The sequence below is a fragment of the Shinella sp. BE166 genome (genome assembly GCF_051201095.1).
Classification (GTDB): Bacteria; Pseudomonadota; Alphaproteobacteria; order Rhizobiales; family Rhizobiaceae; genus Shinella; species Shinella lacus.
On the sequence record NZ_JBPEHL010000005.1, the window covers coordinates 330,133 to 384,763 of the forward strand.

Annotated in this window: 60 protein-coding genes and 2 tRNA genes (2 of these 62 running past the window's edge); 42 read left to right on the forward strand and 20 right to left on the reverse strand. The window is 64.8% G+C overall.

Going from position 1 to position 54,631, the window contains the following annotated elements; translation table 11 throughout:
• Positions 1 to 330, forward strand: the 3' portion of a protein-coding gene (locus J2Y63_RS15675) for a nucleoside triphosphate hydrolase (protein ID WP_435266840.1). The gene continues 294 nt to the left of window position 1, outside the view; the window shows 330 of its 624 coding nt (coding positions 295-624); its start codon lies beyond the left edge, outside the window; the stop codon is at positions 328 to 330.
• A 59-nt stretch (positions 331 to 389) separates the two neighbouring features.
• A complete protein-coding gene (gene pyrC, locus J2Y63_RS15680; protein WP_435266841.1) occupies positions 390 to 1,430 on the forward strand; it encodes a dihydroorotase in 1,041 nt (346 codons plus the stop codon).
• Positions 1,431 to 1,487: 57 nt separating this feature from the next.
• On the opposite strand, the gene J2Y63_RS15685 is transcribed toward pyrC, so the two are convergent.
• Positions 1,488 to 2,249, reverse strand: coding sequence for a Crp/Fnr family transcriptional regulator (locus J2Y63_RS15685; RefSeq protein WP_435266842.1), 762 nt, complete (start codon positions 2,247 to 2,249; stop codon positions 1,488 to 1,490).
• A 189-nt stretch (positions 2,250 to 2,438) separates the two neighbouring features.
• Between J2Y63_RS15685 and J2Y63_RS15690 the strand changes: the two genes are divergently transcribed.
• Entirely contained in the window at positions 2,439 to 2,837 is a 399-nt protein-coding gene (locus tag J2Y63_RS15690; protein WP_256118245.1) for a hypothetical protein, read from the forward strand.
• On the opposite strand, the gene J2Y63_RS15695 is transcribed toward J2Y63_RS15690, so the two are convergent.
• Entirely contained in the window at positions 2,828 to 3,277 is a 450-nt protein-coding gene (locus tag J2Y63_RS15695; protein WP_435266843.1) for a DoxX family protein, read from the reverse strand. The two genes, J2Y63_RS15690 and J2Y63_RS15695, sit on opposite strands and share 10 nt — an antisense overlap.
• Before the next feature lie 169 nt (positions 3,278 to 3,446).
• Here J2Y63_RS15695 and J2Y63_RS15700 point away from each other — a divergent pair, with 169 nt between their 5' ends.
• Entirely contained in the window at positions 3,447 to 3,749 is a 303-nt protein-coding gene (locus J2Y63_RS15700) for a SelT/SelW/SelH family protein (protein ID WP_256118247.1), read from the forward strand.
• Positions 3,750 to 3,808: 59 nt separating this feature from the next.
• On the opposite strand, the gene J2Y63_RS15705 is transcribed toward J2Y63_RS15700, so the two are convergent.
• Positions 3,809 to 4,177 (reverse strand): BA14K family protein, encoded by a 369-nt coding sequence (locus J2Y63_RS15705; RefSeq protein WP_256118248.1) that lies wholly within the window; start codon positions 4,175 to 4,177, stop codon positions 3,809 to 3,811.
• Positions 4,178 to 4,311: 134 nt separating this feature from the next.
• On the opposite strand from J2Y63_RS15705, the gene J2Y63_RS15710 reads away from it, so the two are divergent.
• From J2Y63_RS15710 to J2Y63_RS15725, 4 genes are all read left to right on the forward strand, one after another.
• Positions 4,312 to 5,745: a phosphomannomutase gene (locus tag J2Y63_RS15710; protein WP_435266844.1), complete on the forward strand. Its 1,434-nt coding sequence runs from the start codon at positions 4,312 to 4,314 to the stop codon at positions 5,743 to 5,745.
• Positions 5,746 to 5,824: 79 nt separating this feature from the next.
• A tRNA-Leu gene (locus tag J2Y63_RS15715) sits at positions 5,825 to 5,911 on the forward strand.
• Between the two features lie 305 nt (positions 5,912 to 6,216).
• A complete protein-coding gene (locus J2Y63_RS15720) occupies positions 6,217 to 7,008 on the forward strand; it encodes a calcium-binding protein (RefSeq protein ID WP_435266845.1) in 792 nt (263 codons plus the stop codon).
• Positions 7,009 to 7,204: 196 nt separating this feature from the next.
• A complete protein-coding gene (locus J2Y63_RS15725) occupies positions 7,205 to 8,356 on the forward strand; it encodes an HPP family protein (RefSeq protein WP_435266950.1) in 1,152 nt (383 codons plus the stop codon).
• Positions 8,357 to 8,398: 42 nt separating this feature from the next.
• On the opposite strand, the gene J2Y63_RS15730 is transcribed toward J2Y63_RS15725, so the two are convergent.
• Positions 8,399 to 8,866, reverse strand: coding sequence for a hypothetical protein (locus J2Y63_RS15730; protein WP_435266846.1), 468 nt, complete (start codon positions 8,864 to 8,866; stop codon positions 8,399 to 8,401).
• A gap of 211 nt (positions 8,867 to 9,077) precedes the next feature.
• Positions 9,078 to 9,497, reverse strand: coding sequence for a nucleoside diphosphate kinase regulator (rnk, locus tag J2Y63_RS15735; RefSeq protein WP_435266847.1), 420 nt, complete (start codon positions 9,495 to 9,497; stop codon positions 9,078 to 9,080).
• 341 nt (positions 9,498 to 9,838) lie between these two features.
• Between rnk and J2Y63_RS15740 the strand changes: the two genes are divergently transcribed.
• Both J2Y63_RS15740 and J2Y63_RS15745 read left to right on the forward strand, forming a co-directional pair.
• Entirely contained in the window at positions 9,839 to 10,198 is a 360-nt protein-coding gene (locus tag J2Y63_RS15740) for a DUF488 domain-containing protein (RefSeq protein WP_435266848.1), read from the forward strand.
• 49 nt (positions 10,199 to 10,247) lie between these two features.
• Positions 10,248 to 10,937 (forward strand): 5-formyltetrahydrofolate cyclo-ligase, encoded by a 690-nt coding sequence (locus tag J2Y63_RS15745; RefSeq protein ID WP_435266849.1) that lies wholly within the window; start codon positions 10,248 to 10,250, stop codon positions 10,935 to 10,937.
• Here J2Y63_RS15745 and J2Y63_RS15750 read toward each other — a convergent pair.
• The 3 genes from J2Y63_RS15750 to J2Y63_RS15760 form a co-directional block, all read right to left on the reverse strand.
• Entirely contained in the window at positions 10,901 to 12,172 is a 1,272-nt protein-coding gene (locus tag J2Y63_RS15750; protein WP_435266850.1) for a CynX/NimT family MFS transporter, read from the reverse strand. The genes J2Y63_RS15745 and J2Y63_RS15750 overlap by 37 nt on opposite strands.
• A complete protein-coding gene (locus tag J2Y63_RS15755; protein ID WP_435266851.1) occupies positions 12,169 to 12,846 on the reverse strand; it encodes a FadR/GntR family transcriptional regulator in 678 nt (225 codons plus the stop codon). Before J2Y63_RS15755 ends, J2Y63_RS15750 begins: the two co-directional genes overlap by 4 nt.
• A 109-nt stretch (positions 12,847 to 12,955) precedes the next feature.
• Positions 12,956 to 13,987 carry a trans-3-hydroxy-L-proline dehydratase gene (locus J2Y63_RS15760; protein ID WP_435266852.1) on the reverse strand — a complete coding sequence of 344 codons (1,032 nt, stop codon included), beginning with the start codon at positions 13,985 to 13,987 and terminating at the stop codon, positions 12,956 to 12,958.
• A gap of 184 nt (positions 13,988 to 14,171) precedes the next feature.
• On the opposite strand from J2Y63_RS15760, the gene J2Y63_RS15765 reads away from it, so the two are divergent.
• The 3 genes from J2Y63_RS15765 to J2Y63_RS15775 all read left to right on the forward strand — a co-directional run bounded on the left by J2Y63_RS15765 (position 14,172) and on the right by J2Y63_RS15775 (position 16,704).
• The gene (locus J2Y63_RS15765) at positions 14,172 to 14,870 is read left to right on the forward strand and encodes a GntR family transcriptional regulator (RefSeq protein WP_435266853.1); all 699 of its coding nucleotides are present in this window, start codon (positions 14,172 to 14,174) and stop codon (positions 14,868 to 14,870) included.
• A 118-nt stretch (positions 14,871 to 14,988) separates the two neighbouring features.
• On the forward strand, positions 14,989 to 15,954 hold the full coding sequence (locus J2Y63_RS15770; RefSeq protein WP_435266854.1) for a dihydrodipicolinate synthase family protein: 966 nt from the start codon (positions 14,989 to 14,991) through the stop codon (positions 15,952 to 15,954).
• 123 nt (positions 15,955 to 16,077) lie between these two features.
• Positions 16,078 to 16,704 carry a LysE family translocator gene (locus tag J2Y63_RS15775; protein ID WP_435266855.1) on the forward strand — a complete coding sequence of 209 codons (627 nt, stop codon included), beginning with the start codon at positions 16,078 to 16,080 and terminating at the stop codon, positions 16,702 to 16,704.
• Between the two features lie 34 nt (positions 16,705 to 16,738).
• Here the strand turns inward: J2Y63_RS15775 and J2Y63_RS15780 are convergent, their stop codons facing one another.
• Positions 16,739 to 17,776, reverse strand: coding sequence for an Ldh family oxidoreductase (locus J2Y63_RS15780; RefSeq protein ID WP_435266856.1), 1,038 nt, complete (start codon positions 17,774 to 17,776; stop codon positions 16,739 to 16,741).
• 146 nt (positions 17,777 to 17,922) lie between these two features.
• Between J2Y63_RS15780 and J2Y63_RS15785 the strand changes: the two genes are divergently transcribed.
• From J2Y63_RS15785 to lhpI, 7 genes are all read left to right on the forward strand, one after another.
• Positions 17,923 to 19,440 (forward strand): aldehyde dehydrogenase (NADP(+)), encoded by a 1,518-nt coding sequence (locus tag J2Y63_RS15785; RefSeq protein WP_435266857.1) that lies wholly within the window; start codon positions 17,923 to 17,925, stop codon positions 19,438 to 19,440.
• Positions 19,441 to 19,605: 165 nt separating this feature from the next.
• Positions 19,606 to 20,415, forward strand: a complete 810-nt coding sequence (locus tag J2Y63_RS15790) for an ABC transporter substrate-binding protein (RefSeq protein ID WP_256118262.1) — start codon at positions 19,606 to 19,608, stop codon at positions 20,413 to 20,415.
• Between the two features lie 69 nt (positions 20,416 to 20,484).
• Positions 20,485 to 21,150 carry an amino acid ABC transporter permease gene (locus J2Y63_RS15795; RefSeq protein ID WP_435266858.1) on the forward strand — a complete coding sequence of 222 codons (666 nt, stop codon included), beginning with the start codon at positions 20,485 to 20,487 and terminating at the stop codon, positions 21,148 to 21,150.
• A gap of 11 nt (positions 21,151 to 21,161) precedes the next feature.
• A complete protein-coding gene (locus tag J2Y63_RS15800; protein ID WP_256118264.1) occupies positions 21,162 to 21,815 on the forward strand; it encodes an amino acid ABC transporter permease in 654 nt (217 codons plus the stop codon).
• Complete coding sequence (locus J2Y63_RS15805; RefSeq protein WP_256118265.1) at positions 21,808 to 22,530, forward strand: amino acid ABC transporter ATP-binding protein; 723 nt, start codon at positions 21,808 to 21,810, stop codon at positions 22,528 to 22,530. The genes J2Y63_RS15800 and J2Y63_RS15805 overlap by 8 nt, the downstream gene beginning before the upstream one ends.
• A 7-nt stretch (positions 22,531 to 22,537) precedes the next feature.
• Entirely contained in the window at positions 22,538 to 23,785 is a 1,248-nt protein-coding gene (locus J2Y63_RS15810; protein WP_435266859.1) for an NAD(P)/FAD-dependent oxidoreductase, read from the forward strand.
• Between the two features lie 18 nt (positions 23,786 to 23,803).
• On the forward strand, positions 23,804 to 25,486 hold the full coding sequence (gene lhpI, locus J2Y63_RS15815; RefSeq protein WP_435266860.1) for a cis-3-hydroxy-L-proline dehydratase: 1,683 nt from the start codon (positions 23,804 to 23,806) through the stop codon (positions 25,484 to 25,486).
• A gap of 121 nt (positions 25,487 to 25,607) precedes the next feature.
• Here lhpI and J2Y63_RS15820 read toward each other — a convergent pair.
• Positions 25,608 to 25,697: transfer RNA gene (locus tag J2Y63_RS15820), tRNA-Ser, on the reverse strand.
• Between the two features lie 238 nt (positions 25,698 to 25,935).
• On the opposite strand from J2Y63_RS15820, the gene J2Y63_RS15825 reads away from it, so the two are divergent.
• From J2Y63_RS15825 to J2Y63_RS15835, 3 genes are all read left to right on the forward strand, one after another.
• A complete protein-coding gene (locus tag J2Y63_RS15825; RefSeq protein WP_256118293.1) occupies positions 25,936 to 26,256 on the forward strand; it encodes a hypothetical protein in 321 nt (106 codons plus the stop codon).
• Between the two features lie 42 nt (positions 26,257 to 26,298).
• Positions 26,299 to 26,949, forward strand: coding sequence for a peptide-methionine (S)-S-oxide reductase MsrA (msrA, locus tag J2Y63_RS15830; RefSeq protein WP_435266861.1), 651 nt, complete (start codon positions 26,299 to 26,301; stop codon positions 26,947 to 26,949).
• 230 nt (positions 26,950 to 27,179) lie between these two features.
• On the forward strand, positions 27,180 to 28,172 hold the full coding sequence (locus J2Y63_RS15835) for a BMP family lipoprotein (protein WP_256118295.1): 993 nt from the start codon (positions 27,180 to 27,182) through the stop codon (positions 28,170 to 28,172).
• Positions 28,173 to 28,232: 60 nt separating this feature from the next.
• On the opposite strand, the gene J2Y63_RS15840 is transcribed toward J2Y63_RS15835, so the two are convergent.
• Positions 28,233 to 28,454, reverse strand: coding sequence for a SlyX family protein (locus J2Y63_RS15840; protein ID WP_435266862.1), 222 nt, complete (start codon positions 28,452 to 28,454; stop codon positions 28,233 to 28,235).
• 153 nt (positions 28,455 to 28,607) lie between these two features.
• Here J2Y63_RS15840 and J2Y63_RS15845 point away from each other — a divergent pair, with 153 nt between their 5' ends.
• From J2Y63_RS15845 to deoA, 7 genes are read left to right on the forward strand one after another with little or no spacing between them, the layout of a single operon-like run.
• Positions 28,608 to 30,143: an ABC transporter ATP-binding protein gene (locus J2Y63_RS15845; RefSeq protein WP_435266863.1), complete on the forward strand. Its 1,536-nt coding sequence runs from the start codon at positions 28,608 to 28,610 to the stop codon at positions 30,141 to 30,143.
• On the forward strand, positions 30,140 to 31,273 hold the full coding sequence (locus J2Y63_RS15850; RefSeq protein ID WP_435266864.1) for an ABC transporter permease: 1,134 nt from the start codon (positions 30,140 to 30,142) through the stop codon (positions 31,271 to 31,273). The genes J2Y63_RS15845 and J2Y63_RS15850 overlap by 4 nt, the downstream gene beginning before the upstream one ends.
• A gap of 5 nt (positions 31,274 to 31,278) precedes the next feature.
• Positions 31,279 to 32,250, forward strand: coding sequence for an ABC transporter permease (locus J2Y63_RS15855; RefSeq protein ID WP_435266865.1), 972 nt, complete (start codon positions 31,279 to 31,281; stop codon positions 32,248 to 32,250).
• A 4-nt stretch (positions 32,251 to 32,254) separates the two neighbouring features.
• A complete protein-coding gene (locus J2Y63_RS15860) occupies positions 32,255 to 32,647 on the forward strand; it encodes a cytidine deaminase (protein ID WP_435266866.1) in 393 nt (130 codons plus the stop codon).
• Entirely contained in the window at positions 32,644 to 33,456 is an 813-nt protein-coding gene (locus J2Y63_RS15865; protein WP_435266867.1) for a purine-nucleoside phosphorylase, read from the forward strand. The genes J2Y63_RS15860 and J2Y63_RS15865 overlap by 4 nt, the downstream gene beginning before the upstream one ends.
• The gene (gene deoC / locus J2Y63_RS15870; RefSeq protein WP_435266868.1) at positions 33,449 to 34,222 is read left to right on the forward strand and encodes a deoxyribose-phosphate aldolase; all 774 of its coding nucleotides are present in this window, start codon (positions 33,449 to 33,451) and stop codon (positions 34,220 to 34,222) included. Before J2Y63_RS15865 ends, deoC begins: the two co-directional genes overlap by 8 nt.
• Positions 34,219 to 35,538, forward strand: coding sequence for a thymidine phosphorylase (deoA, locus tag J2Y63_RS15875; RefSeq protein WP_435266951.1), 1,320 nt, complete (start codon positions 34,219 to 34,221; stop codon positions 35,536 to 35,538). Before deoC ends, deoA begins: the two co-directional genes overlap by 4 nt.
• Here the strand turns inward: deoA and J2Y63_RS15880 are convergent.
• The 7 genes from J2Y63_RS15880 to J2Y63_RS15910 form a co-directional block, all read right to left on the reverse strand.
• On the reverse strand, positions 35,528 to 36,064 hold the full coding sequence (locus J2Y63_RS15880; protein WP_435266869.1) for a TIGR02281 family clan AA aspartic protease: 537 nt from the start codon (positions 36,062 to 36,064) through the stop codon (positions 35,528 to 35,530). The two genes, deoA and J2Y63_RS15880, sit on opposite strands and share 11 nt — an antisense overlap.
• 124 nt (positions 36,065 to 36,188) lie before the next feature.
• Positions 36,189 to 36,818: a uracil phosphoribosyltransferase gene (gene upp, locus J2Y63_RS15885; protein WP_256118305.1), complete on the reverse strand. Its 630-nt coding sequence runs from the start codon at positions 36,816 to 36,818 to the stop codon at positions 36,189 to 36,191.
• 105 nt (positions 36,819 to 36,923) lie between these two features.
• A complete protein-coding gene (locus J2Y63_RS15890) occupies positions 36,924 to 37,880 on the reverse strand; it encodes an adenosine deaminase (protein WP_435266952.1) in 957 nt (318 codons plus the stop codon).
• 8 nt (positions 37,881 to 37,888) lie between these two features.
• Positions 37,889 to 39,118 (reverse strand): phosphopentomutase, encoded by a 1,230-nt coding sequence (locus J2Y63_RS15895; RefSeq protein ID WP_435266870.1) that lies wholly within the window; start codon positions 39,116 to 39,118, stop codon positions 37,889 to 37,891.
• A 112-nt stretch (positions 39,119 to 39,230) separates the two neighbouring features.
• Positions 39,231 to 39,797, reverse strand: coding sequence for a TadE/TadG family type IV pilus assembly protein (locus J2Y63_RS15900; protein ID WP_256118308.1), 567 nt, complete (start codon positions 39,795 to 39,797; stop codon positions 39,231 to 39,233).
• On the reverse strand, positions 39,794 to 40,381 hold the full coding sequence (locus tag J2Y63_RS15905) for a TadE/TadG family type IV pilus assembly protein (protein ID WP_435266871.1): 588 nt from the start codon (positions 40,379 to 40,381) through the stop codon (positions 39,794 to 39,796). The genes J2Y63_RS15900 and J2Y63_RS15905 overlap by 4 nt, the downstream gene beginning before the upstream one ends.
• A gap of 123 nt (positions 40,382 to 40,504) precedes the next feature.
• The gene (locus tag J2Y63_RS15910) at positions 40,505 to 40,858 is read right to left on the reverse strand and encodes a pilus assembly protein N-terminal domain-containing protein (RefSeq protein WP_435266953.1); all 354 of its coding nucleotides are present in this window, start codon (positions 40,856 to 40,858) and stop codon (positions 40,505 to 40,507) included.
• 385 nt (positions 40,859 to 41,243) lie between these two features.
• On the opposite strand from J2Y63_RS15910, the gene J2Y63_RS15915 reads away from it, so the two are divergent.
• From J2Y63_RS15915 to J2Y63_RS15955, 9 genes are all read left to right on the forward strand, one after another.
• Positions 41,244 to 41,432: a Flp family type IVb pilin gene (locus J2Y63_RS15915; RefSeq protein WP_256118310.1), complete on the forward strand. Its 189-nt coding sequence runs from the start codon at positions 41,244 to 41,246 to the stop codon at positions 41,430 to 41,432.
• 119 nt (positions 41,433 to 41,551) lie between these two features.
• Positions 41,552 to 42,064, forward strand: a complete 513-nt coding sequence (locus tag J2Y63_RS15920; RefSeq protein WP_435266872.1) for an A24 family peptidase — start codon at positions 41,552 to 41,554, stop codon at positions 42,062 to 42,064.
• Between the two features lie 184 nt (positions 42,065 to 42,248).
• Complete coding sequence (gene cpaB, locus J2Y63_RS15925) at positions 42,249 to 43,055, forward strand: Flp pilus assembly protein CpaB (RefSeq protein WP_256118312.1); 807 nt, start codon at positions 42,249 to 42,251, stop codon at positions 43,053 to 43,055.
• Positions 43,027 to 44,610, forward strand: coding sequence for a type II and III secretion system protein family protein (locus J2Y63_RS15930; protein WP_305111659.1), 1,584 nt, complete (start codon positions 43,027 to 43,029; stop codon positions 44,608 to 44,610). The genes cpaB and J2Y63_RS15930 overlap by 29 nt, the downstream gene beginning before the upstream one ends.
• An 11-nt stretch (positions 44,611 to 44,621) precedes the next feature.
• The gene (locus J2Y63_RS15935; protein ID WP_435266873.1) at positions 44,622 to 45,332 is read left to right on the forward strand and encodes a CpaD family pilus assembly protein; all 711 of its coding nucleotides are present in this window, start codon (positions 44,622 to 44,624) and stop codon (positions 45,330 to 45,332) included.
• A 72-nt stretch (positions 45,333 to 45,404) separates the two neighbouring features.
• Entirely contained in the window at positions 45,405 to 46,688 is a 1,284-nt protein-coding gene (locus J2Y63_RS15940; protein WP_435266954.1) for an AAA family ATPase, read from the forward strand.
• A gap of 47 nt (positions 46,689 to 46,735) precedes the next feature.
• A complete protein-coding gene (locus J2Y63_RS15945) occupies positions 46,736 to 48,211 on the forward strand; it encodes a CpaF family protein (RefSeq protein ID WP_435266874.1) in 1,476 nt (491 codons plus the stop codon).
• 9 nt (positions 48,212 to 48,220) lie between these two features.
• Positions 48,221 to 49,231 carry a type II secretion system F family protein gene (locus J2Y63_RS15950; protein WP_435266875.1) on the forward strand — a complete coding sequence of 337 codons (1,011 nt, stop codon included), beginning with the start codon at positions 48,221 to 48,223 and terminating at the stop codon, positions 49,229 to 49,231.
• An 11-nt stretch (positions 49,232 to 49,242) separates the two neighbouring features.
• Positions 49,243 to 50,223, forward strand: a complete 981-nt coding sequence (locus J2Y63_RS15955) for a type II secretion system F family protein (protein ID WP_256118316.1) — start codon at positions 49,243 to 49,245, stop codon at positions 50,221 to 50,223.
• 81 nt (positions 50,224 to 50,304) lie between these two features.
• On the opposite strand, the gene J2Y63_RS15960 is transcribed toward J2Y63_RS15955, so the two are convergent.
• The gene (locus J2Y63_RS15960) at positions 50,305 to 51,120 is read right to left on the reverse strand and encodes a tetratricopeptide repeat protein (protein WP_435266876.1); all 816 of its coding nucleotides are present in this window, start codon (positions 51,118 to 51,120) and stop codon (positions 50,305 to 50,307) included.
• Between the two features lie 137 nt (positions 51,121 to 51,257).
• On the opposite strand from J2Y63_RS15960, the gene J2Y63_RS15965 reads away from it, so the two are divergent.
• The 3 genes from J2Y63_RS15965 to J2Y63_RS15975 all read left to right on the forward strand — a co-directional run bounded on the left by J2Y63_RS15965 (position 51,258) and on the right by J2Y63_RS15975 (position 53,930).
• Positions 51,258 to 52,649 (forward strand): leucyl aminopeptidase family protein, encoded by a 1,392-nt coding sequence (locus tag J2Y63_RS15965; protein WP_435266877.1) that lies wholly within the window; start codon positions 51,258 to 51,260, stop codon positions 52,647 to 52,649.
• Positions 52,650 to 52,717: 68 nt separating this feature from the next.
• Positions 52,718 to 53,068 carry a MarR family transcriptional regulator gene (locus tag J2Y63_RS15970; RefSeq protein WP_319322882.1) on the forward strand — a complete coding sequence of 117 codons (351 nt, stop codon included), beginning with the start codon at positions 52,718 to 52,720 and terminating at the stop codon, positions 53,066 to 53,068.
• A 7-nt stretch (positions 53,069 to 53,075) separates the two neighbouring features.
• Entirely contained in the window at positions 53,076 to 53,930 is an 855-nt protein-coding gene (locus J2Y63_RS15975) for an NlpC/P60 family protein (protein ID WP_435266878.1), read from the forward strand.
• A 4-nt stretch (positions 53,931 to 53,934) separates the two neighbouring features.
• Here the strand turns inward: J2Y63_RS15975 and J2Y63_RS15980 are convergent, their stop codons facing one another.
• Positions 53,935 to 54,631 carry the 3' portion of a 2-hydroxyacid dehydrogenase gene (locus J2Y63_RS15980; RefSeq protein ID WP_435266879.1) on the reverse strand. 257 nt of this gene lie beyond the right edge of the window, so 697 of the gene's 954 nt are visible here — the last part of the coding sequence; its start codon lies off the right edge, out of view; the stop codon is at positions 53,935 to 53,937.

The window sequence follows — 54,631 nt, forward strand, 5'->3', positions numbered from 1 at the left end:
GAAGTGCTGGTGCCGGTTTTCGACCGGTCGCGCGAGATCGCCATCAATGCCGCCCGCGCCATCCCGCGGGAAACCCGCTTCATCCTCGCCGAGGGCAATTACCTGCTCTTCAAGGATGCGCCCTGGGACGGGCTCGACGGCAAGTTCGACTTCACCATCTTCGTCGGCCCGCCCTACCCCGTGCTGGAGGAGCGGCTGCGCCGGCGCTGGATGGGCTATGCGCTGCCGGAGGAACAGATCGGCTGGAAGCTCTACGGCAACGACCTGCCGAACGGAAAGCGCATCCTGGAGAACTCACGCCCCGCCGATCTCACCATCGACACCTTCTGAGGCGATTGTCGTTGTCGCCCGCGGATGCTATCGCAGCCGCAACACGCGGGAGATGACCGATGACCACTGAACTGACCATCCGCCGGCCGGACGACTGGCACCTGCACCTGCGCGACGGCGCCATGCTGGAAGGCGTGATCGGCGACACGAGCCGCCATTTCGCCCGCGCGATCATCATGCCGAACCTGGTGCCGCCGGTCGTCACCACCGCGGATGCCACTGCCTATCGCGACCGCATCCTCGCCGCCCTTCCCAAGGGCGACCGGTTCGAGCCGCTGATGACGCTCTATCTCACCGAGCACACCAACCCCGACGACGTGGAAGCCGGCTATAAGAGCGGCCTGATCCGCGCCGTGAAACTCTACCCGGCCGGTGCGACGACCAATTCGCATGGCGGCGTGCGCGATATGGACAAAGCCATGCCCGTGCTGGAGCGCATGGCGAAGATCGGCCTGACGCTCTGCGTTCACGGCGAAGTCACGACGCCGGAGGTCGATATCTTCGACCGTGAGGCCGTGTTCATCGAGACGGTTCTGGACCCGTTGCGCACGCGCCTTCCGGAATTGCGCGTGACCATGGAACATGTCACGACGAAAAACGGCGTCGACTATATCAAGACCGCGAAGGCGAACCTCGCCGGCTCGATCACCACGCATCACCTGATCATCAACCGCAACGCCATCCTGGTCGGCGGCATCCGCCCGCATTATTATTGCCTGCCCGTCGCCAAGCGCGAGGAGCACCGGCTGGCGCTGCGCAAGGCCGCGACCTCCGGCGACAGGCGCTTCTTCCTCGGCACCGATTCGGCGCCGCATGTCGATCCGCTGAAGGAATGCGCCTGCGGTTGCGCCGGCATCTACACCTCGATCAACACGATGAGCTGCCTCGCCCATGTGTTCGAACAGGACCGCGCGCTTGACAAACTCGAAGCCTTCGCCTCGCTGAACGGCCCGGCCTGGTATGGCCTGCCGGTGAATGAAGAGACGATCCGGCTGGTGAAGCGGGCCGAACCCGTCGCCTTCCCGGCGAAGATCGAGACCGGGGCCGGGCCGGTGACGGTATTCGACCCGATGTTCCCGCTGCACTGGGACGTGGCCTGAGCAATTCCAGCAAAAGTGTGAAGCGGTTTTGCGTCCGGAATTGCGCCTATAAAAGCGCTAGATAAAGGGGCGTGCACCTTCTTTCAGCCCTTCCCAGCCGGCGAGAGCCTGAAGGCCGTCCCCGTCGAGGATTTCGCAGCCCTTGTCCTGCCAGCGCATCAGCTTGCGGTCGGAAAGCTTGCGCAGCGTCTTGTTGGTGTGCACCAGCGACAAGCCGAGCGTATCGGCGACATGCTGCTGGGTGATCGGAATGACGCGCCGGCCGCCGTTGACGCCGGCCGAATGCGCCCGCTGGTGGATGAAGGACAGGAGATAGGCTGTGCGCTCCAGCGCCGTGCGCCGGCCGACGCTGAGCAGGTGCTCGTCGAGGATGCGCTCCTCATGCGCGGCGATCCAGGTCAGGTCGTAGCCGAGCGACGCATGGCGCTCGAACAGGCGCTCCAGCTTGGAGCGTTCAAAGACACAGAGCGTGACCGGCGTCAGCGCCTCGACGGAATGGTCCATCTCGCCCATCAGGCTGCCTTGCAGACCAAGCAGATCGCCGGGCAGCACATAGTTCATGATCTGCCGGCGGCCATCGGGCAGCAGCTTGTAACGAAAGGCCCAGCCGGATAGCACGGTAAAGAGATGGGCGCTGTGCATGCCCTCGACGAGGATGGTGGCGCCGCGCTCGCTCGACAGTTCGCCGCTTTTGAACTGCGAGACGAAGTCGAGTTCCTTAGCGGAAAAATCGCGAAAGCCTGACAGGTCTCGCAAGGGACACTGATGGCAGGGCGTGCGCCATTTCGAGGGATGGTTGCCCGCCGTGCTGCTCGCCATATTGTTTTGCCCCTTCCGTTCGCAGCCCGGAGCGCCGGGCTGGCTTGCTGAACGTGAAGCGTGCACACTTGTTCCGTGCAGCGAAACACTATGTCTTTTTTAAATGACAGTGCACCGTCCTCAGCCCACATTCCGCCTCCAAAACCGCCGGTGATTCCGGCTGTTCGCATGGATGAGGAGTGCGGCGCCATGGAACCATCTCTTCCGCACATCTTGATCGCCGAACGCGAATTCCTGATTGCGCTCGACGCGGAATATCTGATCAAGGCGGCGCTCGATTGCCGCATTTCACTGCTGCGGCCGGAACAGCTCGACCAGTGGGATGCGGCGGCGCTGGCGGATATCGACCTGTGCCTGCTCGACGTGCCGCTTGACGCGACGCGGATCACGGCGCGTATCGAACGGCTGATCGAGGCGCGCGTGCCGCTTCTGTTCACCACCGTTGGCGAGATCCACCGCGATGGCGTCGCGGGCTTCGAGGTCATTCCCGTCGCCCGCAAGCCCTATGACGGCGAGACGCTGGTCGCGCTCGTCAAGGCGCGGCTGCGGGAAAGGCCACAGCCGCGCGAAGAGACGGATCAGAACTGACGGCCGAGCTTGGCGTCGACTGAGTGGCTGTTTGCGCCGCGGATGACGAAATAGAGCATGATCAGCGCCCAGAGGATGGACTTTTCCGCGCCCATCAGGCCTTCGGCCTGCACGATGCCGTGGAAATAGACGGTGACGGCGAGCACGATCATCGCCGCGAAGGCGGCGGGGCGCGTGAAGAGGCCGATGGCGATCAGGACACCGCCGAAGAATTCGGTGGCGGCCAGCAGTGGTGACCAGAAGGCACCGGGATAGAAGCCGAGGCTTTCCACCATGCCGCTTGCGCCGAAGGGATTCAGGATCTTGCCGTAGCCATGCGTGACAAGAAGCAGGCCGGCCGCCACGCGCAGGATCGTTTCCGCGCTTTCGCCAAGCGCCGAATAGATGCTGCCGAGCGAGGGGATGATGAGGCGCGGGCGGGAGGTGGAAAAGTCCGTCATGGGATGTCCTGTCTGTATGTTGCAGTGCAACACCTCTCCGACAGGACCGTTGCTGCGACAAGATGTCCGGCGGTAAAACCTGATAAATTGAGTTGACATTGTTGTGAACGGATCGCGTGCCAAGCGGGCCGCCCTGCTATATGCTTTGCCCTATCGACAGGAGGTGACCATGACCGGGGAAAAGCCGCGCGTTTCCATTCTCTACTGTACCCAGTGCAACTGGCTGCTTCGCGCCGGCTGGATGGCGCAGGAGCTTTTGTCGACCTTTTCCGGATCGCTCGGCGAGGTGGCGCTCATTCCCGGAACCGGCGGCAATTTCGAGATCCGCGTCGGCGATGCGCTCGTCTGGGAGCGCAAGCGCGACGGCGGTTTTCCCGGGCCGAAGGAGCTGAAGCAGCGCGTGCGCGACGTCATCGAACCCGACCGCGATCTCGGCCATACTGACCGCGTGGCCGACAGCACGCCCGGCTGAAAGACAAACGGCGGGCAAGAAGCCCGCCGTTCGTTGGATGACCCAAGGTCGCTTGTCGCTTACCGATAAGGCGAATAGCACAGGCGGTAGACGCCGCCGCCGGCATGGTAGCGGTTGGTATAAGGGTCGTAGGTGCGGTAGCGGTTGGAGCACCATTCGACATGCGCCCCGCGCCCACCATAATAACGCGGCCGCTCGTAGCGCGGACGATAATAGCGTCGCTCACCGTAATACGGGCGATAGTGGCGACGATTGTAACGACGTTCGCAGCCGTAGCCGTAGCAGAACTGCACCTGCGCCTGCGTGACGTCACTTTTCGTCTCAACCTTCGGTACGGCGAGAGGCACGGCCTGAGCCGCCCCCATGGGCGCGATCGCGGAGGCAATCCCCATCGCGCAACCGAAAACGAGATTTCGAATCTTCAACATGTTGATCCTCACTGTTCCTGGCGGGATACTTCCCTGTCACGTCCCTGCTTTGCATTACGTTCACGCATTTTGTTTTATTCATGGTCGCGCCGCGCCTTGAGAGGACCGGCCCGCAAGAGACACGAGGTGACCGCATGAGCCTGAAATTCGGAACCAGCGGCCTGCGTGGCCTGTCGGTCGATCTCGAAGGGCCTGCCACCGCGCTCTATGCCACCGCCTTTGCCCACCACCTGCTGGCCGCCGGCATCGCCCGGCCGGGTGACGAGATCCTCGTCGGCCGCGATTTTCGCGCCTCCAGCCCGGCGATTTCGGCAATCGCGATCGCAGCACTTCGCAAGGCCAGTTTCCGCCCGCGAGAATGCGGCGCGCTGCCGACGCCGGCACTCGCGCTGACCGGCCTGGCGCGAAAGGCCGCCTGCCTGATGGTGACGGGTTCGCACATTCCCGCCGACCGCAACGGCATCAAATTCTACCGGCCGGACGGCGAGATCGACAAGGCGGACGAAGCTGCGATCACCGCCGCCGCCGTGGCGATCCGCGCGGAAAACACGGTTTTCGACGCCGTTCAGGAGGCCGCGGACGACCTGCATGTGGAGGCCATGGCGCTCTACGAGGCGCGCAACCGCGCACTGCTACCGGAAGGAAGCCTCGCCGGCCTCCGGGTCGGCGTCTACCAGCATTCGACGGTGGCACGCGACCTCTTCGCAACGGTGCTCATCCACTACGGCGCCGATGTCGTGGCGCTGGGCCGGTCGGAGACCTTCATCCCGGTCGATACGGAGGCGGTTTCCGCCGAGACCGTGGCGCTCCTGCAAGGCTGGGCGGTGCAGCACGGCCTGCATGCTATCATCTCTGCCGACGGCGACGGCGACCGGCCGCTCGTGACCGACGAGACCGGCACGCCGATCCGCGGCGATCTCGTCGGCCTCATCGCCAGCCGCTTCCTCGGCGCGACCGCTGTGGCCACGCCGGTCACCTCGAATTCCGGCATCGAGGCGGCCGTCGCCGGCAAGGTGCTGCGCACCAGGGTCGGCTCCCCCTTCGTGATCGCTGCGATGAACGAAGCGGTCGCCGGCGGCGAAACCGCCGTCGTCGGCTTCGAGGCGAATGGCGGCACGCTGACCGCCACCCCCTTCACCGTGAACGATCATGCCCTCGCCCCGTTGCCGACCCGCGACAGCCTGATGCCGGTGCTCGCCGTGCTCTCGCTCGCCGCTGCGGAAAACCGGCCGCTCTCCCAGATCGCCGCCGGCTTCGCGCTGCCCGCGGCCGCCAGCGACCGGCTAGAGCACTTTCCCGTCGAAACCAGCGCCGCCCTGATGGCGGAGCTGCGTTCAGGTGCCGGCGCCCTGTCCGCCTTCCTCGCCCCCATCGGCGTGCCAATGAAGACAAGCGATATCGACGGGCTGCGCGTGACGCTGGACGATGCCAGCGTCATCCACTTCCGCCCCTCTGGCAATGCGCCGGAAATGCGCTGCTATGTGGAGGCCAAGGATGAGGCCGCCGCCGCCCGATTGCTCGCGGCCGGGCTGGCGCGCATTCGCGAATGGGCACTCGGCCGCGAATGACGGTTTTCGCCAAGCTGTTGCAAAAACTTCAAAAAGCCTGTTGACACAAGAGTGCGGGCCTTCTACATGGCTCTCCGTCGCCCAGATGGCGGAATTGGTAGACGCGCCAGCTTCAGGTGCTGGTACTCGAAAGGGTGTGGAGGTTCGAGTCCTCTTCTGGGCACCAAATTCCCAAGCATTCATTGCTTTGTTTTCCGGCGCCAGGTCAAATCGACCTGGCGCCGGTTTACGTTTCAGCAGTTGCCAGGCACGCCTCTGGTTTCCGTTAACGCCTTTGAGGTATGCCGGTGAATCAGCGTGGCGTTTGAGGTGCGGCCGCAATGCCGGCAATCACCTCGTTCCGGTCGAGATCGTTCGCATCCCACTCGCGTCAAATCGTAATCAGCGATGGGACGCTGTCATTTGGATCAAAGCAGCCCTTCGCTAATCGGCACGTTATAAGCGAATTTCTTCTTTTACGATTTTAACGACGTGGGGACTGGCTTCAACAATCTCTCTGATGCGCCAAGTGCAGAGGAGTTTATAAAGCTCGGTTTCAGCTGGGATTACCATAAGCCGTCCCGCCCGGAGACGGATTTTGGCACCGACGGCGACGACTTCATGCCCGGCACGAACGGCGCGGATTGGCTGGACACCAAGGGCGGCAATGACCGCGTCTTTGCTGGCGGCGGCAGCGATTTTGTCAATGGCGGGACTGGCGACGACACGATTGGCGGCGGCGCCGGGGTGGACGATCTGCGCGGCGGCGGTGGCAAGGATCTGATCTTTGGCGGCGAGGGTAACGATTCCATCGACGGTGGCGAAGGGGACGACGTCGCATGGGGCGGCAACGGCAATGACCTGGTCAACGGTGCCAACGGCAACGATCTCCTGGGTGGCGGTGCGGGGAACGACTCGGTTCATGGCGGAGCCGGCAAAGATGCCATCTATGGCGGCGAAGGAAATGACAGGCTCTTCGGCGACGACGGCAATGACGCTCTTTTCGGCGGCGTCGGACGCGATGTCCTCACCGGCGGTCTGGGCAATGACGAACTATCGGGCGGTGCAGGAGCGGACACGTTCATCTTCGGCAAGGCCGAGGGCAACGACGTCATCCATGATTTCGAAGGTGGGCGCGACATCATCGACTTTGGTGGGCAGACTTATACGCTCACAGAAAACGCCGCCGGCTTCGCGGTGCTTGAGCTATCGGGTGGCGGATCGATCCTGCTCGACGGAATCGCACTGGCCGATGTCGACGCCGACTGGTTCTTGATGGCGTAACCACCGCTGAGGGTGCTTGCAACGGTGTGCCCCGGAGTTTCCGGATGTTGCAAAAAGCCCGGCTTTGCCGGGCTTTTTTGTTGCCTGCGATTTGCCGCTCTCGCCCTCCTCCAGGGCGAAGCAAAATCTTCCTTGCGTCCCCGGCGCGATCGGCACATAAGCCTAGAAAATAGTCATCTGCCTTTTCAAGATCAGGATCATCGTGGCCCCTCCCCAGCACGATGCCCAGAAACCGGGCATTCTGTCCAAGTTTCGGCTCTTCTTTCCCATTCTCGCCGGCGCCACGCTCAAGGAACGCCTGATCGGCTGCCTCGGCGCCCTGATCGGCATCTGCCTCACCGGCCTCGTCTGCGGCCTCTTCATGGGGCAGGGTCCACATCTTCCGCTGATCGTCGCGCCCATCGGCGCCTCTGCCGTGCTGCTCTTCGCGGTGCCTGCAAGCCCGCTTGCCCAGCCCTGGTCGATCGTCGGCGGCAACACGATCTCCGCCTTCGTCGGTGTCACCGTCACCATGCTCGTGACCGACCCGACCATCGCCATCGGCCTTGCCGTGGCGCTCGCCATCCTGGTCATGTCGCTGACCCGCTGCCTGCATCCGCCGGGCGGGGCCGCGGCCCTCACGGCCGTCATCGGGGGTGCTGCCGTCACGCGCGCCGGCTTCTGGTTTCCGCTCGTGCCGATCGCCATCAACTCGCTGATCCTCGTGGCGCTCGGCATGATGTTCCACCGGCTGGCCGGGCGGCAGTACCCGCATCGCCAGGCGATCGCGCCCGTCAACACGCACAAGACCGCCGATCCGCCGGCCGCCTTGCGCGTCGGCTTCAATAGCGAGGACATCGACACCGCCATTGCCAGCCTGAACGAGACGCTCGACATCAGCCGGGCCGACCTCGATACGCTGCTCCGGCAGGTCGAGATGCAGGCGCTGCTGCGCCAGCGCGGCGAACTGACCGCCGCCGACATCATGTCGCGCGACGTGGTGACGGTCGCCGCCGACGCGACCACCGAGGAGGCCCGCGCGCTGCTGCTCGACCACGACATCCGCACCCTGCCCGTGCTCGATGGCGAGCGGCGCCTGCTCGGCACCGTGGGCCTGCGCGAACTCGCCGCCATGACGCCCGCCGCGCATCTTCCCGTCTCCGAGGCCGCGACCGCAAGCGCTTCCGACCCGGCGATCGGCCTGTTGCCGCGCCTGACGGACGGCCGCATCCACGCCGTCATCATCGTCGATGATAACAGCCACGTCGTAGGCATCATCTCCCAGACCGATCTTCTGGCCACGCTCGCCAAAAGCCTCTCCCAGACCGGCCCGAATGGCCTGATGGGCGGCCACGGACAGGGCATCTGACAAACGCCGCGCGCGGCGTGATCTGAGGGGTCTTCGCCCGCCTTAGGCAGCAGACGGCCCCGGCCCCCTCCCCGGGCCGTTTTCGTTGGCCGCCGTGAAGGCGCGCTCGACGAGGCCGCCGGCGATCAGCCGGAAAGGGTGCCTGGGCGCCAAGGGCGCAGGGTCCACGCCAAGCGGCTGGAAGAGCACCTTCTCCAGCACGATCCAGTCGCGGCGTCCCTCCGGCCGGTCGAAGGCCATGGATTGGCCTTCACGCAGGCCGAGAAGGGCAAGGCCATAGAAGGTGGTGATCGGCAGGAAGGCGCTGCCCGGCGCGTAGGTGCCGGGGAGGCAGAGGCTGCGCGTATCCGTGAGCCCGCTTGCGCAGCGGAACGACACGCGTGCGTCGATCATCGCGAGATCGGCGGGTGCGTGCACCTCCATGGGCAGCCGGCCGGCCGATACTTTCCGCTTCAGGAGCGCCAGCCATTCCGGCGTGAGCGACGGCCATTCCCGAAGCATCCTGTCCAATACATATCCGTCTCTCGCCGTGAGCATCGCGGGATCCTGTCCCATCGCCATTCTCCATCCTGCCCGCGCTTCAGGCGGGGCATCCAAAATCCATGGTGGAGAAGCCCCCTGGCCGCGGGTGCGGCGCAGGGGGTCACGATCCTGCGACGAGGCAACCTCCGATGCGCCCGACGTCAGAGAAGGAGAGGAATTTCATGGCGGACGAAACCCTTCAGGAGGCGCGCGCTTCGTCCGCCGCGTGAACGGCGATGACGCTGAGGCGCCGCACCCGGCCGTCGCGCGCCACCCACTGGATCGACTGGCCGGCGGAAAGGCCGAGAAGGGCCGCGCCCACCGGCGTCAGCACGGAAATGCGCTGGCGGGAAATATCGGCATCCTTCGGGAACACCAGTTCGGCACTCTGCGGCGCCTCGTCGTCGATCTGGAATTCTGCGACGGAGCCCATGCGCATCACGCCGGGCGCCATACGCGCGTCGTCGACGATCTTCGCGCGGTCGAGTTCGGCGGCGAGCTGCTCGGCGGCATGGGGATCACGCTGCGCCAGCATGTCGGCGAGGTTCGACAGGCGGGCATGTTCGGAGCGGGCGATGGTGATGGCAGGCAGGCGCCTGTCCTTGGTCCTGGTGATCATGGAAACCTCACGACACGGTTTCGCGCGGCCTGACAGGCGCGCGGAAATGGGAAAATAGGGGAATGTGTCGCGCTCTTCTGCCGCGGTTGTCGTCACACGACGAAACCGCTATCGCCCCACGGCCGGGGCGCGACGCGTCCAAGCCGAGGGGCTAGTGTCCTGCGAGCGGAAACAACCGCTTCAGAAACCGGGCTATGGAGTGCATCATCGTCATGGGGCCATGATGGCGTGAGCCTGCCGGCAAAGTCAAGCCGCCGCGGCCGAACGCCGCCCCCGCGGCCCGGCTTGAAGCACGGGCCGCTTTCTGCTCTCAAATAGGGGACAGGACTGGAGGCTGGCCGATGCCCGTGCAGATCAAGCGCATCTACGACGCGCTCGACCCGGCGGACGGCGCGCGCATCCTCGTCGACCGCCTCTGGCCGCGCGGCCTGTCGAAGGAGAAGGCCGCGTTCGACGAATGGCTGAAGGACCTCGCACCGCCATCGCAGCTTCGCAAATGGTTCGATCACAGGCCGGAGCGCTGGGCGGAATTCCAGCAGCGTTATCGCGCGGAGCTGCGGGAAAACCCGGCGGTGGACCTTTTGCGCGCACGCATAGCGGCGGGCATGGTTACGCTGCTCTATAGCTCGCGCAACCGGGAATTCAATCATGTGGCGGTGCTGGCCGAGGTGCTGTGCGAGGCGAATTCGTTTGCCAGATAAGGAGACGGGGGGCATTCTGGCGGCAAGCCACCCGACGGAGGCCGACTTTATGGATAACGACGACGTTCCCGCCACCTTTGCCTCGCCGGCCTGCTTCATGCACGAGGTCGATCCGACCTATCTCGGCCTGCCCGACCGGCAGACCTGGACCGATGTCAATCGCTGGCGCAAAAATGAACGCGAGCGGCTGATCGCGGCGCGGCTGGCGGTGCCGGCGGCGGTGCGGGCATCCCATGGTGAGGCGATCGCTGCCGGCGTGCTGGCGGAAATCGGTGATGTCAGCGGCCGCATCCTCAGCGCCTACTGGCCCTTCCGCGGCGAGCCGGACCTTCGGCCGCTGCTTGACGAAGTGGTGAGGCGCGGCGGCAGGACGGCGCTGCCGGTGGTCATCGAGAAGGGGCGGCCGCTGGAATTCCACCTTTGGCAACCGGGTGAGGCGCTGTCGCGCGGCGTCTGGAACATTCCCATCCCGGCGGAAGCGCGCCCCTGCCTGCCGGATATCGTGCTCGCGCCGGTCGTCGGCTACGATGCCGCCTGCTACCGGCTCGGTTACGGCGGCGGTTTCTTCGACCGCACGCTGGCGGCCATGCCGACAAGGCCGAGGGTCATCGGCGTCGGCTACAGTGCGGCGCGGCTGGCGACGATCTATCCGCAGCCGCATGACATTGCGATGGACATCATCGTGACCGAGGCGGGCATCGTTCAGCCCGCGGTTTCCACCGTGCGCGCATTCACATAGCGCGCGCGCCCGGCAAACCAGCCGTTCACCGCGGCCCCGAGGCCGAGCAATACGAAGAGCACGGCGCTCCAGGCAAAACTGCCGGTCCAGCCGCGGATGAGGCCGACGACGAGCGGCCCGATGGCGGCGAGCAGGTAGCCGATGCATTGCGCCATGCCGGACAGATGCGCCGCGACATGCGGATCGCGGGTGCGCAGCACGATGACGGTCATCGCCACCGCGATCAACCCGCCCTGCCCGATGCCCTGCAGCACCGCCCAGAACCAAACCGTCCACAGCGGCGCGAAGAGCAGCCCGAGAAGGGCGACGACGGCGATGCCGCAGAGCGCGACATTGATCAGCCGCTGGTCTTTTCCACGCACGGCCAGGTGCGGCGCGACCAAGCAGGCGCCGGCCTGCACCATCACCGACACGGAGACGATAGCGCCGGCCGTGACGCCATCGAGCCCGCGCTCGCGCAGGATCGGCACCAGCCAGCCGAAGACGCAATAGGCGAGTGCGGATTGCAGACCCATGAACAGCGTGACCTGCCAGGCCACCCGATCGCGCCACAGGCCTTCGACACGGAAGCCGGCGCGCTTGGCCTGCATGCGCGTCGCCAGCACCTGCGGCAGCCAGAGCAGGCCGACGATCACCGCCGGAACCGCCCAGACCGCCAGCGCGCCATCGAGCGAGCCGCCAAGCGCATGCTCGATCGGCAGCGTCAGGCCGGCGGCACCTGCGGCACCGGCGCAGAGCGCCATGGTGTAGCAGCCCGTCATCAGCGCCGTCTTGTCCGGAAAATCGCGTTTGACGAGGCCGGGCAGCAGGACATTACCGACCGCGATGCAGGCGCCGGCAAGCGCCGTGCCGAGGAACAGCAGCGGAAGGGAAGAAAGGCCACGCAGCGCCGTGCCGAGCGCCAGCAGGAAGACCACGGCGAGCAGCGTGCGCTCCGTGCCGATGCGCTGGGCAAGCCGCGGCGCCAGCGGCGAAAACAGGCCGAGGCAGACGACCGGCAGCGTCGTCAGCAGGCTGGCGCCGGTGGCGGAAAGGCCGAGATGGTCCCGGATTTCCGGCAGCAGCGCCGAGGCGCTGGAGAAGACGGGCCGCAGGTTGAAGGCGATGAGCACGAGGCTGGCGCCGAGCAGGAAGCGGGCTATGGGCGTCGGCGGGCGGTGCGGTGCCGGCGCCGGCACGCTGTCGGCTTCGATCAGGTCGATGGCGCCGGGATCGTTCGGGTCCGGATTTCTCATGACATCAGCAACCGGTCGAGGGAGGAAAGCACGGGCGCCATGAATCGACGCACGGCGGCATCCGCCGCATCCGGATCGCCGCTCTCGATGGCGTCGACGATCGCGGCATGGGCGGCCATGTCCGGCTCCGGCAGGTCCTCGCCGAGCGTCGCCTCGATGGTTTCGGTGATCAGCGCAGAGAAGAAATCGAACATGCCGACCAGCACGCTGTTTCCCGATGCGGCGATCACCGCCTGGTGGAAGGCAAGATCGCGGGCGATGAAGGCCGTCTTGTCGCCACCCTCGTAATTGCCGCGCTCGGTGAGCAGGGCGCGAAGCCCCGCGATCGCTGCCGGCGTCTGGCGCAGCGCTGCGAGCCGAGCGGCCTGCGCATCGAGTGCTAGGCGCGCCTCGAACTGGTCGCGCAGGCCGGCGCGGCGCGCCATGGTGAGCGGGCGGCTCGTGTCGGCGGTGGAGAGCACATAGGTGCCAGAGCCCTGCCGCGTCTCCAGATAGCCCTGCGAGACGAGCACGCGCACCGCCTCGCGCACCGTGCCGCGGCTCACCGAAAGCATGGCGGACAGCGCCGCCTCGTTCGGCAGTTTTTCGCCGATCGTCCAGCGCTGGCGGAGGATTTCCGTGCGGATCGCCTCGACGGCGGTGTCGGCGAGGTTGGTCTTGCTGAGAGAACGCATTGTAAAATCGCCAAGTCATCAGATGACTTGGTGATTATCGCGATTTCGGGGAAAGGTCAAAGCCAAATCCGGCGGCGCACGTTTTCGCCGCGCCGCCGGCGAGTGATTCTTATTGCTTGCGCGGCCAGGTATCGGCCAGGCGATAGCCCGCCGGCCAGGGATCGTCCGGATCGAGCATGACCTGGCTGGTGCCGGTGATCCAGGCGCGGCCCGATATTTCCGGCACGATGGCGGGGCGCCCGCCGACCGTCGTTTCGCCGACGATGCGGCAATCGAAGCGCGAATCGAGGATCGAATAGCCGGAAAAGCGTTGGCCGACCTTGATCTGGCCGCGGGCATGCAGCACCGCCATGCGCGCCGAGCAGCCCGTGCCGGTCGGCGAGCGGTCGAGCTTTGCCGGCTGGATGACGACGGTGTTGCGGCCGTGCAGCGCGCCGTCGCGCTCCTCGACAGGCAGCGTAAGCTGGCAGAAGGAGATGTGGTTCCATTCCGGATTTTCCGGATGGGTGAAGCCGAGCTGTTCGTTGGCGGCCTTGGTGATGCGGATGCCGGTTTCGGCAAGTTCGCGCGCTTCGTCCGGCGTGATGGAAAAGCCGAGAGCGCGGGCGTCGGCGAACACGAAACTGTCGCCGCCATAGGCGGTGTCGACGGTGAGCGTGCCGAGGCCTTCCACCTCAAGCGTGGCATCCAGCCTGTCGGCGAAGGAGGGCACGTTGGTGACGGTGATGCGCTCGGCCTTGCCGTTGCGGCAGGTGGCGACGACGTTGACCAGCCCGCCCGGCGCTTCGAGCACCATGTGGGTTTCCGGCTCGACCATCGGCACGATGCCGCTGTCCAGCAGCACGGTGGAGACGCAGATCGAATTCGAGCCGGACATCGGCGGCGTGTCCTCCGGCTCCATGATGATGAAGCCCATGGTGGCGCGCGGATCCTTCGGCGGCACCAGGAGATTGATGTGGCGGAAGACGCCGCCGCGCGGTTCGTTCAGCACGAAATTGCGCAACGTCTTGTCCTCGGCGATGAAGTTGCGCTGCTCCCACAGCGTCGCGCCGGGCGGCGGCGCGACGCCGCCGACGATGACATCGCCCACCTCGCCCTCGGCGTGGCAGGAGACGATATGAATGACCTTGCTGCTGCGCATGGCACTTTCTCCGATTTTCGAACGTTTTCACCCTGCGAGCCGATTTACGGCCCGCACCCCGGCGACAAAGCACCGAACTATTCCTTCCGACGGCTTGACGGCGCTTTCGCCAAAGGGCTCCCTTAAAACGATTGATAGAGCCGACAGAGAATTGTATTTCTTATGTCGACAAGAGGATTTTTCGATGAGTGATACCGATTCCCTGCCCGAACGCAAGCGAGGCTCCGGCGTAAAGATGGTCTACGACCTTCTGCGCGACGAGATCCTCGACCTGAAGATCGCGCCCGGCAGCCCCGTCGACGAGGTGCAGCTTGCCGAGCGGTTCAAGATGTCGCGCACGCCGATCCGCGAGGCGCTGGTGCGGCTTGCCGGCGAAGGGCTGATCGAGACACTGCCGAATCGTTCCACCATGGTGTCGAACATCGACTTCCTCAACCTCAACACGCTTTTCGACGCGCTGGTGCTGATGTACCGGGTGACGACGCGGCTGGCGGCGCAGAGCCATCGCCCGGAGGACCTGCCGATCATTCGGGGTTTTCACGAGGATTATGCGGCGGCGGTTGCGGCGCGCGACACGCTGGCGATGATCGCCACCAACGTCGCCTTCCATGCCGCGATCGCCGAGGCGGGCCGCAACCCCTATTTCACCGGATTGTTTCGCCGGCTTCTCGACGAGGCGCGGCGGATCTTGCGGCTCTATTACCAGTCCTACGAAGAGCAGTTTCCGCAGCGTTTCGTCGATGAACATGCGGAAATCATCGCGGCGATCGAGGCGCGCGACGTGGAAGCGGCCGACCGGCTGGGCAAGGCGCATGCCGAGCAGATCGTGGCGCAGGTGCAGAAGCTGTTCAGCCGCAACGACAGGCTCGACATCGCCTTGTGATGTAGCTGTATTTTTCTTGTCGACAAATAAAATACAAGATGCTATACCCTCATCATGAAACGGGGGAGGCCTTGCGCCGGCCCACCAGACCAACCGAACAGCCCGAGAGGAGACCGACATGAAGGCTAAGATTTTTTCCGGCGTGATCCCCGCCCTGATGACGCCCTGCAAGGACGATCGCAGCCCGGACTTCGACGCGCTGGTGCGCAAGGGCAAGGAACTCATCGAAAAGGGCATGTCCGCCGTCGTCTATTGCGGCTCGATGGGTGACTGGCCGCTGCTCACCGATGCGCAGCGCATGGAAGGCGTCGAGCGCCTGGTGAAGGCCGGCATTCCGGTCATCGTCGGCACCGGTGCGGTCAACACCGCCTCCGCCGTGGCGCATGCCGCGCATGCCCAGAAGGTCGGCGCGCACGGCCTGATGGTCATTCCGCGCGTGCTGTCGCGCGGCACGGTGGTCGCTGCCCAGAAGAACCACTTCAAGGCAATCCTGTCGGCCGCCCCGGACCTGCCGGCCGTCATCTACAACAGCCCCTATTACGGCTTCGCCACCCGCGCCGACCTGTTCTTCGCGCTGCGCCAGGACCACAAGAACCTCGTCGGCTTCAAGGAATTCGGCGGCGCTGCCGACATGCGTTATGCGGCGGAAAACATCACCAGCCGCGACGATGACGTCTCGCTGATGATCGGCGTCGATACCTGCGTGTTCCACGGCTTCGTCAATTGCGGCGCCGTCGGCGCGATCACCGGCATCGGCTGCGTGCTGCCGAAGGAAGTGCTCCATATGTGCAACCTCGCACAGGCGGCCGCCAAGGGCGACGCGGATGCCCGCAACCGCGCGCTGGAGCTGGAATCGGCACTCGGCGTGCTCTCCTCCTTCGACGAAGGCCCGGACCTCGTGCTCTACTTCAAGCACATGATGGTGCTGAAGGGCGACGCGGAATACACGCTGCACTTCAATGAGGACGACGCGCTCTCCGACAGCCAGCGCGGCTATGTCGAAACCCAGCTCAAGCTGTTCGACACCTGGTATGCCGAATGGAGCAAGCTGCCCGGCGCCGTCCAGACGTACAAGGCTGCCTGATCCGGCTAATCTTTCATGAATTGCTCACCGTCCGCAGCCGCCGCTGCGGGCGGTGTTCGTTTGGGATTGCCGCAGCGGCCCTCTTCTGCGACGGTCGCGAGACCTGAACGAGAGGAACCCGAAATGCCTTCCCTGGATGTGCTGCTTGCCTTTGCCGTCACCACGGCGATCTTTGCCTTCATTCCCGGCCCCGCGATGCTCTATGCCGCCGCCCGGACGATGGCGGGCGGACGCAAGGCCGGGCTGATGGCGGTGTTCGGCATCCATCTCGGTGCCTACGCCCATATCATTGCCGCCGCCGCCGGGCTTTCCGCGCTGTTTCATGCGGTTCCCGTCGCCTATACCGGCGTCAAGCTTGCGGGTGCGGCCTATCTGATCTGGCTCGGCATTTCGCTGTTCCGCGCGACGGATATGCGCGAGGAGAATGGTGCGGTCGTGAAAGGCGGGCGGCGGGCCTTTGTCGAGAGCGTCACCGTCGAGATCCTCAACCCGAAGACGGCGATCTTCTTCCTCGCCTTCCTGCCGCAGTTCGTCGACAGCACCGCCGGCCTGCCGATTTGGGCACAGCTCGCGATTCTCGGGACGGTGGTCAACCTGATCTTCACCTTCGCCGACGTGGTCAGCGTGCTGCTTGCGGATGTGATCCTCGCGCGGCTGAAGCGGTCGAGCGGGGTGCAGGCGCTCGTGCGCAAGGCGGGCGGGACCGTGCTCATCGGGCTCGGCGCCCATCTCGCCCTGCAAAAGGGCTGAGAACCGCGGAAGCGATGTCGCCGCGGTCCATTCGTCAGGCGACCGCGTCGAGGCCCTTTTCCTGAAGGCGATCCAGCTGCTCGATCTCGGCGGCCGTCAGCGTGACGCCGTCCGCCTCGGATTTTTTGCGGGCGACGAAGCGGCGCTGCGACGGCAGGCGCGCGCCCTGGCCGACGATCGCCTCGAACAGCACTTCGGCGCGGGCGAAGGGATCGCCGGGGCGGCCGGCGGAGAAGGCTTCCGGCGACATGGCGATAATCAGCTCGCCATGGGCGGGCGCGAGCGTCGTCGTGCCGAGCTGGGCGAGCGCTTCGGGGCTTGTGAGGTCGCCGATCATGACGCCGGCGAGAAGCTCGATCATCGTGCTGATGGCGGAGCCCTTGTGGCCGCCGAAGGGCAGCATGGCGCCGGCAAGGGCCGCTTCCGGATCCGTCGTCGGGTTGCCTTCGGCGTCGATCGCCCAACCCTCCGGCAGCTTTTTGCCGGCCCGGCGGTGCAGCTCGATTTCGCCGCGGGCGGCGACCGAGGTGGCAAAGTCGAAGACGTAGGGCGACTGGTTCGGGCGCGGCCAGCCGAAGGCGAAGGGATTGGTGCCGAACAGCGGCTTGTTGCCGCCGGTCGGCGCCACGGTCGCATAGCTCGGACACATGACGAGGCCGGCCAGGCCCTCGTTGGTCACAGCTTCAACTTCGGGCCAAAGCGCGGAGAAGTGCGTGCAGTCGTTGATGACGAGCGAGGCAAGGCCGAGCTTGCGGGCCCGCTCGGCAAGCGCCGGCACGCCGAGTTCGAAGGCCGGGTTGGCAAAGCCGCCATTGGCATTGACCTTCACGATGGCCGTGCCCTCGTTCAACTCCAACTCCGGCACCGCCTGCGGATTGACCTTGCCTGCCTTCACCGTGCGTAGCGCCCCCTCGATGCGATAGATGCCGTGCGATTTGCAGGCGTCGCGCTCGCCGGCGACGATCACCCGGGCGAGCGCGCCGGCCTGCACATCGTTCAATCCGGCCTTGCGGAAGATCGCTTCGACGCGCGCGTAAAGGTCGGCAATCGTCAAGGTGGAGGTTTGCGTCATCGTTCGTCTCTCAAGGCTGATGCCGGCTGCGGCAGTTGGTGATTGAGTATTTGCATACATAGAGTATACAAGATTTCGACAAGTGCAATTCGCCCGTCCGAAGTCTCATGAGGGCGAATCCCTATTCTCCGAGAAAGGTACGTCAAATGGCTTTCACTCCCAACGGTAAACACCTCGTCGCCGGCGAATGGCTGGATGGCGACAGCACCTTCACCTCCTCGCCCGCCCATGGGCCGTCGCACAGCTTCGCGACCGGCACCGTGGCGCTGGTCGATCGTGCCGCGCAGGCGGCCGAAGAAGCCTTCCTCAGCTACGGTTATGCGTCGCGCGCGACACGCGCCGGTTTTCTTCGCGCCATTGCCGACGAGATCGAGGCGCGCGCCGACGCGATCACCGAAATCGGCAGCCAGGAAACCGGCCTACCGGAAGCCCGCCTGCAGGGCGAGCGCGGCCGCACGACCGGCCAGCTGCGCCTCTTCGCCGACCATATCGAGAAGGGCGACTACCTTGACCGCCGCTTCGACGCCGCCCTTCCCAATCGCGAGCCGATGCCGCGCACGGAAATCCGCCTGATCCAGCGGCCGATCGGCCCGGTCGCCGTGTTCGGCGCCTCGAACTTCCCGCTCGCCTTCTCGACCGCCGGTGGCGACACCGCCGCAGCGCTTGCCGCCGGCTGCCCCGTCGTGGTGAAGGGTCACTCCGCCCATCCGGGCACGGGCGAGATCGTCGCCGAAGCGGTGGAAGCCGCGATCCGCAAGACCGGCGTGCATCCGGGTGTCTTCTCGCTCATCCAGGGCGGCAACCGTCAGGTCGGCGAGGCCGTGGTGCAGCATCCGCTGATCAAGGCCGTCGGTTTCACCGGCTCGCTCGCCGGCGGTCGCGCGCTGTTCAATCTCTGCGCCGCGCGTCCCGAGCCGATCCCGTTCTTCGGCGAACTCGGCTCGGTCAACCCGATGTTCCTGCTGCCGGAAGCGCTGAAGGCGCGCGCCGAAGGGCTCGGCCAGGGCTGGGCGGGCTCGCTCACCATGGGTGCCGGCCAGTTCTGCACCAATCCGGGCATCGCCATCGTGACGGATGGCCCTGACGCCGACCGCTTCACCGCCGCTGCCGTGGAAGCGCTCGGCAAGGTCGGCCCGCAGACCATGCTGACCGACGGCATCGCCAAGGCCTATCACGACGGCCAGGCGCGTTTCGAAAGCCGCAACACGGTGAAGCCGCTGTTTTCGAGCGAATCCACCGGCCGCACCGCGCTGCCGAACCTCTTCGAGATCTCCGGCGACCAGTTCCTGGCCGACCATGCGCTTTCGGAGGAAGTTTTTGGCCCGCTCGGCCTCGTGGTGCGCGTCGGCTCGCTCGATGAGATGGAAGCGCTTGCCCGCACGTTCGAGGGCCAACTGACGGCGACGATCCATATGGATGCGGGCGACCTGGAGCATGCCAAGCGGCTGCGCCCGGTCCTGGAGCGCAAGGCCGGCCGCGTGCTGGTCAACGGCTTCCCGACCGGCGTGGAAGTGGTGGATTCCATGGTGCATGGCGGCCCCTACCCGGCCTCGACGAATTTCGGCGCGACGAGCGTCGGCACGATGTCGATCCGGCGTTTTCTGCGCCCGGTCTCCTACCAGAACATGCCGAAAGGCCTGCTGCCGGAAGATTTTCTCAACTGATTCAGCCCTTTGGCCGGGCACCTCGATGGACTGCCCGGCCTGCATATTTTCTGCGTCCCTGGTATATACTTTTTGTATATTAGTTGTATTTTAAGGCCGGTTACCGTTTTGGCGAAGGAGGAACCTGCGCCGACGGGATCGACTGACCAATCCAGGGAGAGAGTAATGAAGAAGACCTCGGTCCTCGCCTTCGGCCTCGTGGCCGCCACCGCTCTGACCAGCCCGGCCAAGGCCGACAAGCTGGACGACATCATCGCGTCCGGCACGCTGCGCTGCGCCGTCGTGCTCGACTTCCCGCCGATGGGCGCGCGCGACGAGAGCAACAACCCGATCGGTTTCGACGTCGATTATTGCAACGACCTCGCCAAGGCGCTCGGCGTCACCGCCGAGATCGTCGAAACGCCCTTCCCGGAGCGCATCCCGGCGCTGATGTCCGGCCGCGTCGATGTCGGCGTCGCCTCGACTTCCGACACGCTGGAGCGTGCCAAGACCGTCGGCATGACGATCCCCTACTTCGCCTTCGAAATGGCCGTCACCGCCAATGACAAGTCGGGCGTCAAGTCCTTCGAGGACATGAAGGGCAAGACGGTCGGCGCCACCGCCGGCACGTTCGAGGCCATCGCGCTGGAAAACTCGGTCAAGGCATGGGGTGCCGGCGAGTTCCGTCCGTACCAGACGCAGGCTGATGTGTTCCTGGCGCTGAGCCAGGGCCAGATCGACGCCACGGTCTCCACCTCGACGGTTGCCCAGGCCAACGTCAAGACCGGCAAGTTCCCCGGCATCTCGGTCGTCGGCAAGGCGCCCTATGACATCGACTATGTCGCGCTCTTCACCAACCGCGAAGAATACGGCCTGATCAACTACCTGAACCTCTTCATCAACCAGCAGGTTCGCACCGGCCGCTACAAGGAACTCTACGAGAAGTGGGTCGGCGGCGACGTGCCGGACCTCTCGGTCGGCGGCGTCTACCGCTAAGAGAGCCGTTTCCAAGGCGGCGCGGGTTCTTCTCCCGCGCCGTTCCTCATTTCCAAAAGGTGAGACGGCATGTTCAACTACACCTTCCACTGGAATCAGGCGCTGAAGGCGCTGCCGCAGCTCCTCGACGGGGCGCTGGTCACGCTGCAGATAGCGCTTCTCTCCATGGTCATCGGCCTTACCGTTGCCATGGCGCTGACGCTGTTCCGGCTCTCCGGCAACCGCATTCTCGGAGGCTTCACCACGGCCTGGGTCGAGATCGCGCGCAACACGCCCGCCCTCTTCCAGATCTACATGGCGCATTTCGGCCTCGGCAGCTTTGGCATCCATCTCAGCCCCTACACGGCGCTGCTCGTCGGCATCGCCTTCAACAATGCCGGCTATCTCGCGGAAAATTTCCGCGGCGCGCTGAAGGCGATCCCCGAGACGCAGGCCCGTGCCGGCCGTTCGCTCGGCATGACGCCGCTCATGGCCTTCCGCTACATCGTCATGCCGCAGATGCTGCGCATCGCCTTCCTGCCGGCCACCAACCAGGCGGTCTGGGCGATCCTGATGACCTCGCTCGGCGTCACCGTCGGGATGAACACGGATCTTGCGGGCGTCACGCAGGCGCTGAACGCGGTCTCCTTCCGGACCTTCGAATTCTTCGCGCTCGCGGCGGTCATCTACTACCTGATCGCCAAGGCCGTGACGCTGGCAGCCCGCCTCGCTGCCACGCGCATGTTCCGCTACTGAGAGGGTAAACCATGTTCGATACCGCTCTCACGCTGGCCGATCTCGGCTTCCTCGCCAAGGGCGCGGCCATGACGCTCGCCGTCACCGCCGTCTCCGTGCTGGCAGGCACCGTGCTCGGCGTCATCTTCGGCGTCGTCCGCAACCAGGCCGGCCCCTACTGGTCGATCCCGCTCACCTTCCTGCTCGATGTCTTCCGCTCCGTGCCGCTGCTCATCCAGCTCGTGCTCGGCAATGCGGCTCAATCGATCATGAAGCTCGGTTGGGCGCCCTTCACCACCTCCTGCGTGGTGTTGTCGCTCTACACGGCCGCCTATTGCACCGAGATTGTGCGCGGCGGCATCTCCTCCGTGCCGCTGACCACGCGCCGCGCGGCCCGTTCGCTCGGCATGACCTGGTGGCAGGACATGCGCTACATCGTGGCGCCGCTCGCCACGCGCGTCTCGCTACCCTCCTGGATCGGGCTGACGCTCGGCGTCATGAAGGATTCGGCGCTCGTGCTCTGGCTTGGCCTCATCGAGCTCCTGCGGGCCTCGCAGATCCTCGTCACGCGCCTGCAGGAACCGCTGTTCATCCTGCTCATCTGCGGCGCCATCTACTTCATCATCAGCTTCCCCATAGCCCGGCTTGGCGGCTATCTCGAAAAACGGTGGTCCCCCAATGATTGAGATCGAAAACGTCCGCAAATCCTTCGGCTCTCTGGAAGTGCTGAAGGGGATCAACCTCACCGTCCAGAAGGGCGAGGTGCTGACCATCATCGGCGGTTCGGGCTCCGGCAAGTCGACGCTGCTCACCTGCATCAACGGGCTGGAGACCATCGATGCCGGCCGCATCGTGGTGGACGGCACCGACGTGCACGCCAAGGCGACGGACCTCAACAAGCTGCGCCGCAAGCTCGGCATCGTCTTCCAGCAGTTCAATGCCTTTCCGCACCTCACGGTGCTGGAAAACGTCATGCTCGCGCCGCGAAAGGTGCTCGGCCAGTCGAAGGCCGAGGCCGAGGCCATGGCCGTCAAGCAGCTCACCCATGTCGGCCTCGGCGACAAGCTGAAGGTCTATCCGAACCGCATGTCCGGCGGCCAGCAGCAGCGCATGGCGATTGCCCGCGCACTTGCCATGTCGCCGGCCTATATGCTGTTCGACGAAGTAACCTCGGCGCTCGACCCGCAACTCGTCGGCGAAGTGCTCGATACGCTGCGCATGCTCGCCTCCGAAGGCATGACGATGATCTGCGTCACGCACGAAATGAAGTTCGCCCGCGAGGTCTCCGACCGCGTCGCCTTCTTCCACAAGGGCGTGATGGCCGAGATCGCACCACCGGAAACGCTCTTCGGCGCGCCAAAAGATCCCGAGCTGCAGAACTTCCTCGCCGCCACCCATTGAGGCCATGATGAAGACTGAAACCATGCCCGATGTCGTGGTGATCGGCGCCGGCGTCGTCGGGCTTTCGGCGGCGATTGCCGCGCAGGCGCGCGGCCTCTCCGTTACCGTGCTGGAACGCGAGGCGCCGGCAGCCGGCGCTTCCGCCGGCAATGCGGGCGCATTCGCCTTCACCGACATCCTGCCGCTCGCCTCGCCCGGCATTTTGAAGAAGGCGCCGAAATGGCTGCTCGACCCGCTCGGACCGCTCAGCATTCCGCCGTCCTATGCCGTGCAAATCGCGCCGTGGATGTTTCGCTTCTGGCGCGCCTGCTCCGCCAGCCGCGTCGCCCATTCCACCGCCGCGCAGACCGCGCTGATGGACCTCTCCAGGGCGGAGCTGGAGCCCTTCCTCAGCGAGACCGGCACGGCCGCGATGCTGCGCAAGGAGGGCAACCTCCAGGTCTATGAAAGCCAGGCCGAACTGAACGCCTCGCTGCCCGGCTGGAAGGTGCGCGAAAAACACGGCATCGAATTCCACCACATGGACGCGAGCGCCATGGCGGCGGTCCAGCCCGGCCTCGCCGCGCGCTTCACCCATGGCACGTTCACGCCCGGTTGGTATTCGATCGCCGACCCAAAGCTCTATACGCTGGCGCTCGCCGATCATTTCCAAGCCAAAGGCGGCGTCATCGAACGGACGGAGGTTCTTGGCCTGCGCCCCGTCGACGGCGGCGTCGAGATCACCACCACAAGCGGTGCGCGGCGCGCAAAAAAGGTCGTGCTCGCGGCAGGCGCCTTTTCCCACCAGATCGCGCGCAGCCTGGGCGAAACCATCCCGCTCGAAACCGAGCGCGGCTACAACACGACGCTGCCGCTCGACGCCTTCGACCTGCGCACCCAGGTCACCTTCGGCGGCCATGGCTTCGTCGTGACCCGGCTGTCGACCGGTATCCGCGTCGGCGGCGCGGTGGAGCTCGGCGGGCTGAAGCTGCCACCGAACTTCCGCCGGTCGGAAGCCATGCTGGACAAGGCCCGCGCCTTCCTGCCCGGCCTCAAGCCGGACGGCGGCGTGCAATGGATGGGTTTCCGCCCGTCGCTGCCCGACAGCCTGCCGGCGATCGGTCGCGCCCGCGCCACGCCGAACGTCGTCTACGCCTTCGGCCATGGCCATCTCGGCCTTACCCAGTCCGCCGGCACCGCACGACTCGTCGCAGACCTGTTGACAGATCGCCCGACGACGATCGACATCACATCCTTCTCGCCGCAACGCTTCTAGCCCCACAGGACCCGCCCCATGGCCGAGCTTTCCGCCCGCAGCATTCTCCCCGGCATCGCGGCCGGCCCGGTCATCGCCGCGGGGGAGGCGCTGAGCTTCTGGGGCGGCGTCGATCCCGCCACCGGCAAGGTCATCGACGTGCACCACCCGCTGCACGGCGTCACGATCACCGGCGGCATTCTCATGATGCCGTCGAGCCGCGGCTCCTGCACCGGCTCCGGCGTGCTGCTCGATCTGGCCCTGACGGGCCGTGCGTCGGCAGCCCTGGTCTTCAGCGAAGCCGAGGACGTGCTGACGCTCGGCGCCTTGATCGCGGCCGAAATGTTCGGCAAGTCGCTGCCCGTGCTGCGCGTCTCGCGCGACGCCTTCGCCGCCCTCTGTGGTGAAAAAACGATCCGGATCAGCGAAACGGCGATCGAGACCGACGCCTTGACGATCCCGGTCACGCCGCCCGCGACCGCCACCCTTGACCTCACCGAAGACGACTGCGCCATGCTGGACGGCCGCGACGGCATTGCCGTACAGCTCGCCATGCGCATCACCGCTGCCATGGCCGCGCAGCAGGGCGCGCAAAAGCTCGTCGACGTCGTGCAGGGCCACATCGACGGCTGCATCTATGCCAGCCCCGCCAACCTGACCTTCGCCGAAAAGATGGCCGAGATGGGCGCCAAGGTACGCATCCCCACCACGATGAACGCCATCTCCGTCGATCGCGCCAACTGGCAGGCTCAAGGCGTGCCGGAGGATTTCGGCGATCCTGCCGCCCGCCTCGCCGATGCCTATGTGCGCATGGGCTGTCGTCCGACCTTCACCTGTTCGCCATACCTGCTCGACAGCGCGCCCAAAACCGGCGAGGCCATCGCCTGGGCCGAATCCAACGCCGTGATATTCGCCAACACCGTGCTTGGCGCCCGCACGGCGAAACATCCGGATTTCCTCGACCTCTGCATCGCGCTGACCGGCCGCGCGCCGCTCTCCGGCGTCTATCTCGACGAACACCGGAAGGCGGCCCGCATCATCGACGTCGACCTGCCCGAAAACATCGACGACGCTTTCTGGCCGCTCGTCGGCTATCTCGCCGGCCGCGCCGCGCCCGACCGCATCCCCCTGCTGCGCGGCCTCGCCGAGGCAAAACCGACGCAGGATGACCTGAAGGCGCTGTGCGCCGCCTTCGGCACTACCTCCGCCGCCCCGATGCTGCACATCGAGGGCGTCACGCCCGAAGCCAAGGACGCAGCCGCCGCCGATGCCGACCACACCACCATCACGCGCGCCGACATGATCGACGTCTGGACGATGTTCAACGACGGCTCGGCCGAGGTCGAACTCGTCGCCATCGGCAGCCCGCACGCCTCGCTTTCCGAATGCCGCGCCCTGGCGGATGCGCTGGGAGACCGCAAGCGGCACAAGGACGTCACCGTCATCATCACCGCCGGCCGCGACATCATGGCCGAAGCCGGCGACATCCTTACCCGACTAAGGGAATGCGGCGTCCAGGTCATCCCGGACCTCTGCTGGTGCTCGATCTCCGAACCGGTCTTCCCGCCGAAGACCCGCACCCTCATCACCAATTCCGGCAAATACGCCCATTACGGCCCCGGCCTCTCCGGCCGCACCGTCCGCTTCAGCAACCTCGCCGACTGCATCGAAGCAGCGCTCACCGGCCGCGCGCCGCCACGCCTGCCCGGCTGGCTCGCCTGACAAACACCAAAAACACCCGTAACCGATTCCGGAGGCGGGCGAGACGAATCATCGAACGGCGGGCGGCCGTCTTCGGTGAGGCGTTTGCGTTTGGGGAAGTCAGCGTTTTGCTGGGAAGAGATGGCGGACAGAGCGGGATTCGAACCCGCGATAGAGTCTCCCCTATACACACTTTCCAGGCGTGCGCCTTCAACCACTCGGCCACCTGTCCATCCGCTCGCAGCCGTCGGTCAATCCGGCGCGGACCGCTTTCCTGTTTCCATTCCGGCGAGACGGCGCGATATATACCGAGGTTTCACGCGGGATCAACCGCTTTCTGACAGATTCTTGAAGGTTCTTTCACGCACAGGTGCGAAGGATTGCAGAAGGTTGGCCGTCTTCCTATTTATAGGCAGGAATGAAGCGGAGCGAAATCGAGGCTCCCGCAGGCGGCACCAGGAGGGTGCGCGATGATACGATTCGTCTTGAGGGCCATCAGTCTTGTTGCCCTGGTCATCGCCGTCATGGCGGGGACGATCGATGCGATCCAGTCGGTTTCGGCGTCAGAGCCGGTGCTGACGCCCTTGGCGGTCGCCTGGAGCACGGCGAGTCCCGATACGATCGCGCTCGTTGCGGACGGCATCATGCGCAATCTTCATCCCTATGCGTGGGATCCGGCGGCGATGTGGGTGCTGTCCCAACCGGCCTTTGCCGTGCTGCTCGCCGTCTCGCTGTTCTTCTGGGTGATCGCTTACAAGCGCCCATCCCCCGCAGGCCGCTTCTCCGCCTGATACCAACCCGCCGCGTTCCGCGGCCCGGCCAGGAGGCCAGATATGTTCCTGATCGACATGTTCAACAAGAAGACCACCATGCCCGCGCCCGACGCAGCCCTGCCCGGCCGCGACCAGCCGATCCCGACATCCGCCACCCATTTCGTCAACGGGCGCCCGCTGCAAGGCCCCTATCCCGAGGGTTTCAAGACCGTGCTGCTCGGCATGGGCTGCTTCTGGGGTGCGGAACGCGCGCTTTGGAAGATCCCCGGCGTATGGGTGACGGCGGTCGGCTATTCCGGCGGCTTCACGCCCAACCCGACCTATCACGAGACGACGACGGGGCTCACCGGCCATACCGAAGTCGTGCTCGTCGTCTATGACCCCGCCACGGTCTCGCTGGAAACGCTGCTGAAGACCTTCTTCGAGGCGCACGACCCGACCCAGGGCATGCGCCAGGGCAACGATATCGGCACGACCTACCGCTCGGCGATCTATCTCGACGACGAGGCGGACCTTGCCACGGCGCGCCACGCGCGCGACGTCTACCAGGCGGCGCTGACGGCCGCCGGACGCACGGACCGCATCACCACGGAGATCGCCAAGGCGGGGCCGCTCTACTTCGCCGAGGACGTGCACCAGCAATATCTCGCCAAGAACCCGGGCGGCTATTGCAGCATGCGCGGCACGGGCGTCGCCTGCGCCATCGGCTGATTTCACAGATTTTTCATCAGGCTACCGGCCGCCGGGAATGGGGTTTTCCACCTTCATTCCCGGCGGCTCATATTTTTTACCAACTGAAAAATTTCTGGTGAATTTTTCCCGGAGCCGTGCAAGGATGCCGCCAGCCTGACCCAAGGGAAAGGGTCGGTGGCTCCGTCGCGCGCCTTTTCGGGCGGTGCGCGGAAGGTCCCTATAAAACCAATAGCGAACAGGGCTGCACAATGAAAAAAACCCTTCTCACCCTTCTTGCCACCGCCGCCATGTCGGCCGGCGCCTTTGCCGCGGACATCAAGCCGGCGATCATCTACGACCTCGGCGGCAAGTTCGACAAGTCGTTCAACGAAGCAGCCTATAATGGCGCGGAAAAGTTCAAGGCCGAGACCGGCATCGAATACCGCGACTTCGAAATCGCCAATGACGCGCAGCGCGAGCAGGCGCTCCGCCGCTTCGCCAGCGACGGCAACAACCCGATCGTGATGGCCGGCTTCTCCTGGGCTGCCCAGCTCGAGAAGGTCGCAGCCGAATATCCCGACACCAAGTTCGCCATCATCGACATGGTCGTCGACAAGCCGAACGTGCGCTCGGTCGTCTTCAAGGAAGAAGAGGGCTCGTGGCTCGCCGGCATCATGGCGGGCATGGCCTCCAAATCGAAGACCGTCTCGTTCGTTGGCGGCATGGACATTCCGCTGATCCACAAATTCGCCTGCGGCTATATCGGCGGCGCCAAGTCGCTCGGCGCGGACTACAACGTCCTCGAAGCGTATACGGGTACGACGCCGGATGCCTGGAACGACCCGGTCAAGGGCGGCGAAATCGCCAAGTCGCAGTTCGACCAGGGGTCTGATGTCGTCTACCATGCGGCAGGCGGCACGGGCGTCGGCGTTCTCCAGGCTGCGGCTGACGCCGGCAAGCTGGGCATCGGCGTCGATTCCAACCAGAACGCCCTTCACCCCGGCAAGGTTCTGACCTCGATGCTCAAACGCGTCGATGTCGCCGTCTACGACGCCTTCATCTCGGCCAAGGACGATACGTTCAAGCCCGGCATCAACGTGCTCGGCCTCAAGGAGAACGGCGTGGATGTCGCCATGGACGACAACAACGCCGCACTCGTCACCCCGGAAATGAAGGCCGCCGTGGACAAGGCGCGCGCCGACATCATTGCCGGTACAGTGAAGGTGCACGACTACATGTCGGATGAAACCTGCCCCTACTAAGCGGCATTGACGGCCCGTTTGCGTGAAAGCAGACGGGCCGATTCCGTTTTCCCTTACGCCTTAATAGTGCGGCGGGCGGGTAATGGCCGGGGCTTCCAAGGACCCCTCTTCCAGCGTGAGGAAACGTTCCGTCAACCGGTCGAGCTTCGAGCGGACCTGTTCGATCACGCGCCATTGCTCGGCGAGCTGGTCCGACATTTCCTCGATCGTCTTTGCCTGGTGGGCGATGTGCTCCTCCAAGCGGGCGATGCGGTCGTCTTCGGGAAGATCGGGCGTGGTCATGTCTAGTCCTCGTCGCTCGCTGCCGGCGGCCCGAGCTATAGCGAGCGCAGCACCAACCCGCAATCAGGCTGGACAAGCACGGCGGAAGCAACAAGACTAAGACCGATCGGCCGGGAGGCCTGTCGCCCTAAATCCCCGTAAGAGTGGATCGTCATGAGCGAATTGGCAATCGAACTGAAGGGCATCGACAAGAGCTTCGGCCTCGTCCACGCCAACCGGAACATCAACCTGAAGGTCCGCAAGGGCACCATTCACGGTATCATCGGCGAAAACGGCGCCGGCAAATCCACCCTCATGTCGATCCTCTACGGCTTCTACCAGGCCGACCACGGCGACATCGTGATCGACGGCAAGACGGTCAATATCCGCGATCCGAATGCCGCCATCGCCGCCGGCATCGGCATGGTGCACCAGCATTTCATGCTGGTCGAGAATTTCACCGTGCTGGAAAACATCATGCTCGGCGCGGAAGAGAGCCAGATCCTCAATGCCGGCATCACCAAGGCGCGGGCCGAGCTGAAGCGGCTCGAAAAGGAATATGCGCTGGAGGTCGATCCGGACGCTGTGATCGAGGAACTGCCGGTCGGCATCCAGCAGCGCGTGGAAATCCTCAAGGCGCTCTACCGCCGGGCCGACATCCTCATTCTCGACGAGCCGACGGGTGTTTTGACGCCGCCCGAGGCCGACCACCTGTTCCGCATCCTCGGCCAGTTGAAGGACGAAGGCAAAACGGTCCTGCTCATCACCCACAAGCTGCGCGAGATCATGGCGATCACCGACGAGGTCTCCGTCATGCGCCGCGGCGAGATGGTTGCGACGCGCACGACGAAGGATACCTCCGTCGAGGAGCTGGCCGAGCTGATGGTCGGCCGTCGCGTGTTGCTGCGCGTGGAAAAGGGCGAGGCAAAACCGGCGGACGCGAAATTCTCCGTCAAGAACCTGACGGTGCGCGACAGCCGCGGCGTGACCATGGTCGACGACGTCTCCTTCGATATCCGCGCCGGCGAGATCGTCGGCATTGCGGGCGTTGCCGGCAACGGCCAGTCGGAACTGCTGGAGGCGATCTCCGGCATCCGCCGCGCGAAATCCGGCACGGTGCTGCTCAACGGCAGGCCGATCGACGTCACCGGCAATGCCGACCCGGCGGAGCTGCGCAAGCGCGGCCTGGCGCATGTGCCGGAGGACCGGCATCATGTCGGCCTCGTCCTGAAGTTCGAGGAAAGCGAAAACGCCATCCTCGGCTATCACGATGACCCGAAATACCGCAAAGGCCTGCTGCTCGATATCGACGCCATCCGCGCCGATGCGGAGGAAAAGATCGCCGCCTATGACATCCGCCCGCCGAACCCGCGGCTAAAGACCGCCAACTTTTCCGGCGGCAACCAGCAGAAGATCGTGCTGGCGCGCGAGATGGAGCGCAATCCCGATGTGCTGATCATCGGCCAGCCGACGCGCGGCGTCGATGTCGGCGCCATCGAATTCATTCACAAGCGCATCATCGAGATGCGCGACCAGGGCAAGGCGGTGCTGCTCGTCTCGGTGGAGCTGGACGAGATCCGCGCGCTTTCCGATCGTATTCTGGTGATGTTTGCCGGCCGCGTCGTCGGCGAGCGCCTGCCGGATGCCACCGAGGGAGAGCTCGGCCTGTTGATGGCCGGTGTGGAAGGCCGGAAGGAGGCTGCGGAATGAGTGTTCCTTACGCGAAACTGCCGGCCTGGGCCGAATATGGCCTGATCCCGCTCGTCAACCTCGCCGTCGCCTTCCTGATTTCCGGCCTCGTCGTCTTGATCGTCGGCGAGAGCCCGCTGGAAGCCGCCTATCACATGATCAACGGTGCCTTCGGGCGCGGCGAATATATCGGCTTCACGCTCTACTACACGACGACCTTCATCTTCACCGGTCTTGCCGTGGCGGTCGCCTTCCATTGCGGCCTGTTCAACATCGGCGGCGAAGGCCAGGCCTATATCGGCGGCATCGGCGTCGCGCTCGCCTGCCTCTCCTTCGACCGCGTGCTGCCCTGGTATCTCCTCTTCCCGATCGCCATTCTCGGCGCAGCGCTCTTCGGCGCGCTCTGGGCGATGATCCCCGGCTGGCTGCAGGCCAAGCGCGGCAGCCATATCGTCATCACGACGATCATGTTCAACTTCATCGCCGCCAGCCTGATGAACTACCTGCTCAACCGGGTGTTCAAGCCGCTCGGCTCCATGTCGCTCGAAACCCGCACCTTCGAGGCGGGCGGCCAGCTGCCGAAACTCGACTGGCTGATGTCGATCTTCGGCCTTTCCGTCGGCTCGGCGCCGTTCAACATTTCCTTCCTGCTCGCGCTGGTTGCCGCCTTCGGCGTCTGGGTGCTGATCTGGCGCACAAGGCTCGGCTACGAGATGCGCACGATGGGCCACAGCCCCGCGGCCGCGCGCTATGCCGGCATCAAGGAAGCCAGGATCATCGTCATCGCCATGATGATCTCCGGCGGGCTTGCCGGCATGATGGCGCTGAACCCGATCATGGGCGAGCAGTTCCGCATGCAGCTCGATTTCGTGCAGGGCGCCGGCTTCGTCGGCATCGCGGTGGCGCTGATGGGGCGCTCGCATCCGGCGGGCATCATTCCGGCCGCACTGCTCTTCGGCATGCTCTACCAGGGCGGGGCGGAAATCTCCTTCGAGATGCCCTCCATCTCGCGTGACATGATCGTCATCATCCAGGGTCTCGTCATCCTGTTTGCCGGCGCGCTGGAGCACATGTTCCGCCCGGCCATCACGCGGGTCGTGCTGGCGCTTTCGCCGAAAACCCGCGACGTCGCCGCCACCAAGGGAGCCTGAGCGCCATGGAATTCTTCCAGACCTTCATCGAGCTCGCCCAGTCGACGGTGCGCGTCTCGACGCCGCTGATCCTCGCCGCCCTTGCCGGCCTCTTCACCGAACGCGCCGGCGTCTTCGACATCGGCCTCGAGGGCAAGATGCTCGGCGCCGCCTTCGCCGCCGGCACCGTCGCCTATCTCACGCAATCCGTGACCATGGGCCTGCTCGCCGCCGTGCTCGTCTCCGTGCTGCTCTCGCTGGTGCATGGCTATGCCTCGATCACCCAGCGCGGCAGCCAGATCGTCTCCGGCGTCGCGATCAACTTCGTCGTCGCCGGCTCCACCGTCATCCTCGGCGAGGCCTGGTTTCGCCAGGGTGGGCGCACGCCGGCGCTCACCGAAGACGGCCGCTTCGGCCGGATCACGCTGCCCTTCGCCGATGCGGTGCGCGAGGTGCCAATCCTCGGTCCGCTCTATTCCGGCCTGCTCTCCGGCCATTCGCCGCTGACCTACCTCGCCTTCCTGATGGTGCCCGCAAGCTGGTGGATTCTCTACCGCACCCGCTTCGGCCTGCGCATGCGCGCCGTCGGCGAGAACCCCGGCGCGGTCGATACCGCCGGCATTTCGGTGATCTGGCTGCGCTACCGCGCCGTCATCTGCTGCGGCATCCTTTGCGGCATTGCGGGCGCATACCTGTCGCTCTCGGCCAATGCCGGCTTCACCAAGGGCATGACGGCGGGCAAGGGCTATATCGCGCTCGCCGCGCTGATCTTCGCCAAGTGGCGGCCGAAGAACATCCTGTTCGCCTGCCTGCTCTTCGGCTTCCTCGATGCCTTCGCCATCCGCTACCAGGGTTATGCCTTCCCGCTGATCGGCAAGGTGCCGGTACAGTTCATGCAGGCGCTGCCCTATATCCTGACCGTGATCCTGCTTGCAGGCTTCATCGGCAAGGCCATTCCGCCGAAGGCCGGCGGCGTGCCCTACGTCAAGGAGCGATAGAAAAATGTCCCAAGACCTCTTCGAGGCGGCGCGCGCGGCGATGGCCTTCGCGCATGCGCCCTATTCCAAATTCCCCGTCGGCGCGGCCATCCGCGCCGAGGACGGCAAGATCTATGCCGGCGCCAATATCGAGAACCTGTCCTTCCCCCAAGGCTGGTGCGCCGAGCCGACCGCGATCAGCCACATGATCATGGCCGGCAACAAGAAAATCGTCGAAATGGCGGTGATTGCAGAAAAACTGCCGCTCTGCCCGCCCTGCGGCGGCTGCCGCCAGAAGATCGCGGAATTCGCGAAAGCGAAAACACCGATCTATCTGTGCGACGAGACCGGCGTGAAGAAGACCATGACCATGGAAGAGCTCCTGCCGCATGGTTTTGCCACGGACGTGATCGGATGAGCGCGCACACGACAGAACTGCTCCGCGCCCGCCTCGGCGGCGTGCTGCCGCGTTATGGCATCGTGCTCGGCTCGGGGCTCGGCTCACTGGTGGAAGCGGTCGCAAACCCGCTGCACATTCCCTATTCGGACCTGCCGAGTTTTCCCGTCAGCTCCGTTTCCGGCCATGCCGGCGAGATGGTCATCGGCTATCTCGGCGAGGTCCCGGTCATCATGCTGTCCGGCCGGGTGCACTATTATGAACGCGGCGATGCCAATGCCATGCGCACGCCGATCGAGGTGCTGAAGGGCTTGGGCGTCACCTCGCTGATCCTCACCAATTCGGCGGGCTCGCTCCGCGAAGACATGCCGCCCGGCTCGGTGATGCGGATTTCCGACCACATCAATTTTTCGGGCGCGAACCCGCTGATCGGCATCGAGAGCGACGACCGCTTCGTCGGCATGACCAATGCCTATGATGCCGGGCTTGCCGCCCGCATGGAAGCGGCGGCGCAGAAACTCGGCATCCCGCTGTCGAGCGGCGTCTACATGTGGTTCTCCGGCCCGAATTTCGAAACGCCGGCGGAAATCCGCATGGCCCGGGTGTTCGGCGCCGACGCCGTCGGCATGTCGACCGTGCCGGAAGTGCTGGTCGCCCGCCATCTCGGCCTCGATGTCGCCGCCGCCTCGGTCATCACCAATTTCGGCGCCGGAATGACGGGCGGCGAACTCAGCCATCACGAAACCAAGGACATGGCCCCGATCGGCGGAAAGCGGCTTGCCGCTATCCTTGCGGAAATGATCGCGGGCGGAGGCAATGAAAATGCATGAGGACGACACCAAGGCGATCGCGCAAAAGGCGCTCTCCCTGCTCGACCTGACGGACCTCAACGACGACAGCAATGCGGCGGCCATCGAGAAACTCTGCGCCCAGGCGCAGACGCCCTTCGGCAACACGGCCGCCATCTGCATCTGGCCGCGCTTCATCGCGCAGGCCCGCGGCATCCTGGGCAAAGGCCATGCGGTGAAGATCGCGACCGTGGTCAACTTCCCCGCCGGAGACCTGACGGTCTCCGAGGTGATCGCCGAGACAAAGCAGGCGATTGCCGACGGCGCCGACGAGATCGACCTCGTCATCCCTTACCGCGACTTTATTATCGGCGACGAAGCGGCAGTGGTGGAGATGGTGGAAGCCGTAAAGGCGGTCTGCACGCCGCCGATCGTTCTCAAGACCATTCTGGAGACCGGCGCGCTGAAAGACCCGGCGCTGATCCGCGAGGCCTCCGATCTCGCGATTGCCGCAGGCGCGGATTTCATCAAGACCTCGACCGGCAAGTTTGCCGTCAACGCCACCCTGCAAGCCGCCGAGATCATGCTGAATGCCATCAAGGCCAGCGGCAAGCCGGTCGGTTTCAAGCCGGCAGGCGGCGTGCGCACCGTCGCCGATGCCGGCGACTATCTCACACTTGCCGCCTCGATCCTCGGCGAAGGCTGGGCAACGCCCCAAACCTTCCGCTTCGGCGCGTCCGGCCTGCTCGGCGATATCCTGGCCATGCTCGACGGCCAGCCCGCGCCGGCCGCGCCCGCGAGCTACTGAAGATGCTCCCGCAGGAGACGATCCGTCGAAAGCGCAACGGTGAGCCTCTCGCCCCGGAAGACATCGCCCGCTTCATGGCCGGCGTGACGGATGGCAGCGTCTCCGAGGGGCAGGTGGCGGCCTTCGCCATGGCCGTCTGGTTCAACGGCATGGCGCGCGAGGAGACCGTGGCGCTGACGCTCGCCATGCGCGATTCGGGCGACGTGCTCGACTGGTCGGACATAAACCGGCCGATCGCCGACAAACATTCAACCGGCGGTGTCGGCGACAATGTCTCGCTGATGCTGGCGCCGATCGCGGCCGCCTGCGGGCTCGCCGTGCCGATGATCTCCGGCCGTGGCCTCGGCCATACCGGCGGCACGCTCGACAAGCTGGAATCGATTCCCGGCTATACGATCATGCCCTCCGCTGACCTCTTCCGCCACACGGTGAAGGACGTCGGCTGCGCGATCATCGGCCAGACCGCCGACCTTGCGCCCGCCGACAAGCGCATCTACGCCATCCGCGACGTCACCGCGACGGTCGATTCCGTGCCACTGATCACCGCCTCCATTCTCTCGAAAAAGCTCGCGGCTGGCCTGCAATCGTTGGTGCTGGACGTGAAGGTCGGCAACGGTGCCTTCATGGCGGATACGACTGAAGCCGAAACGCTCGCCCGCTCGCTGGTCGCGGTGGCGAATGGCGCAGGCGTCAAGACCTCCGCCCTCATCACCGACATGAACCAGCCGCTGGCCGACGCCGCCGGCAATGCCGTCGAGATCGCCAATTGCATCGCTTTCCTGAAGGGCGAGAAGGCCGGGACGCGACTGGAGCGCATCGTGCTCGCCTTCGCGGCGGAAATGCTGGTGCTTTCGGGGGTGGAACGAGACCTGGCCGCGGCCGAAACGAAGGCAGCCCAGGCACTCGCCAGCGGCGCGGCCGCAGAGATTTTCGGGCGCATGGTGCATGCGCTCGGCGGCCCCGCCGACCTGCTGGAGAAGCCGGAGGCTTACCTTTCGGCCGCGCCGGTGATCCACCCGGTCCTCGCATCGGAAGCCGGCTATCTGGTTTCCTGCGATACGCGCGGCGTGGGCATGGCGGTCATCGAGCTTGGTGGCGGGCGCAGCCGCCCGGACGACACGATCGACCACCGCGTCGGCTTCGATCGCCTTGTGCCGCTCGGTACGAGGGTCGAAAAGGGCGACGAGATCGGCCGTGTGCACGCCGTAAACGAGACGGATGCCGCACGCGGCGCCGAGCGACTTGCCGGGCTTTATCGGATCGCTCCGGAAGCGCCAGCGGCGTCTCCCGATATCCTGACGCGCATCAGCGCGTGAGGTGCAGCCTGCCGTCTTCGACGCGGTAGGAGGAAAGGCCCTTCAGGAAACTCATGCCGATCAGCGTGCCGGAGAGCGCCTTGTCCTCCAGCACCATCGCGCCGATGTTTTCCATGCGCACCGGGCCGATCTCGATCCGGTCGAGGCGGATATAGGCGGCGCGCGCCTTGCCGTTGGCTGTATCGACGGCATAGCGGAAATCGAGGTCGGACCGGGCGATACCGATGCGCTGCGCCGTCGAGACGTTGATGGCGACCATGCTGGCGCCGGTATCGACCATGCCCTCTTCCTTGCGGCCGTTGATGGCGAAGAGGCCAGTGAAATGGCCGTTCGGATCCGCATCGATCACCGCGCTGCGGTTGCCGGTGTAACGCGCCGCGCCCTGCCCCGTCTGCACGACCGCCGTCTCGACCTTCGCGGCGGGTTTTTCGCCGGTCGATTCGAGATAGCGGGTCGCGACGTCGGGCACGAAGGCCGCGGTGACAATCACGGCACCGGTGACAAAAGCGAGGCTGCGGACGGACATGGACGGGTCTCCGGAAGATCTGTCCCGAAATAACACGCATCCGGCTAACGGACGGCAAAAGGGGCACCCGACGGCGCCCCTCTCCACGATCTTCGTTCGGCTTGGTAAAGCGCCGGTTAACGGCTCACTTCGTTCCGTACATGCGGTCGCCCGCGTCGCCCAGTCCGGGCACGATGTAGCCCTTCTCGTTGAGTTGGCGGTCGATGGAGGCCGTGTAGACCGGCACGTCCGGATGATGCGCGCGAAAGCTCTTGATGCCTTCGGGGGCGGCCAGCAGGCAGAGGAAGCGGATGTTCGTTGCGCCGCGGCTCTTCAGCGTGTCGATGGCGGCGATGGCCGAATTGCCGGTCGCCAGCATCGGATCGACGACGATGACGAGGCGTTCGTCGATGCTGTCGGGCGCCTTGAAAAAATACTCGACCGCTTCGAGCGTCTCATGGTCGCGGTAGACGCCGATATGGGAGACGCGGGCCGAGGGCACCAGCTCCAGCATGCCTTCCAGCAGACCGTTGCCGGCGCGCAGGATGGAGGCGAAGACCAGCTTCTTGCCTTCCAGCACCGGCGCGTCGATCACTTCCAGCGGCGTCTCGATGCGCTGGGTGGTGAGTTCCAGATCGCGCGTGACTTCGTAGCAGAGCAGCGTGGAAATCTCGCGCAGCAGGCGGCGGAAGCTCCCGGTCGAGGTTTCCTTCTTGCGCATGATGGTCAGCTTGTGCTGCACGAGCGGGTGATCGATGACTGTGACGCCGTCCATGGCCAACCTTCCCAAATTGAGTAAACGCCTCTTTTTCCACGGAACGGCGGAGGGCCGCAAGAGAAGACAGCCGGCCGCGGGCAACATCCCCAGCCGGAACAGGCCTCAAAGCTTTGCCAACAGCCGCTGCCGCGTCGGCTCGTCCACAAAGGCCGCCTCGATGGCGGTGTGCGTCATGCCGAGGATTTCCGCCTCGCTGAAGCCCATGATCGTCGCGGCAACCTCGTATTCGCGGGCGAGCGAGGTGTGGAAGAACGGCGGGTCGTCGGAATTGAGCGTGACGCGCACGCCGGCCTCGTGGAGCGCCCGCAGCGGGTGGCTTTCGAAATCGGGGAAGACGTTCAGCGCGACATTCGAGCCGGGGCAGACTTCCAGCACCACGCCCTCATCCGCCAGCCGCTTGACGAGATCCGCATCCTCGATGGCGCGCACGCCATGGCTGATGCGGGCGGGGCGGACATGGTCGAGTGCGTCGCGCACGCTGAAGGCGCCGGAGAGTTCACCGGCATGGATGGTGATGCCGAGGCCGGCGTCGCGGGCGATATCGAAGGCGCGGGTGAAATCGGCGACGCGATGCATGCGCTCCTCGCCGGCCAGATTGAAGCCGGTAATCAGCGGATGCGGCCGGCGCGCGGCATATTCCGCCGCCTTCACCACCCGTTCCGGGCCAAAATGGCGGATACCGACGATGAGGAGGCGCGTCTCGATGCCGGTCTTCGCCTTGGCGCGCTCGGCGCCCTCGGCAAGGCCGCGCACATAGGCATCGGCACCGATGCCGACGGCGTCGCCCTGGTCGGGCGAGACGATCAGCTCGCTGTAGATGGCGCCCGCTTCGGCGATCTCGGTGAGGTAGGTTTCCGCAAGCAGCGCGTAATCCTCCTCGTCACGAAACAGGTTGGCGGTCGCATCGTAGCTCTGCACGAAGCTGGTGAAATCCTGCCAGGCATAGGCGCCATCGCGGATGAAGGCGGAGGTGTCGATGCCGTAGCGTTCAGCCTGGGCAAGCGCCAGGGCCGGCGGGGTGGCGCCTTCGATATGGCAGTGCAGCTCCGCCTTGGGCATGGATGTCGTCACAAAAAGCTCCTTCCGTGCGGACCCGGCGCGATGCCGAGGTGACGGGCAATACTCTCGCCGATATCGGCGAAGGTCGTGCGGGTTTCAAGCAGGCGCGAGCGGATGCCCGGGCCGAAACTCATGATCGGCACGCGCTCGCGCGTGTGGTCCGTGCCGCGCCAGGTGGGGTCGCAGCCGTGGTCGGCGGTGAGGATGACGATGTCGCCGGGTTTCAGCTTGCGGTCGACCTCCGGCAGGCGGCGATCGAAGGCTTCCAGCGCCGCCGCATAACCGGCGACGTCGCGACGGTGGCCGTAGAGCATGTCGAAATCGACGAAATTGGTGAAGACGAGGTCGCCGTCCTCCGCTTCGTCCATCACGCCGAGCGTGGCATCGAGCAGCGCCATGTTGCCATTCGCTTTGGTGAGCTTGCCGATGCCCTGATGGGCGAAGATATCACCGATCTTGCCGACGGCGCGCACGGTGCGGCCGGCCTCGCTCAGCCGGTCGAGCAGCGTCGGCTCCGGCGGCAGGACGGAATAGTCGCGGCGGTTGCCGGTACGCTCGAAGGTCTCCGGCGTTTCGCCGACGAAGGGCCGCGCGATGACCCGACCGATCCGCCCGCCCGGCCGCTCGTCGAGGATTTTTCGCACGGTCTCGCAGAAAGCCAACAGACGGTCGAGGCCGAAATAGCGCTCGTGGGCAGCGACCTGGAAAACGGAGTCGGAGGAGGTGTAGCAGATCGGCCGGCCGGTGCTGGCGTGCTCCCAGCCGTGGCGGGCGATGATATCCGTGCCCGAGGCGTGGCAATTGCCGAGAATGCCCGGCACATCGCCTGCCGCGCAGATGGCTTTCACCAACTCGGGCTCGAAAGCATCGCCTTCGGCCGGAAAGTAGCCCCAGTCGAAGGTGACGGGCGTGCCGGCGATCTCCCAATGGCCCGACGGCGTGTCCTTGCCATTCGAGACCTCGCTTGCCGCGCCATGAAGGCCGAAGACGCGCGGTGGCACGTCCATGCCCGGCGGGAAACGGCCTGTCGCGGCGCGGGCGGCATGCAGGAGGCCGAGCGCCGACATGTTGGGAAGCTTCAGCGGCCCCTGCCGCAGCCCCGGCCGGTCGGCGACGCCGGCCGCGCAGAATTCGGCGATATGGCCGAGCGTATCGGCACCGAGATCGCCGAAGGCCGCCGCATCCGGGCCGCCGCCGATGCCGAAGGAATCGAGAACGAAGAGGAAGGCTCGCGCCATGGAATCACCTGTCGTCTGTCCGTGTCCGCCTTCTGAAGAGCGGATGAACTGACTGACATGACACGGGCGTCATGGACGGTTCAAGCGAAATCGGCAGGGCGCGCGGCCGCGCTCAGCAATCGGGGCAGCTGATCGAAGAGCCCTGGCGCAGGCCGAAATAGCTCGTCTTGCTGAGCGTGATATTGTTAAGCTTCGCGGAGAGGTTCGGTGCCATGAGGAGGATCTTGTGCGGTACGCCCAGTTCGGTGCGCACGAAGAACAGGCTCTTGGCGCCTTCTATATGGCTCGGCAGAACCACGGCTGTGCCCTTGACGTAGGGTTGCCCCTTGCTCTGGTCCCGCGACCAGGCGACCGTTGCCTTGCCATCCGCATCAATGGTGACGCCGGTGATCTTCAGGGTGTAACCGGTGGCCTGCGGGAAGGGCGCGATCACGCTTGCAGTTACGTCCTTCATCGTGTCCAACACCGCGGCATTGGTCGAACCGTTCTGTGTGACCAGATCGGAAACGGTGCTGGCCGCACGGCTGACCTTGCGCGACAGGGTGAAACCGACGGTGATTTCGAAGGCACTGACATAGGCCATGATCATCAGCGGGGCGACGATCGCGAATTCGATGGCCCCGACACCGCGCCGATCCTCGACGAAACGACGCAGCCTGAGGAGGATACCGCGCTTCATGGGTAGTCCTCATTCTGCACGACGGCTGTCGCGATCATCAGGTAATTCTGGCGAGTGCCATCAGCCCCGCGAAAGTTGGAGACATAGGGGCGGATAACGTCCGTCACGATATCCCAGCGATAATAAGCGCGTATCAAGTTGATGGAGCGCTTGCCGCCTGGCAAGAATTTGTTGGCCGCATTGAGATCTGCGACCGTCTGCGGAACGGTTTTCGGAATGTCCGAATAGGTCGCGAAGCTCTGCACCTGAATGAACAGTTTGTCCGCTTTTTTGAGCTCGCCGGCCGAGCAGGGCATCAGGATCGAGATTTCGGCGCAGAAAGTCTTGCGGAAGTCCTCCTCGCTCATGGTCGAACGGATTTCGCCGGTCCTGATCTTGCGCGCCATCGTGTCAGTGGCGCCGGCGAGGAGCTGCTCTGCGGAAAAGGCGATGAAGGTCTCGAGCGAGGCGAAGACGATCATGAAGAACGGAAGGCTGAGAATTGCTATTTCCATTGCCGTCGCGCCATCGCGACCGGCAAGGAAACGGCCGAACAGACCCTTCATCGGCCTCCGGCGGGTGGTTGCATCATGATCGAGCGACATCGCGATCCGTTCCCAGATATTGGACACGGCGAGATTAGGTGACAGACCGTTTATATTTCGTGTGTGTGGAGCGGAAGAATTGAACGGTTTCCCGCATTTGGACGCCCGAAGCGGGACGCGCCGTCAGCCGCCCGAATTGGTTCTGGCGACATGTTCCTCACAATTTGGCGTGCAGGAGAGAACGGAGCGGTCGGTCTGGCGGAAGACGCGTACCGTATTGCCTTCGTCGATCGAGACGAGGATGCGCTCGTCGACGATCGCATTGCCATCCGCATCAAGCAGGACGAGGTTGGTGGTTCCGAAGTTGCGGCCGGTGAGCACGATCGTCTGCGCATCCGCCACCGTGGCGTCGGCGACGTCAGCGTTGCCGATGATCACCTTGCTGACCGGGCGGTCGAGCTTGAGCACGCGAGCATGATCCATGTAGACGCGCATCAGCGGCTCTTCGGCAAACGCGTAAGAAGCGACCGTCGACATGATAACAATTGCGGCTGTCGCAAGCTTTGCGGCTGCTACGGCGAAGGTCCAGTCGCGTCCCATAAACATTCATCCCGGTAAGAAAACAGGGATAGCATCGCCGTGAATGGTGAACGAAGGTTTAAACCGGTCGCTAGGCTTGTCGATTTATGAATCCGCCCGGTAAGCCGGATCTGAGTCCAACCGGCGGATCGTTCTAGGGAATCCGCGCGCGTAAGGGGATTTAACCAATTGGTCACCCTATTTCCCGCAGGCAGGCGCTAACCTATTGTTAACCCATTTCTTTAAGCCGATGGAAATGGCCGACCTGTAGGTTGCAATCATCCGAACAACGGAAACAGTTGGCGGACGTGCTGAACCAACATCGTGGAGCTAGGAGAATACCATGACCAAGACTTTCGCTCGCTTTATGAAGGACGAATCGGGTGCAACTGCCATCGAATACGGCCTGATCGCTGCCCTGATTTCCGTTGCTCTCATCACCGGCGCTACCGCGCTGGGCAACTCGCTCAACTCCACCTTCAGCAAGCTGGGTGGCAAGCTGACGAACGCCGTGGACAAGACCGCGCCGTAAGCTGAAGCGGCTTCATTGCGCTTATCTGGAAAGCCGCCTCCAAAAGGCGGCTTTCCGTTTTCCAGACGTTATCCTTTCCGAAACGGATCCAGCGTATTCTTCGCCAAAAGGAGAGCAGCGTGACCCAGGCCATCATCTTCGTGGTATTTCCGCTCTGCCTTGCGCTCGCGGCCGTTTCCGATTTCCTGACCATGCTTATCCCCAACAGGGCTTCGGCGATCCTGCTTGTCGCCTTTATCATCGTGGCGCCGCTGGCAGGCCTCGGCCTGACGGACATCGCGATGCATCTGGCCGCCGGCCTTATTGTCTTTGCCGTATGCTTTACGCTGTTCGCCTTCAACGTTATGGGTGGCGGCGATGCGAAGCTTCTGACGGCGAGTGCCGTGTGGTTCGGCCTGACCTTTTCGCTTGTCGAATATCTGATCTACGTTTCCATCTTCGGCGGGTTCCTCACTTTCGCGATCCTGGCATTGCGTTCGAACACGACCCTGATCCTGGCCACCGGCCTGCCCATTCCCAACCATCTCCTCAAGGCGACGAAAGTCCCCTACGGCATCGCGATCGGGATTGGTGCGTTTGCCGCCTATCCGACGTCGCCGTTGATGCTTGCCGCCCTCGGCAGCGCCGGCTGATAGCTCTACCTTTCCATAGGGAACATGCGCCACCCCGGGTTGAAACGCCCGGGGCGAAGCCGTTGCGGCAGATGGCGGCGTCAACCCGTCGTTAACCATAGCCGTAAGGCAGCTATTAACCATAATTATACCATTGCCGGTCAATGTGGGCGGATAGAACTGTCCGCAGCCCCAGGGAATCCACATGAGACCGGCGCGAATCATCATTCTGGCAGTGGCCGTCGTTTCGGCCGGCGTCGCAGGCCTCCTGGCCTTGCAGATCGCCGGCGGCGGCACGCCCGCCCTGCCCGAGGCCGTCGTCGAGCGCGAGCCGACGATCAACGTGCTTGTGGCCAAGGAAAGCCTGCCTGTCGGCGCGCGCCTTAATCCGGAAATACTCGCGTGGACGGCATGGCCGGAAAGCTCGGTGGTCGAAGGATTCATCACCGACCAGAACCGGCCCGACGCGATGGAGACGCTCAACGGCGCGGTCGTGCGCCTGCCGGTGTTCAATGGTGAACCGATCCGCCAGGAAAAGATCGCCGACTCGAGCAATCGCATCATGTCGTCGCTGCTTCCCTCCGGTAAGCGCGCCGTCGCAACAGAAATTTCTGTGGCAACGGGTGCAGGCGGTTTCATCCTGCCGAACGACCGCGTCGACGTGATCATGGTGCGCAAGAGCGCCGAGGGCTCGTACATCACCGAGACCGTGCTGGCGAACGTGCGCGTGCTTGCCATCGACCAGCAGATCCAGGAAAACGAGGACGGCTCGAAGGCCGCCATCGGCACCACCGCTACACTCGAACTCACCCCGGACCAGACCAAGGTGATTGCCGTCGCCCAGCAGATGGCAGAGCGCCTGTCGCTGGCGCTGCGCAGCGTGGCGGACGCCCAGGAGCCCGATACAGGTGCGGCCGACTACCTGCTCAGCGGCGGCGACGGCATGCCGATCATCCAGGTGATCAAGACCGGTGAAATCGTCAATGGCGGTTCGCCCGCGACACAGAAGTGACCAGGAGCTGACCGTGTTTGGAATCGCAAAAACTTTTCGAGCTTCCGTCGCGGGTGGACTGAGTTTCTGCCTGGCGTTTTCCGGTATGCCGGGCCTCGAGGGCGCGGGCGTCGCGACCGCGCAAGCATCGACCGCGTCGGTCATCCGCATTACCAGCAGCGGCCCCGGTGCCCGCAAGTCTGTAAAGCTTGGCCTCAACAAGGCAATCGTCGTCGATCTGCCGACCGACGCGCACGACATCCTTGTCGCGGATCCAGTCAAGGCTGACGCCGTCACCCGCACGTCGCGCCGCATCTATCTCTTCGGCAAGGAAGTCGGCCAGACCAACATCTTTATCTTTGGGCCGGGTGGCGAGGAGATCGTCAGCATCGACCTGAATGTCGAGCGCGACATTGACGGCCTGCAGGCGAACCTGCGCCGCTTCATCCCCGACTCCGACATCGAAGTCGAGATCATCTCGGACAATATCGTGCTGAACGGCACAGTGCGCACGCCGCAGGATGCCGCCCAGGCGACGCGTCTTGCGGAAATCTTCCTGAAGGGCGGCGAGGCCACGACCCGCACGATCGTCTCCCAGGGCAATAACGGCGATTCCGCGATCTTCGGCGAAGCGCGCCGCAGCTCGCAGGTCGTCAACATGCTGAAGATCGATGGCGAGGACCAGGTCACGCTGAAGATCACCGTGGCGGAAGTCAGCCGCCAGGTGCTGAAGCAGCTCGGCTTCAACGGCTCCGTTCAGGGATCGAACGGCGGCATATCGTTCCGCAACCCGACCAATCTCGGCGGCGCGGCCGACTGGGTCTCCAACGGCGTTGCCAGCGGCACGCTTGGCGGCCTGTCGCTTGCTGGCAGCATGAGTGCCATGGAACAGGCCGGCGTCATGCGCACGCTTGCCGAACCAAGCCTCACGGCCATTTCCGGCGAGGAGGCGAGATTCTATGTCGGCGGCGAGTTCCGCCTTCCGACCGAACAATCGATCGACGTCGACGAAGAAACCGGCAAAGCGACGGTCGGTCGCACCATCGATCAGGTCGAATACGGCATCCGTCTAAACTTCCGCCCTGTCGTGCTGTCGCCTGGCCGCATCAGCCTGAAGATTGAGACCGAGGTGTCGGAACCGACCTTTGAAGGGTCTGCGACATCCATCGCCAACAGCAACATTCCCGGCCTGACCGTGCTCGGCATCCGCCGCCGCGAGGCTTCCACCAGCGTCGAACTGCCGTCGGGCGGCTCCATCGTCATCGCCGGTCTCGTCAAGGACGATATCCGCCAAGCGGTTTCGGGTCTGCCGGGTCTCTCGAAGATTCCGATCTTCGGCACCCTGTTCCGCTCGAAGGATTTCGTGCGCAACGAGACGGAAATGGTCATCATCGCGACGCCCTATCTCGTGCGGCCCGTCGCGCGCAACGCACTCTCGCGTCCGGATGACAATTTCAACGCGACCAACGACGCGGCGAGCTTCTTCCTCGGCAAGGTGAACAAGATCTACGGCCGCAAGGAAGAGGCGATGCCCTCGGGCAACTACCACGGCTCCATCGGCTTCATCTACAAGTGACGGGACGGAAGATGCGCGACAACAATAGCCAGATCCGACTTCCCGCAAGGAACCGCACCATGCACAAGCCGATGCGCGCTGCGCTTGCAGCGACCCTCATTCTCTCGGCCGCGGCCCTTTCCGGCTGCGGTGCGCGCCCGGACCGGTCCACGACGGGGTCGATCCCGGACGACTACCGCACGCGCCATCCGATCGTGCTGTCTGAGACCGCGCAGACCATGGACATTCCGATCGCCACCGGCGACCGGGCGCTGACGGTTGCCATGCGTGACAACATCCGCGGTTTCGCCGCCGACCATCTCGCCAAGTCGCGCAGCGCCGTGCAGATCATGCTGCCGGCCGGATCGGCTAACGCGGCCACGGCCGACCACTTGCGCAAGGATATCCGCGCGACCCTCGTCGGCGCCGGCTTGAAACGCGACCAGCTGATCGAGACGCGTTACGATGCCAGCGGCTACGGATCGTCCGCGCCAATCCGCCTCGCCTTCTTCGCCATCACGGCCAAGGCTGGCCCCTGCGGTGAATGGCCGGAAGATCTCGTCGTTAACACGATGGAAAACCGCAACTACCATAATTTCGGCTGCGCCTCGCAAGCCAACCTTGCCGCCCAGATCGCGAACCCGATGGATCTTCTCCAGCCGCGCGGCATGACCCCGATCGACGCCGAGCAGCGTTACGTGGTCATCCAGGACTATCGCGCCGGAGAAAGCAGCGCGGACTAACGACAGTGGAACGGCCACCGACAAGAGACAACCCTTCATCCGGTCAACCGGACACCAGGAACGGGCATGACGATGAACCCAGCAGATTACACCATTGAGCACGTCGCAGGCGCCGAGGCTGAAGAGACGGTTCGGCCCTCCGAACTCGAGGCCGTGCGTTCGCTGCCCCGCATCTCGGTGCACGCCTTCTGCGAAAGCGAGGCGATGCTGCGCACCATGGAGCGCTGCGCCCAGGACCGGCGCCTCTCCAAGGTGAGCCTGCGCGTCTCCAGCGCCAGCATCGCGGCCGCCGCCAACATGTTCGCCTCCGCGCCGACGCCGAACCTGCTGATCCTCGAAACATCGACCGAGCCGCGCGGCATCATGGACGAGCTTGCGCCGCTCGCCGAGGTCTGCGACCCGAGCACCAAGGTCATCATCGTCGGCAATTACAACGACATCCCGCTCTATCGCGACCTTATTCGCAACGGCATTTCCGAATATATGGTCGGCCCCGTCGGCATGGCCGACATCCTGAACGCCATGTCGGCGATCTTCGTCGATCCCGATTCCGAGCCGCTCGGCCGCACGATCGCCTTCATCGGCGCCAAGGGCGGTTCCGGCTCCTCGACGATCGCGCACAATTGCGCCTTCGACATTTCCAGCCTGTTCCAGACGGAAGTCATCCTCGCCGACCTCGACCTTCCGTACGGCACCGCCAATATCGACTTCGACCAGGATCCGCCGCAGGGTATTTCCGAGGCGATCTACGCGCCGGACCGGCTCGACGAGGTGTTCCTCGACCGCCTGCTGACCAAGTGCTCGGAGCGCCTGTCGCTGCTCGCGGCCCCCTCCATGCTCGACCGTGCCTATGATCTCGAACGCGGCTCCTTCCAGCCGATCATCGAAGTGTTGCAGCGCAGCGCCCCGGTGACCATCCTCGACGTGCCGCATGCCTGGTCGGAATGGACCCGCGCGCTGCTGTCGGAGGTCGACGAGCTGATCATCACCGCCGTGCCGGACCTTGCGAACCTGCGCAACGCGAAGAACATGCTCGACGCCTTGAAGAAGCTGAGGCCGAACGACAAGCCGCCCCACCTGATCCTCAACCAGGTCGGCCTGCCGAAACGCCCGGAAATCGCGCCTGCCGATTTTTGCGAGCCGCTCGGCATGCAGCCGATCGCGATCATCCCCTTCGATGCGCAGCTTTTCGGCACGGCCTCCAACAGCGGCCGCATGATCGCCGAGATGGATCGCAAATCGCCTACGGCGGAAACCTTCTCGCAGATCGCCCATATCGTGACGGGACGCGCGACGATCAAGAAACCCAAGAAGGCCGGCCTCGGCAAGATGCTCGGCCTGCTCGGCCGCAAGTAAGCCAAGGCAGACCCCAAGGGGCGGCGCAACAGACTGGATGAAGTGGCATGTTCGGCAGACGCGGCAATGAAGGTACAGGCAAGAGCGGCACGGCGGCCCAGACGACCCATGCCGTCCCGGCTTCCGCCACGACCATGACGGCGGAGCGTCCTGTCACGGCCGCTCCCCAGCCCGTCTTCGAACCGGCCCCGCCGCCGGTCATGGCGCCCGCGCAGGCCGCGACCGGACGCCGCCGCACGCCGCGCACGGAAGATTATTACGACACGAAGAGCCAGGTCTTCTCCGCGCTCATCGACACGATCGACCTGTCGCAGCTCGCCAAGCTCGATACCGAGAGCGCGCGCGAGGAAATCCGCGACATCGTCAACGACATCATCACGATCAAGAACTTCGCGATGTCGATCTCCGAGCAGGAAGAACTGCTCGACGACATCTGCAACGACGTGCTCGGCTACGGACCGCTGGAGCCGTTGCTCGCACGCGACGACATCGCCGACATCATGGTGAACGGCGCGGGCAAGACCTATATCGAAGTGGGCGGCAAGGTGCAGGAATCGGAGATCCGCTTCCGCGACAATGCCCAGCTTCTGTCGATCTGCCAGCGCATCGTCAGCCAGGTCGGCCGCCGCGTCGACGAATCGAGCCCGATCTGCGACGCGCGCCTGCCGGACGGCTCGCGCGTCAACGTCATCGCCCCGCCGCTCGCCATCGACGGCACCGCGCTCACCATCCGCAAGTTCAAGAAGGACAAGCTGACGCTCGACCAGTTGGTCAAGTTCGGCTCGATCACGCCCGAGGGCGCAGCTCTTCTCCAGATCATCGGCCGCGTGCGCTGCAACCTCGTCATTTCCGGCGGCACGGGCTCGGGCAAGACGACACTGCTCAACTGCCTGACGAACTATATCGACCGGGACGAGCGCGTCATCACCTGCGAAGACTCGGCCGAACTCCAGCTGCAGCAGCCGCATGTCGTGCGCCTCGAAACCCGCCCGCCGAACATCGAAGGCGAAGGCGAGATCACCATGCGCGATCTCATCAAGAACTGCCTGCGTATGCGGCCAGAACGCATTATCGTCGGCGAAGTGCGCGGACCGGAGGTGTTCGACCTCTTGCAGGCGATGAACACCGGCCACGACGGCTCGATGGGCACGATCCACGCCAACACGCCGCGCGAGTGCCTCAGCCGTATGGAATCGATGATCGCCATGGGCGGCTACACGCTGCCCGCCAAGACGGTCCGCGAAATCATCGCCGGCTCGATCGACGTCATCATCCAGGCCTCGCGCCTGCGCGACGGCTCGCGCCGCATCACCCACATCACCGAGGTGGTGGGCATGGAAGGCGACGTCATCGTCACGCAGGACCTGATGCGCTTCGAGATGCAGGGCGAAGATGCCAACGGCCGCATCATCGGCAAACATACGGGCACGGGCATCGGCAAGCCGCATTTCTGGGACCGCGCCCGCTATTTCAACGAGGACAAGCGCCTGGCGGCAACGCTCGACGCGATGGAAAAGCCGTAAGGGGCGCCGATGTTCGGACTGGATATCACCATCGTGGCGATCTTCGCGCTGGCGGCGCTCTCCACCGCCGGCCTCGCCTATGGCCTGCTCTTCTCGCGCATCGAAACCGAGAGGAAGACGGAAAGCCGCGTGCGCCGGGTGCAGGCGGCCGAGACGGACCAGGGCAAGGCCAAGGCCTCCCGCGACCGCTTGCAGGAACTGTCCAAACGCCGCAAGTCGGTGCAGGATTCGCTGAAGGACCTGGAGAAGAAACAGCAGGAACAGACCAAGCGCGTTGCGGCCACGCTCAAGGCGAAGCTGGTACAGGCCGGGCTTTCGATTACCATCTCGCAATTCTACATGATCAGCGCTGCCTTCGGCCTTTTCGTTTTCCTGCTCGTCCTCCTCGCAGGCTCCGGCCTCATCGTCAGCCTCGGTGCCGCCTTCATCGGCTCAGCCGGCCTGCCGCGCTGGATTGTAGGCTTCCTCGTCAAGCGGCGGCTGAACAAGTTCCTCGAGGAGTTCCCGAACTCGCTCGACGTGATGACGCGCTCGATCAAATCCGGCCTGCCGCTGACGGACGCTCTGCGCCTGATCGCCTCCGAGGGCCAGGAGCCGGTGCGCACCGAATTTCGCCGCCTCGTCGAGGCCCAGCAGGTCGGCCTCAATGTGCCGGAAGCCTGCGCGCGCATGTTCACCAACATCCCGCTGCAGGAGGTCAACTTCTTCGCCATCGTCATCGCGATCCAGAGCCAGGCCGGCGGCAACCTCTCCGAGGCGCTCGGCAACCTGTCGCGCGTCCTGCGCGAACGGCGCAAGATGAAGGCCAAGGTCAATGCGCTGTCGATGGAAGCCAAGGCATCGGCTGCCATCATCGGCGCCCTGCCGTTCATCGTCGCCTTCCTCGTCTACCTGACCTCGCCCGACTACATCATGATCCTGTTCCAGGATTCGCGCGGCCACCTCATTCTCGGCGTCTCCGGCGTCTGGATGTCCATCGGCATCCTCGTGATGCGCAACATGATCAACTTCGACATCTAGGGGCCAGGGTCATGTCCATCGTCGAAACTCTTACCGACCCTAATGTCCTGCTGCCAGCCTTCGTGATGATCGCGGTGCTGGCGACCTTCTATACGCTCGCCGTGCCCTATCTCGACCGCGGCGACCTCGACAAGCGCATGAAGTCGGTTGCGCTGGAGCGCGAGCAGATGCGGGCGCGCGAACGCGCCCGCATGAACGCGGACTCCCCGCAGAACAAGGCATCGCTGCGCGCGCAGCACAACACCTCCGTTCGCAACGTCGTCGACCGGCTGAACCTTCGCGAGGCGCTGGTCGACGCCAACACGATGAACCGACTGCGCCAGGCCGGCTACCGCTCGCAGAACGCGCTCAACATCTTCCTCTTCGCCCGTTTCGTGCTGCCGTTCGTCTTTGGCGCGCTCGGCGCCTTCTACATCTTCTATCTTGGTTATCTCGGCGACAAACCGCTGCCGATGCGCATTCTGGCAACGATCGTCATCGCCTATATCGGCTTTTACATGCCGAACATCGTCATCTCCAACAAAGTGACGAAGCGGCAGAAATCGATCCGGCGGGCCTGGCCGGATGCACTCGACCTCATGCTGATCTGCGTCGAATCCGGTATTTCCATCGAAGTCGCCTTCAAGCGCGTGGCCGACGAAATCGCCATGGCCTCGCCGGAACTCGCCGAGGAACTGGTGCTGACCACGGCGGAACTTTCCTTCCTCCAGGAGCGCCGCGCTGCTTACGAAAACCTTGGCATGCGAACGGGCCTCGACACCGTGAAATCGGTGACGCAGGCGCTCATCCAGGCCGAGCGCTATGGCACGCCGCTGGCCCAGGCGCTGCGCGTTCTCGCCCAGGAATGCCGCGACCAGCGCATGAACGAGGCGGAAAAGAAGGCCGCCGCCCTGCCGCCGAAGCTGACCGTGCCGATGATCCTGTTCTTCCTGCCGGTGCTGATCGCCGTCATCCTCGGCCCCGCCGGCATCCAGGTCGCCGACCGCTTCTAAGCACAAACCTGGACACGATAAAAAACGCCCCGGTCGAAAATTTCGGCCGGGGCGGAGTCGTCCTTGGGAGGGAGGCTCTGGTTAGTTGGTATTGCCGCTGTCGTCGGAGGCGAGTTTCTTCCACGCGTTCTGCTGGGTCAGCATGGAGCGGAGATAGGCAACGTTCGCCTCGGCCTGTTCGGAGGTCAGCTCGCGGCGCGCGATGTTTTCCGCCTCCTGGAAGCGGCCCTGTAGGCCGACGGCGAGGGCCAGGTTCTGGCGAACGCTGCTGTCGGCGCCGGGCTGTGAGGCCGCGGAATGCAGATAGGTCTCGGCGGTCTTCAGGTCCTTTGCCAAGAGGTAGGACATGCCGAGATTGGACAGCACCGAGGGCTCGTTCGGGTTGAGATCGAGCGCCTCGCGGTAACGCTGGCGGGCGTCGCCCGCGCGGCCGAGCTGGTCGAGGATCGCGCCTTCCGCGGATTTCAGCTTCCAGTCCGGCCGGTCCGGTGTCTGGGCACGCATGATGGTGTTCAGCGCCTGTTCGAGCTGGCCGGCCGCGGCCTGCGCCTTGCCATAGGCTGCGAGCACCTCGCGGTCGTTGGGATTGCTGATGGCGACCTGCTGCATGACGGCGAGCGCCTGGTCGTTGCGCCCGTTCATGCGCAGCACATTGGCATAGTTCATGCCGACGGTGCGGTCCTTCGGGTTCTTCTCGTAGGCCCGGCCGTAGCTGTCGGCGGCGCCGCGCAGTTCCGTCGTGTTCATCTCGGAAACCGGCTTCGACATTTTCGGAATGGAGCCGGTGGTGAGGTTGCTCTTGCCCGCGCAGCCGGCCACCGCGACGGCGATGGTCAGAAGTGCTGCACCCTTGAGGAGCCCCGAATAGAAGGATGAACGCGTGAGGCAAGCGGCCATGATTAAGTCCCCGAAGCGATTTCCGCATGTCACGGCGGTTAAGGAATCACGCCGCAATCTTCGCTCCAGCAATAATCTGTTAACCCTAACAGAGTGTTAATTGGCCGATTCTCTCGGCTCTCTTCAAAGGTTTCGCCATGGCCCCCTTCCAGTTCATCGACCGGCCCTCTCCCTTCAACACGAAGAACGGGAAGACCCTGCCGATCTTTGCGATCACCCCGGCCCATATCGAGACCGGAACGATCGACCCGATCGCGCTCGACTGGGCGAAGAAGGCCGGCTTCAAAGCGGAGTCCGGCGCGCTCCTGATGGTGCCGACCGCCGACGGGCATCTCGGCGGCGCCCTGTTCGGCCTCGGCCGCAACCCCTCCGACGCGCCGTTCCTGACGGGCAAGCTCGCCCGCGCGCTTCCCGCCGGCGACTGGCATATCGAGACCGCGCCGCTGACGGCCAATCGCCTGGCGCTCGGCTACGGCCTCGGCAGCTATCGCTTCGAGCGCTACAAGGCCTCCGCCTCCGAAGCGCCGACCCTGCTCATCCCCAGCGACGCCGACGCCACCGACATCAAGCGCCAGCTCGCCGGTGTCTTCCTCGCCCGCGACCTCATCAACACCCCCACCAACGACATGGGGCCGGACGCGATGGAAGACGTCTTCCGGGCGCTCGGCGCGCATTACAAGGCGAAGGTCTCGGTCATCACGGGCGAAGACCTGCTGAAGGAGAACTTCCCGCTCATCCATACCGTCGGCCGCGCCTCGGCGCAGGCGCCGCGGCTCCTCGAACTGCGCTGGGGCAAGAAGGGCCACAAGCGCGTGACGCTCGTCGGCAAGGGCGTATGCTTCGATACCGGCGGCCTCGACATCAAGCCCGCCTCCTCGATGCTGCTAATGAAGAAGGACATGGGCGGCGCGGCAAACGTGATGGGCCTTGCGCTGATGATCATGGATGCCAAGTTGAAGGTGGATCTGCGCGTGCTGCTGCCGGTCGTCGAAAACTCGATCTCAGCCAATGCCTTCCGCCCCGGCGACATCTACAAGAGCCGCAAGGGCCTGACCGTGCAGATCGACAATACCGACGCCGAGGGCCGCCTCATCCTTGCCGATGCGCTTGCCTATGCGGACGAGGAGGAGGCCGACCTCGTCATCGACATGGCGACGCTGACGGGGGCCGCCCGCGTGGCGCTCGGCCCGGACCTGCCGCCCTTCTTCACCGACGACGGCGACCTTGCCCACGACATCACCGAGGCGAGCCTGACGGTCGACGACCCGATGTGGCGCATGCCGCTCTACATGGGCTACGACAAGGATGTTTCCGCCCGCATCGCCGATCTCACCAATGCCCCTTCCGGCGGCATGGCGGGCTCGATCACCGCGGCGCTGTTCCTGAAACGCTTCGTCACCCGCAACAAGCGCTGGGCGCATTTCGACATTTACGGCTGGGCGCAGGCCGAGCGGCCGCATTCGCCCGTCGGCGGCGAGGCGCAGGCGATCCGCGCGCTCTACCACCACCTGCGCAAGGCGACCGCTTGAGAGGAAGACTTTCCTTCGGGGGAACGATACGGTAGCGTAACGAAAATCCGCTCGCATCCGGAGGAGCCGTGCCGGTAGATCTGACCCCAACGCAGGCGCTCGGCCTCTGGCACGAGGTGACGCTGCAGCAGGTGCATCAGGACGGGCGCGACCTGACGTTGCGCCAGCTCGCAATCCTGCTGGAAATCTACCTCGTGCCGCCGCCGCATACGGTGCGGGGGCTCGCGGCGAAACTCGGCGTGACCAAGCCGGTGATCACCCGCGCCCTCGACACGATGGGCGAGCTCGGCCTCGTCACCCGCATGCGCGACGACCGCGACCGCCGCAACGTCGTCATCAAGCGCACCGTCGACGGCGCGCTCTATCTCGAACGCCTGGGCGACCTGATCATCGCCCGGGGCCGTGCGCAAACCCTGTGAGACGACCATGACCACCCTTCCCGACCGCCGCCTGAATGCCTATCGCCTCGACCTCGCCGAGGAGGCGCTGCGCGGCACCGTCGCGGCGGAACGTTATGTGGCGGGGACGCCGGCGCGGATCGCCGATCCGGTCGCAGCACTCCGGCCCCGGCCGGACCTCGCTGCCGGCATCGATACGCAACTGCTGTTCGGCGAGGACGTTCGCGTGCTCGACCGGGCGGATGGCTGGGCCTGGGTGAAGTCGGATTTCGACGGCTATGTCGGCTATCTGCCAGAAGCAGCACTTGTCGAGGATGAACAGGCTGCGACCCATATCGTCGCCGTGCCGCGCAGCTTCGCCTATTCCGGCCCCGACCTGAAGACGCCTGCAGCCTTTGCGCTGTCGATCGGAAGCCGGCTAACGGTTGTCGGCGAAAGCGAGACGCGCGGTACACGCTATCTCACGCTAGCGGGCGGTCAGTCCGTCGTGGCCGGCCATTGCCTGGCCGTCGGCGAGACGGCGGGCGACGACTATGTGTCCATCGCCGCCCGTTTCCTCGAAACGCCCTATCTCTGGGGCGGGCGCTCCGGTTTCGGGCTCGACTGCTCGGCCCTCGTGCAGCTTGCGATGATGATGACCGGCCGCACGGCACCGCGCGATTCCGATATGCAGGCTGCCGGCCTCGGCACACCGATCGAGCGCGCGGACCTTACGCGCGGCGACCTGGTCTTCTGGAAAGGCCATGTGGCGATCATGGAAGACGACAAGACCATCCTGCACGCCAACGGCCACACGATGACCGTCGCGCGCGAAGGGCTGGACGCGGCAATTGAGCGCATCGGCTGGCTCTACCAGCAGCCGACCGGCTACCGCCGGCCTTAGAGCTTCAATACCCCGCGCTACGATCGACGAGATGCTCCAGCGGCTTGCCGCTTTCGAGCCGCTCGATCTGTCCGGCCACATGGCGGAAGAGCGCGGCGACGTCGGAGGCTGCCGCAGCGTGCGGCGTGATGACCACCTTGTCCATCGACCAGAGCGGGCTTTCGAGCGGCAGCGGCTCCGTCTCGAACACATCGAGCGAGGCGCCGCGCAGCGTGCCGTCATTGATGCTGGCGACGATATCCGCCTCCACCTGGCTGCCGCCGCGGCCGGCATTGATGAAGACCGGCGCACCGAGGGGACCCTTGCGGCTGAGGCGGGTGAAGAGGCCGGTGTTGAAAATGCCCTTCGTGTCCGGCGTCAGCGGCAGCAGGCCGACGAGAATATCGGTCTTGGCGAGAAAGGCATTGAGACCGCTCGCATCGAAGGTCTCGAAACCATCCACCTGCTTGCGGCTGCGCGACCAGCCGATGACGTTGAAGCCAAGCGTATTCAGCTTCGCCGCCGCATCCTGCCCGAGCACGCCAAAACCCATGATGCCGACGGTCAGTTCTTTGGCTTCCGGCTGCACGAGTTCGCGCCAGACGCGCTTCTGCCGCTGCGCCTCATAGGCCTGATGCTGGCGCAGATGCAGCAGGCACTGCAGCACCACCCACTCGCTCATGCGCGTCGTCAGCGTATCGTCGACGAAGCGCACCAGCGGC

Coding starts and splice junctions, on each gene's coding strand:
- J2Y63_RS15960 (WP_435266876.1), bottom strand. CDS start 51,120: ATGGCCGCTTGCCTCACGCGTTCATCCTTCTATTCGGGGCTCCTCAAG.
- J2Y63_RS15840 (WP_435266862.1), bottom strand. CDS start 28,454: ATGACCACGCCCGATCTTCCCGAAGACGACCGCATCGCCCGCTTGGAG.
- J2Y63_RS15810 (WP_435266859.1), top strand. CDS start 22,538: ATGAAGACTGAAACCATGCCCGATGTCGTGGTGATCGGCGCCGGCGTC.
- rnk (WP_435266847.1), bottom strand. CDS start 9,497: ATGATCACCAGGACCAAGGACAGGCGCCTGCCTGCCATCACCATCGCC.
- J2Y63_RS15765 (WP_435266853.1), top strand. CDS start 14,172: ATGAGTGATACCGATTCCCTGCCCGAACGCAAGCGAGGCTCCGGCGTA.
- J2Y63_RS15935 (WP_435266873.1), top strand. CDS start 44,622: ATGCGCGACAACAATAGCCAGATCCGACTTCCCGCAAGGAACCGCACC.
- lhpI (WP_435266860.1), top strand. CDS start 23,804: ATGGCCGAGCTTTCCGCCCGCAGCATTCTCCCCGGCATCGCGGCCGGC.
- msrA (WP_435266861.1), top strand. CDS start 26,299: ATGTTCCTGATCGACATGTTCAACAAGAAGACCACCATGCCCGCGCCC.
- J2Y63_RS15760 (WP_435266852.1), bottom strand. CDS start 13,987: ATGCGCAGCAGCAAGGTCATTCATATCGTCTCCTGCCACGCCGAGGGC.
- J2Y63_RS15790 (WP_256118262.1), top strand. CDS start 19,606: ATGAAGAAGACCTCGGTCCTCGCCTTCGGCCTCGTGGCCGCCACCGCT.
- J2Y63_RS15695 (WP_435266843.1), bottom strand. CDS start 3,277: ATGACGGACTTTTCCACCTCCCGCCCGCGCCTCATCATCCCCTCGCTC.
- J2Y63_RS15850 (WP_435266864.1), top strand. CDS start 30,140: ATGAGTGTTCCTTACGCGAAACTGCCGGCCTGGGCCGAATATGGCCTG.
- J2Y63_RS15865 (WP_435266867.1), top strand. CDS start 32,644: ATGAGCGCGCACACGACAGAACTGCTCCGCGCCCGCCTCGGCGGCGTG.
- deoC (WP_435266868.1), top strand. CDS start 33,449: ATGCATGAGGACGACACCAAGGCGATCGCGCAAAAGGCGCTCTCCCTG.
- J2Y63_RS15740 (WP_435266848.1), top strand. CDS start 9,839: ATGCCCGTGCAGATCAAGCGCATCTACGACGCGCTCGACCCGGCGGAC.
- J2Y63_RS15930 (WP_305111659.1), top strand. CDS start 43,027: ATGGCGGTTCGCCCGCGACACAGAAGTGACCAGGAGCTGACCGTGTTT.
- cpaB (WP_256118312.1), top strand. CDS start 42,249: ATGAGACCGGCGCGAATCATCATTCTGGCAGTGGCCGTCGTTTCGGCC.
- J2Y63_RS15855 (WP_435266865.1), top strand. CDS start 31,279: ATGGAATTCTTCCAGACCTTCATCGAGCTCGCCCAGTCGACGGTGCGC.
- J2Y63_RS15940 (WP_435266954.1), top strand. CDS start 45,405: ATGAACCCAGCAGATTACACCATTGAGCACGTCGCAGGCGCCGAGGCT.
- J2Y63_RS15965 (WP_435266877.1), top strand. CDS start 51,258: ATGGCCCCCTTCCAGTTCATCGACCGGCCCTCTCCCTTCAACACGAAG.
- J2Y63_RS15805 (WP_256118265.1), top strand. CDS start 21,808: ATGATTGAGATCGAAAACGTCCGCAAATCCTTCGGCTCTCTGGAAGTG.
- J2Y63_RS15685 (WP_435266842.1), bottom strand. CDS start 2,249: ATGGCGAGCAGCACGGCGGGCAACCATCCCTCGAAATGGCGCACGCCC.
- J2Y63_RS15835 (WP_256118295.1), top strand. CDS start 27,180: ATGAAAAAAACCCTTCTCACCCTTCTTGCCACCGCCGCCATGTCGGCC.
- J2Y63_RS15945 (WP_435266874.1), top strand. CDS start 46,736: ATGTTCGGCAGACGCGGCAATGAAGGTACAGGCAAGAGCGGCACGGCG.
- J2Y63_RS15975 (WP_435266878.1), top strand. CDS start 53,076: ATGACCACCCTTCCCGACCGCCGCCTGAATGCCTATCGCCTCGACCTC.
- J2Y63_RS15880 (WP_435266869.1), bottom strand. CDS start 36,064: ATGTCCGTCCGCAGCCTCGCTTTTGTCACCGGTGCCGTGATTGTCACC.
- J2Y63_RS15910 (WP_435266953.1), bottom strand. CDS start 40,858: ATGTCGACGGTCGCTTCTTACGCGTTTGCCGAAGAGCCGCTGATGCGC.
- J2Y63_RS15950 (WP_435266875.1), top strand. CDS start 48,221: ATGTTCGGACTGGATATCACCATCGTGGCGATCTTCGCGCTGGCGGCG.
- J2Y63_RS15845 (WP_435266863.1), top strand. CDS start 28,608: ATGAGCGAATTGGCAATCGAACTGAAGGGCATCGACAAGAGCTTCGGC.
- upp (WP_256118305.1), bottom strand. CDS start 36,818: ATGGACGGCGTCACAGTCATCGATCACCCGCTCGTGCAGCACAAGCTG.
- J2Y63_RS15890 (WP_435266952.1), bottom strand. CDS start 37,880: ATGCCCAAGGCGGAGCTGCACTGCCATATCGAAGGCGCCACCCCGCCG.
- J2Y63_RS15895 (WP_435266870.1), bottom strand. CDS start 39,118: ATGGCGCGAGCCTTCCTCTTCGTTCTCGATTCCTTCGGCATCGGCGGC.
- J2Y63_RS15800 (WP_256118264.1), top strand. CDS start 21,162: ATGTTCGATACCGCTCTCACGCTGGCCGATCTCGGCTTCCTCGCCAAG.
- J2Y63_RS15710 (WP_435266844.1), top strand. CDS start 4,312: ATGAGCCTGAAATTCGGAACCAGCGGCCTGCGTGGCCTGTCGGTCGAT.
- J2Y63_RS15780 (WP_435266856.1), bottom strand. CDS start 17,776: ATGACGCAAACCTCCACCTTGACGATTGCCGACCTTTACGCGCGCGTC.
- J2Y63_RS15775 (WP_435266855.1), top strand. CDS start 16,078: ATGCCTTCCCTGGATGTGCTGCTTGCCTTTGCCGTCACCACGGCGATC.
- pyrC (WP_435266841.1), top strand. CDS start 390: ATGACCACTGAACTGACCATCCGCCGGCCGGACGACTGGCACCTGCAC.
- J2Y63_RS15795 (WP_435266858.1), top strand. CDS start 20,485: ATGTTCAACTACACCTTCCACTGGAATCAGGCGCTGAAGGCGCTGCCG.
- J2Y63_RS15905 (WP_435266871.1), bottom strand. CDS start 40,381: ATGTCGCTCGATCATGATGCAACCACCCGCCGGAGGCCGATGAAGGGT.
- J2Y63_RS15690 (WP_256118245.1), top strand. CDS start 2,439: ATGGAACCATCTCTTCCGCACATCTTGATCGCCGAACGCGAATTCCTG.
- J2Y63_RS15750 (WP_435266850.1), bottom strand. CDS start 12,172: ATGAGAAATCCGGACCCGAACGATCCCGGCGCCATCGACCTGATCGAA.
- J2Y63_RS15745 (WP_435266849.1), top strand. CDS start 10,248: ATGGATAACGACGACGTTCCCGCCACCTTTGCCTCGCCGGCCTGCTTC.
- J2Y63_RS15900 (WP_256118308.1), bottom strand. CDS start 39,797: ATGAAGCGCGGTATCCTCCTCAGGCTGCGTCGTTTCGTCGAGGATCGG.
- J2Y63_RS15770 (WP_435266854.1), top strand. CDS start 14,989: ATGAAGGCTAAGATTTTTTCCGGCGTGATCCCCGCCCTGATGACGCCC.
- J2Y63_RS15700 (WP_256118247.1), top strand. CDS start 3,447: ATGACCGGGGAAAAGCCGCGCGTTTCCATTCTCTACTGTACCCAGTGC.
- J2Y63_RS15705 (WP_256118248.1), bottom strand. CDS start 4,177: ATGTTGAAGATTCGAAATCTCGTTTTCGGTTGCGCGATGGGGATTGCC.
- J2Y63_RS15755 (WP_435266851.1), bottom strand. CDS start 12,846: ATGCGTTCTCTCAGCAAGACCAACCTCGCCGACACCGCCGTCGAGGCG.
- J2Y63_RS15860 (WP_435266866.1), top strand. CDS start 32,255: ATGTCCCAAGACCTCTTCGAGGCGGCGCGCGCGGCGATGGCCTTCGCG.
- J2Y63_RS15785 (WP_435266857.1), top strand. CDS start 17,923: ATGGCTTTCACTCCCAACGGTAAACACCTCGTCGCCGGCGAATGGCTG.
- J2Y63_RS15955 (WP_256118316.1), top strand. CDS start 49,243: ATGTCCATCGTCGAAACTCTTACCGACCCTAATGTCCTGCTGCCAGCC.
- J2Y63_RS15825 (WP_256118293.1), top strand. CDS start 25,936: ATGATACGATTCGTCTTGAGGGCCATCAGTCTTGTTGCCCTGGTCATC.
- J2Y63_RS15915 (WP_256118310.1), top strand. CDS start 41,244: ATGACCAAGACTTTCGCTCGCTTTATGAAGGACGAATCGGGTGCAACT.